Here is a 57,671-nt window from a genome sequence, read left to right on the forward strand (position 1 = left end):
TCGCATGATCGAATTTCCCCGGACAGCAGTGCGCTTTCGCGGGAATGACGGCCATGGGGTGCGCGATACCTCAATGGCAGCCGGCAAAAAAAAGCCACCCAAGCGGGTGGCTTTTTCATGATCGCTACAGGGCAAGCCGATCAGTTCTTGGTGGCGTTGGCCGCTTCGGCTTCCTCGCGCACAGCCAGGCGCTGACCCACGCGATCGATGTTCATCAGCGACAGCAGGTGGGCATAGATCCAGCCCAGTGTGCCATCGGTGAGGAAGCGGTGCGTGGTTTCGGCGTCGAGCTTGCGCAGCTTTTCCTCGCTGACCACGTACAGGCCGTTGAGGTTGATCACGTTGCCGTTGCGCTCCAGCCGGATGTTGCGCGGCTCAAGCAGGTCGTACTTGCGCAGGTCTTCCATCAGCTGCTTGGTACGCGCAACGTGCTGCTGGAATTCGCCCAGGAAGGTCACGGCGTTCTTCAGCATGTCGCTCTCGCTGCCGTCTTCCTTGAACAGACGCTCGCCTTCGGCGCTGTTGAAACCTTCGTAGGCTTCATCGAGGAACACGGTGAAGTCGTCGCCTTCGGCGCCCGGCGGCTTTTCGGCCAGCACGAACGGATAGCGGCGCACGAAAGCCGGGATGTACACGTTCGGGACCCACTGACCGTCTGCATCGAGATACAGGTTCTCGTTCTGGCGCAGGCCCAGCAGGGCCATCGGGCCGGCGTTGGCCTCGTCGGGGCCGGCGAACAGGATCGGGATGTCACGGGCGGTGATGGGGAATTCCGTACAGGTCAGCGGCACGGAGTGCACGTTGTGCGCGAACTTGAGGTTTTGCAGCCCCTTGATGCGCAGATCCTTGTGTACGGTGCGGTTGAGCGGAACAGGACGCTCGTAGAAAAGTACTTCAGCCACGTTACTTACCTCTGCCCCGCCGTGCCGGGGTCGCCACCCACGGCTCCCCCTCCCAAGCCCGGCGTCGGGACTACGGATGAACAGCCACTATATCAGCGCGGGATTTCCGGGGCGAGTTGGCACTTTGACCCGCGTTTCCGTCAGCGCCCCTCTACCCATTGCATGTGTTTTGCAATCAACTTGGTCTATGCTCGGGAAAAACCGAGCGCCATTGCATAGAAAGACGCTCTTTCGCTTAGACGTGAAGGACGAAACGCATGCTTATGGAAGTGCCACACAGGGCCGACCTCAATTCGACCCGGGTACTGTCACTGGATGCTGCGGGCCGGATCCTCGACTGGATCAGCTGGCAGGACGCGGTATGCCTTTATGTGCGAGACGCCGTCGCCTGGACCCTGGGCGACCCCTGCCTCACCGTGCACGGCGGCCATAACCGGCACTTGGGCGCGCAAAGCCGCATCGAACTGCACCCGATCGTCGCCAGCCGCGGCCACTGCCACGACCACGCGATCGACCCCGCGCCCGCCTTGACCAACGTCGCCCTGTTCAGCCGCGACCGCTACCTGTGCATGTATTGCGGCGTCCGCTTCTCTCGCGGCGAGCTGACCCGCGACCACGTGCTGCCGATTTCCAAGCGCGGCCGCGACGAATGGGAAAACGTGGTCAGCGCCTGCCTGGCCTGCAACTTGAAGAAGGGCAACCGCACGCCGCAGGAAGCGAACATGCCGCTGCTCGCAGTGCCCTACCGGCCGAGCTGGGTGGAGCATTTGATCCTCTCCAACCGCAACATCCTGGCGGACCAGATGGAATTTCTGGTGAGCCACCTGCCGCGGCATCGGCGTGAGGCGTTGGCGTAGCGTCCGCCTCGCCGTGGCGCCATAGCGATCCACGCCTTTCTGCAAGCCTCAGAAAAGCCGGCAAGAGAGCGCACAATAGACGGATGATCGATCTTTCCCGCTTTCCCCGCCTCGCGTCCATCCAGTCCCCTGCCGACCTGCGCCGCTTCGCCGATGAACAACTCCCTGCCATCGCCGACGAACTGCGCGGTTACCTGATCGAAGCCGTCGCCAGCTCCGGCGGCCATTTCGGTGCCGGCCTGGGCGTGGTAGAGCTGACGGTGGCTTTGCATTACGTCTTCGACACGCCGCACGACCGGTTGATCTGGGACGTTGGCCACCAGTGCTATCCCCACAAGATCCTCACCGGCCGGCGCGATCGCATCACCACCATCAAGAAAAAAGGCGGCCTGGCACCGTTTCCGCGCCGCGAGGAAAGCGAGTACGACGCCTTCGGCGTGGGCCATTCCTCCACCTCGATTTCTGCCGCGCTCGGCATGGCCATCGCCGCACAGCACAAAGGCGAAACGCGCAAATTCGTCGCCGTGATCGGCGATGGCGCAATGACCGCCGGCATGGCGTTCGAAGCCCTCGACCATGCCGGCGATCTCAGCGCGGATCTGCTGGTGGTGCTCAACGACAACGGCATGTCGATCAGCGAAAACGTCGGCGGTCTCGCCAAACGCCTGGAAAAACGCGACGACAGCGTGGCCGTGCCGAGCACGATGTTCGAGGAACTGGGCTTCCACTACACCGGCCCTATCGACGGCCACGACGTGTCGAAACTGCTGGAAGTGCTGCGCACGCTGAAAGACGCCAAAGGCCCGCAATTGCTGCACGTGATCACCACCAAGGGCAAAGGCTACGCACCCGCGGAGCAGGCGCAGATCGAATATCACGCGGTAAACCCGTTCGATCCGCAGGCCGGCGTGATGAAGAAAGCGGGCCCCGGCAAACTTACCTACAGCGACGTGTTCGGCGAGTGGCTATGCGATATGGCCGCCGCCGATGCGCGCCTGTTCGGCATCACGCCCGCCATGCGCGAAGGCTCGGGATTGGTGCGTTTTTCCCAGGCATATCCCGACCGGTACCTCGACGTTGCGATCGCCGAGCCGCATGCGGTGACGCTCGCCGCCGGCCTGGCCTGCGAAGGCGCCAAGCCGGTGGTGGCGATCTATTCCACCTTTTTGCAGCGTGCCTACGACCAGGCGATTCACGACGTGGCGCTGCAGAACCTGGATGTCACTTTCGCCATCGACCGCGCCGGTGTGGTCGGCCCGGATGGCGCCACGCATGCGGGCAGCTTCGATCTGAGCTTCCTGCGCTGCCTGCCGAACATGCTGATCATGGCGCCCGCCGATGAGGACGAGTGCCGGCTCATGCTGAATACCGGCTTCCAGCACCCCGGCCCGGCGGCGATCCGTTATCCGCGCGGCAGCGGCACCGGTGTGCCGGTCCGCAAGACACTGGATACGTTGACCATCGGCAAGGCGGAGGTGCGCCGCCGCGGCCGCCGGCTGGCGATGCTGGCCTTCGGCGCGATGCTCGCGCCCGCCAGCGACATCGCCGCCGAAATCGATGCCACCCTGGTCAACATGCGCTTCGTGAAGCCGCTGGACGAAACGCTGCTGGTGGAGTTGGCCAACGGCCATGACGCCTTCATCACCCTCGAGGACAACGCCATCGCCGGCGGTGCGGGCTCGGCGGTAGCCGAATGCCTCGCTGCACACGGCTTGGCCCTGCCGATGCTCCACCTGGGGCTGCCGGACAGGTACCTGGAACACGGCAGCCGCGAGGAGGTATTGAGCGAGGCCGGCCTGGATTTGCCGGGCATTCGCGAGGCCATCAAGGGGCGCTTTCCCCAAGCCGTCGCGCTAAACCTGGCAAGTGCCTGACGTGCCGGGATGAAACCCCGGCCTACGCTCTGCAAGCGTGCTTTGCCATAACGATGGCAGGGATTCGACGCCGCCGTCACCCTCAAGCCAGTTGTGTAGTTACCACCGCCTAAGGGAAACCTGCGCGTTATGCACTATCCTTAACGTTTTTCATACACGGCTTGAGGAGTCCCAGGCTCGTGACAGAGTTCATCGTCCGCCTCGTCCAATTCTGCCGGCGCTACGCCATTGCCGTAGTGCTGGTTTTCTTCGCGCTGGCCGGTGTCAGCGTCTGGGTCGCCGCCGGGCGGCTGGGCGTGGATACCGATACCGACAACCTCTTTGCCAAGACGCTGCCGTGGCGTCAGCACGCCATGGCGTTCGACAAGGAGTTTCCGCAGTTCAACAACGTGCTGGCGGTGGTGGTGCGCGGCGATACGCCGGAGGAGTCCGACGAAACCGCCGCCGCGTTGGCCAAGGCGTTGAGCGCGGACAAGAAACACTTCATCGACGTGAGCCGGCCGGATGCCGACCCCTTCTTCCGCCAAGAAGGCCTGCTGCTGCTCGGTCCGGATGAATTGAGCAAGATGCTCGATTCGCTGATGAATGCCCAACCGCTGCTGGGCCCACTGGCCGCCGATCCGTCGGCGCGCGGCTTGTTGAACGGCGTGTCGCTGATGGCCGCGGGCGTGCGCATCCAGCATGCCGACCTTTCCCCGTACAAACCCGCGCTGGACCAGCTGACCCGGGTGCTCGACAACGCCGCCGATGGCCATCCCACGCCGCTGTCGTGGCAAGGCCTGCTTGGTTCGGACGTGACGCAGCAGCCGCAGAACGCGACCTTCGTGCTTACCCATCCGGTGCTGGAAGACGGTTCACTGCAACCGGGCCTGGCCGCGACGCAAGCGCTGGAACGCATCGCCAAAGACTTGCCGGATGTGAAAGCCGGCCGCGTGCGCGTCGACTACACCGGCTCGGTCGCACTGGCCGACGTGCAGTTCGGTGCGTTGACCAAGGGCATCGTCGCCAGCACCGTGATCAGCCTGCTGCTGCTGGCGCTGTGGCTGTATCTGGCCATGCATTCGTTCCGCCGCATCGTGCCGATCCTGATCACGCTGCTGGTGGGTTTTGCACTCACCACCGGCTTTGCCGCCATCGCGGTAGGAACGTTGAACGTGATCTCGGTGGCGTTCGCGGTGTTGTTCGTGGGCTTGGCGGTGGACTTCGGCATCCAGTTCGCGGTGCGCCTGCGCGAACAGCGCATGCTGCTCGATGACATCGACAAGGCCCTGGCCGCAGGCGCGCGCGTATCCGGCAACCAGATCGCCGTGGCTGCCGCCGCTACCGCCTGTGGATTCCTCGCCTTCTCCCCCACCAGTTTCGTCGGCGTGGCCGAACTGGGCACCATCGCAGGCGTGGGCATGGGCATTGCGCTGGTGTGCACGCTTACCCTGCTGCCGGCCTTGCTGAGCCTGGCCAAGCCCTTGCGCCAGAACAAGGAACTGTCGCTGCCGTTCGGACCAAAACTCGACTCGTTCCTGCATTGCTACTACAAGCCGGTATTGTTCGTGTTCGCCGCACTCGGCATCGCCGGCTTGATCGCCGGCATACGCATGCCGTTCGACGCCAATCCGCTCAACACGCAGGATCCCAATTCCGAACCGATGCGCACGCTGCGCAGCCTGGCCGACAACCCGGTCACCAACCCGTTCAACATCAACATCATGGTGCCCAACCTGGACACCGCGCGCACGCTGACGGACAGGCTGTCCAAGCTGCCGGAAGTGTCCCAGGTAATCTCGGGAGCAACGTTCGTACCGGCTGATCAGGAGGCCTCGCTGGCCCAGCTCAACCAGGCGCAGGTGTTGATGCTGCCGTCGCTGGATGTCGATCCGTCCGCCCCGCCGGTTACGCCGCAAGCATTGCGCTCGGCGATCAGCGACACGCTGGATGCCATCAACGATGCCAAATCGGAAATGACGGCGGATTCACCGCTGCACAGCGTCGACGCCGCCTTGCAGAAGCTGAGCAAGGCGCCCGATGACCGGCTGATGATGATGAACGAAGCGATCAGCCGCTTCCTGCCGAAGCAATTGAACAGCCTGCGCGATGCGCTGAATGCGCAGGGCGTGACGCTGCAATCGCTACCCGAATCGATCAAGCGCGATTGGTTCAGCCCGAATGGCCAGGTGCGCATCCAGGTATCGCCCACCGTCAACGAAGAAGACACGGACGGCCTGCGCAAATTCGTCGAAGCCGTGCAACGCGTCGCGCCCGAAGCCGGCGGCCCCGCCGTCACCACCATCGCTTCGGCCGACACCATCATGCGCGCGTTCAAGCAAGCGGCGGCACTGGCGATTGTCGCGATCGCCATTGTGCTGATGCTGGTGATCCGCCGCCTCAAGGACGCCGGCATTGTGCTCCTGACGCTGGGCATGTCCGCGCTGATTACCGCATTGCTTGCGGGCGCAATGGGCATGGCCGTGAATTACGCCAACATCATTGCGCTGCCGCTGCTGCTGGGCGTGGGCGTGTCGTTCAACGTGTACTTCGTAATGAACTGGCGCGCAGGAATGCGGCGATTCGTGAGTTCCGCTTCGGCGCGTGCCGTGCTGTTCTCGGCGCTTACCACCGGTACCGCGTTTGGGTCCTTGGCGCTATCGCATGACTTGGGCATGGCCAGCATGGGACGCATGTTGCTGGTAAGCCTGGTGGCGGTGTTGCTGGCGACGTTTATCTTCTTGCCGGCATTGCTGTATGCGATCAAGCCGCCGAAGGAAATCAGCGGCACGGGGCATTAGCTAAATACGTCGCGTCAGTGAGGCTTTGTCGCTAAAACGGCACATTGAACGCCATCCCTACCGTCCGCGGCGTCGACATCTGCACCAGCATCGGCCCACCGACCGTAGCCAGGAAATTCACCGCCTCATCGTTCAACGTACCAATTGGCACCTGTCGATTCGTCACGTTGCGTACGTAGAAATCCACATTGGCGCCGCCGCGCAAGTTCACGCCGACGTTCAGATCGAGAAACATAAAGCCCGGCAGCTTGAAATTAGGGTCGCTGCTATCGCCATCGAAACCGGCATTGCGGTGACTGGAGCCGCGCACCACCGCGCCCACGTACGCATTTGTGCCGGCAAGAGCGAACGTGTATTTGCCGCTCACCGTACCGGCCCATCGCGCCGAGTACGGCAGCTTGGCATCGGGCTGGATGCCCAATTGCGGCGCCCCGTTGTCGGTAAACGCGTCCGTGTACGCACTGGACACGCCAAGCTCCCACGGCCCCTGGGCATAGCTGCCTTGCATCTCGATGCCCTTGATGCGTGCATCGCCAGCGTTCTGGATGATCGTGTTGCCCAGGGTATAGGTGTAGAGCTGCATGTGATGCCACTCGATGTCGTAGCCATCGAAGCCGACATTCAAGTGATGGTCCCGATAACTGCCTTTGTAGCCTAGCTCGTAGCTTTCCAAATTATCGGAGCCGAACGTACTGGTGGCGTTCGGGTTGGGCACCAACAGTGTGCTTTGTAACGGTGCCTGCAGGCCGCCCGGCCGATAGCCCGTTGAGGCGCGCAAATAGAGATTGTCCCGATCGGTAGGCCGCCAGCTCAACGTGAGCAACTTGGTCACGTCCTGATTCTTGACATGTTCGCTAAAGCCGCCGGGGCTGCCGGCAAACGCCCCCTTTTCGAAGCTGGAAAGTGTTTGCGTATTGCCGCTGGCACGCGCGCCGACGGTGAGATCCAGCGTGGGGCGGATATGCCAGGTAAGGTCGCCGTAACCGGCGTATTCCTCGAATCGGGAATTTACGGCTTGCGCAATCAACGGCGTGGTACCGGGCGGCGAAACGTTATCCCCTTGCAGCATGTATTGCTCCCACACGTCTTCGCGATTCAGCCAGACACCGGACAGCCAATCGAGCGCCTGGTTCTTTGGGGACGTAAAGCGTATTTCCTGCGACGACTTGTGCACGGCGTACTGCGAATCGACATACAGCGAGCCGAGCGGCTGATTCACGCCGAACAACGGGCCTATTTCGTTCAGCAGTCCAAGAAATGAATCCGGATAGTCCTGCACGCTGTGATTGACGAAATTCTGGTAAGCGCTGATCCAATCCATCCTCGCCCAGTCGAAGTCGTAGCCGGCGTGGAAAGAGTAAAGCTGCAACGTTTGCGTAAAGGGTTCGCGATGATTGAGCGCGCGGTTGTACGGCCCGCCGGAAATCGGTTGCCCTTGCAGGTTGAAGTCGCCCATCGACAAACCATCGGCCATGATCTTCTGGGCCATGGCCGTGAGGTTCAAGCTGAGCTTGTCGATGGGATCAATTTCCAGTTGCACGCGTGCACCCTTGGTGTGCGTGCGATCGGCGCCGCCTGCCGGCGTTTCACCCACCGCGCGATAGACACCGGTAGCGTGCTGATCCACCATGGACACGCGCACTGCCGCCTTGTCCTTGATGAGCGGGAGATTGATGGAGGCATGTTCCGAATAGCTGGTGCCCCCGCGATGGGTGTTGGAAACATCCGCACCGACGTTGCCGGCGAAACCGCTGAGATCCGGCTTCACCGTCACATACTTCACCAAACCGCCCATCGAGCCCGCGCCATACAGCGTGCCCTGGGGGCCATACAGGAATTCGATGTGGTCCAGATCGAGCAACGCAGGATCGAACAGAAACGTTGCCGCTGCCGCGTACACAGTGCTTCCGCCAACCGGCACGTCATCGATATAAAGCGAGACGGTGGGGCTGGTCTGGTTACCGGTCGATACGCCACGCATCACCAGCTCGCCCTGCCCCGTGCCGCCTGCGCTGGCGAAGAACACGCCCGGCTGATACGAGACATAGTCGTTGAGATTCCTGGCCCCAAGTTGTTGCAGTGTGGCAGCTTGTACTGTGTCGACATGCATAGGCACATCGCGTTCTGGCTCCCTGCGCCGATTGGCCGTTACCATCACTTCATTCAACGTTACATGCTGATTGCCACGACCTGACGCTGGCGACGTCGTAGTGCTTGAAGATGCCGGTGACGTGTTGGTTTGCGCCACCGCCGCAGACGCAATCAGGGCGACGATCAGCCCGCGAGTGACGCGGGACAGGCAGCGCAGCGCAGGCATAAGAGCGACGATACGATTGTCCATGACAGCACATCCGGGATAAACGTTGCGTGTTTGCGCCCGAATGCACTGATGGAATCCGGGCCCCTTCAGTCGCTGCAGTCTACGCCCAGCTTCATGGCGAATCGCAAGTGCCCGCGACAGGCCTACGCCCGATGCTCACGCGATCGCGTTGTTCAAGATCATGTGCCGTTGAAAGCTCCGCGAAATCTGCATCACGAAGCAACGCGCGCACCGCACCGCCCTGGTTCCACCCATGCTCGAACAGCAACCAGCCACCCGGCACAAGATGAAGACCGGCATCACGCACGATGCGACGGATATCATCCAACCCATCGCTTCCTGACATGAGCGCGCTTATCGGCTCGAAACGCAGATCGCCTTGCTGCAGATGCGGATCTGTGGCTTCGATATAAGGAGGGTTGGAGACGATAACGTCAAAGCGGCGATCATCCAACGGCGCAAACCAGTCGCCGTGCACGAAGCTGACGTTGCCGATGTGATGGCTTCGTGCATTGCGTTGCGCTACGGCAAGCGCGTCGCTGCTTGCATCGGTTGCAATAATTTGGGCCATGGGGCGATCGCGCGCGATTGCCAAGGCGACGGCGCCAGAACCCGTGCCGAGGTCGAGTACGCGGCATGCTTTATCGGCAGGCAGACGCTCCAGCGCAAGTTCCACCAACAATTCGGTTTCCGGGCGCGGAATAAGCGTGGCAGGCGTCACTTCCAGGTCGAGTGACCAGAAGCCACGCCTGCCGATGATGTAGGCGATGGGTTCGCCCGCTTCGCGTTGTTCGATCAGCCACGCATACGCTGCGGCATGATCGGATAAAAGCAGATCATCGGCGTGTGCGATCAACCAGCTGCGTGATTTGGACAGGGCATAGGCCAGCAGCACTTCCGCATCGACTCGATCGCCGAGGCGTTGCGTGGCTTCGGCAAGTGCCTGGCGTATGCGGGTGGGGTGCAAGGGATGGTCAGGCATTCGTGCGCGATCTATGGGTCAACCAAAAACTATCCCCTGCCTTGCTTGCGGGACGATGCAAACCAGGCCCCCAGGCAACGTGAGGGAGCACATGGCTCAAGCCACGCGCCGCCGCTTCGCCGAAGCCGTCGCTGCCGTGTGTGGATCAAGCAAATCATGCGGCAGATGCTTGAACACTTCCGACAGCTGCTTCAGGAAACCACCCATCGCCGAACTCTTGCGCCACACCATCGCAATGCGCCGACTCGGCGGATGGCCGCTGAATTCCACCAGCTGCAGATTCGGCGCCGGCGCTACCGGCGGCTTCACCGCCAGCGTAGGCAACAAGGTGATACCCACATTGGCCGCCACCATCTGCCGCAACGTTTCCAGGCTGGTCGCGCGAAAACCGCTCTTCTCGCCCGCGCCGGCCATGTGGCAAACCTCCAAGGCCTGATCGCGCAGACAATGGCCATCTTCCAGCAACAGCAAACTCTGATCCGACAGATCGCTGAGCTTCAGCGACGGACGCCTGGCCAGCGGATGCGACTGCGGCACCGCCAGCAGGAACGGTTCCTCGAACAACAGCTCCGCATGCAAATTGTCATCGTGGATCGGCAAAGCGAGAACGCCAGCGTCGAGCTTGCCTTCACGCAAGCGATGCAGCACCACCTCGGTTTTCTCTTCAACCAGTAGCAATTCCAAACGCGGGAAGCGCTCGCGGACGACGGGAATCACATGCGGCAGAAGATAAGGCCCAAGCGTGGGAAAGATTCCCAGCCGCACCGTTCCCGATTCGGGATCGACCGTGCGGCGCGCGACGCTCTTTATCTGCTCGATCTCGTTCAGCACCTCGCGCGCGCGATTGGCGATATCGCGGCCGACTTCGGTAAGCAACACCTTGCGCGGCGTGCGCTCTACCAACGCCACGCCCAGTTCGTCCTCCAGTTTCTTGATCTGGGTGGAGAGCGTGGGCTGGCTGACGAAACAGGCTTCCGCCGCACGCCCGAAATGACGATGTTCGGCCAGGGAAACCAGGTAATGGAGGTCACGCAAGTTCATGGCTTATCATAGATGATGTCTATGGATTCTCATCATATAGATCAACACTGGCAATGCAAGCCTTAATCGTCCCAGGCGACTTTTTCCACAAAAAAAACCCGACATAGGGCCTCTTTTCCCTCGCTGGCATGTTCTCAGGCACTGGGCGCTCCGAACTTGGCGCGAGACGGACAAGGTACCCGCATGCATAACCTCCCTCCACAGCACATCAATCGGAGTCTGATGATGTGCCACAGTTGGGATGGTTGCGATGCGCCATTTGAAGCTCAGGTTGCCATGCGTATTTCGATAGCCATTCCCACACCGACATCGAGCTGGGCAAGCTGGAGACCCGCCACGGTTTTGTGTCAGGCATTCGTCATGATGCTCTCCCTTGCTCCGCTGCACTTTCAGTACAGGCAGCGCTGGTTGCTTGGATGGATTTCGCACGTTTAGGTCTACGACATCATCTGTCAATCACAGCACATCGATGATGGAGATCGGAGCTATTGACAATTTTGCGTCGCGTGAAGTATTCAGATTATGCCGCTGCACGCAGCAATGGCAGGAAGTCATGAAGCAAGTACAAGGATGAATATGAAAAACGATAGCTTCGCCCGATCGTTTGCAAGCATCGCCGCCCTGCTCGGTCTATCTTTCTCGATCCATACGCAGGCCAAAGAAAACACCCCTGTCTACGGCGCCGAGCTCGAGGGCTTCGACTACGCCTATCCGGTGCGCACGTTCGATTTTGCCTCGCAAGGTAAGAACGTCCACATGGCGTACCTTGACGTTCCACCCACGAGGCCCGCCGCATCCAATGGCCGTACCGTCGTGCTCATGCATGGAAAGCTGTTTTGCGCCGACACGTGGCGCGCCACCATAAAGGTGTTGACGGAAAACGGCTTCCGCGTCATCGCGCCGGACCAGATCGGTTTTTGCAAATCGACGAAACCGGACGCCTACCAGTACAGCTTCCAGCAGCTCGCCAGCAATACCCACCGATTGCTGCAAAGCCTCCACATAAAGAAGTACACCGTCATCGGCCACTCAATGGGCGGCATGCTGGCGACACGCTTTGCCCTGATGTATCCGGAATCGGTAGAACAGCTCGCGTTGATCAACCCGCTCGGCCTGGAGGACTGGAAAGCCCTCGGCGTTCCCTACGTAACCATCGATGAAATCTACCAGGAGGAGCGGAAGACAAGCGCGGAAGACATGAAGGATTATCAGCGCGCCGTTCATTACGGCGGTGAATGGCGACCGGAATTCGACCGTTGGATAACGATGCAGGCCGGCATGTACAACGGTCCGGGCGGCCAGCAAGTGGCGCGTAGTGCAGCATTGACTCACGACATGATCTTCAACCAACCGGTGGTCTACGAGTTCGATAAGTTGACCGTGCCCACTGTGCTCTTCGTTGGCCTGAAGGACAAGACCGCGTTTACCAACCATGCCTCCGCGGACGTGGTCGCCCGGCTTGCCAACTACGCCGTACTCGGCAAGACAGCCGCCGCACGCATCCCCCAATCAACCCTGGTGGAATTTGCCGATCTGGCGCACTCGCCGCATCTTCAGGATCCAGAGCGATTCCATCGATCCCTGCTGATAGCCCTCGGTGTCATGCAGGAAAGTTCGCGCGGCATTGAGAAGGTCGCTAGATAAAGGGTTTGCCCGCGGGTATTTTGCTCACCTGAAAATAAACTCGCCATGGAATGGAGTAACCGATGAAACAGCATCTTTCTATCGCCGCTTGCTGCCTGGCTCTCTCGGCCTGCGCACCGAACGCATCACCGCCGAGCACCGCGACCGACACGAAAAAATCCATCGAAATTGTGGATTTGGGGGACAACGGTGACTATCCATTTTCGGATGCCGCACGTGTCGGCAACCTGCTTTTTCTGTCCGGGGCGCTCGGCATCCCCCTTGGTGGGGACGCTCCCGTACCGGGCGGTATCGCGGCGGAAACGCGGCAAGCCATGGACAATCTCAAGCTGATCGCCGCCGCGAGCGGGTACGAGATGAAGAACATTGTGAAGTGCAGTGTATTCCTCGTGGACATGGCGGAATGGCCCGCTTTCAACGAGGTCTACAAAACCTACTTCAGCAAACCGTATCCGGCGCGCATCGCCGTGGGTGTCAAGGAACTTGCCGCGCACGCACGAGTGGAAATCGAATGCATCGCTGCGAAATAGCGCTGCGCTACGTCGTTGCGACGTTTGCACGTTTCTCGATCATACACCCATGGCTCAAGACGATTGCTTTTAGGTGGCATAACGGGAATGAAGCCAAGGTTGGACGCCAGCCGACGTCTCTCGTCACCCTCGTAGGCTTTCTCCAACAGCGGTGGTTTCGGCCGCAGCACTGATGGGCACAAATTCAACGCCGCCGACTCATCGCCCCGGCGATCGCAGCGGTCCAATTAAGTGTTGCCTTAAGTTTTGGCCGTGAATCGGGCACTCGGCCCTACCCTTTGCCACAGATGCAACATGCTTCAAAAAAAGTGGCGCGGCTCACGGCTGCGCCACTTTTTATTACACATTTGATCAGCTAAAAGCGAACGGGACTACCAGGCGTCTAAGTGATGCATAAGGGGATTTTTTCAAGAGCTGGCAATACACCGCCGATCTTGTGCTTGGCTCCTGTCATTCCGTGATCGCCTTCACCACTGCCGCATGCGCGTCCAAGAGGCCGCTGCCAATAGGCCTGTCCGGCGTAATAGGGCGCGCGCTACTTGTCAGCCACGCCTTGATTTGCGCGGGCGTAGCAATAGGAAGACCGGCGTTGTGCCGGGCACTGATCATGAGCGCCACGGTGCCTGTGACCATCGGTGCGGCAAAGGACGTACCGACATCGGGAGCTACCCTAGGCACCGCATCGTCGATAGGTCCATACGTACCCGAATTGCTTAGCAACCATGACCATTCGTAGTACATCTGGTCAGGATTTCCAATGCCGTCGCCCACAGGCGCCGCCAGCGCCACCGCCGCGCCATAGTTGGAGTATGCGGCCCGATTGAAGGAATAGTCCGAGGCAGCAACGGCAACCACCCCAGGGCAAGTAGAAGGTACGTGGTTGTTGGCAGTACCATCCACACCGTCATTGCCTGCGGAAGCAACTATAACCACGTTGCGCGCTATCGCGCGCTGGATGGCTTGGGCAAGCGCGGGCTCGGCAACTTCGCATTTCCCGCTGCGATAGTTTCCGAAACTCATATTGATCACCTGCGCCGGGTATTTGGCATCCTCGATACCATCTACGTGACCACCTGACACCCACTCGATGGCATCGGCGGCCTCAGAAGTAGCGACACCTATGTGATCCGCCGCGCGGATCGGTATCAATCGGGCGTTGTAGGCCACACCCGCCACACCGATTCCGTTATTGGTCTTGGCGTTGATGACTCCAGCGACTTTGGTGCCATGCCAACTGCTGGGCGTCCCGGAACTCTCCGGATAGCCCGGATCCCGCCCGCATTTGTCTCGATCAGGACCGTCATCTGATACAAAGTTGTAACCGTCGCAAACGAACGTGTTGTCAAGATCGGGGTTTGGAGCGATGCCTGTATCGATGACAGCTACTGTAACGCCGTCGCCGCTTGCCAAATCCCACGCTTTGTCTATGTTCGCGTTCGCAACACCTGACAGGTAAAAGTTCCATTGCCGCTGGTAGTAAGGATCGTCGGGCGCGAACGCCAAAGGCGCAATGAAGAGTGCTTTCCTGCCAGCGTCGGAGCGCAACGACGGAAAGGTCGGCTCGGCCGCACCCTCGATACGCAACTTGCGATCCGGCTCTACATAAACCACGTCAGGATTCGCCGCGATTTTTTGCATCAACGCATTGGCTTCGACCATGCCGAGCTTGCGCGAGGTTTGAACAAGTTCGGCTCCTATGCCTAACTTTCGCTTATAGGTGACAACCAGCTGCTGGAGATCTGTCGCGGATCGAGAACCCATGCGATCGACACCAGAGGCAGTTATCGCAAACTGGACATCCTTCACTACTTCCGAAGGATTGTTGCGAATACCGCTACCTTCGCGGTAGGAGATGATGAATTTGTCATAGCTGTCAGTCTCCTGACTGCTTACTGTCGATATCTTCGAGGCAGCCTGCTGCTGCATGTCGGTGGCGTGCACGGCAGGCATGATCAGAACCATGGCTGCCATCAGTGCTGTGTGACGTAAAGTGGAAAACGACTTCATACGCGCTTTTCCTTGTCATGAATTGGCTCTTGAGCCAAAGAGGCGGTTATCCCGGATTCCCCCAAACGGATTGGGCCAACGGCTCAACCCTGCTCTTTCGCGCATGCGCGAGAGAGAACCAAGCTCAGCTATTGTTTTCAGTGCCATTGCAAACGAGTGATTGGTGATGGCGCAGGCCACAGCTTCGAGCCCCGGATTGAAGAGGACTGGAATCTGTCGCTCACTGCCATCCACTGCAAGACGATGCTATGCGCACAGGCTCGTAAGGGTCAGTAATACAAGCAGGTAATTACTTGTAGTAAAAACTCCCTATCTGAGTAGGTGATGCGGAAGCGCTGCAATCCAGTGCGGCCGCCGGGATGAACTCTCGCATGAGGCGCTGCACGAAAGCTGCGATTTCATCCCACTCATTCCGATCGATGCTGCTTGGACCGGAGGCGCCTGGCGCGCGCAACGAAAGAATTACTACACGCATGCGACGCGAATGACATGACATCAAGAAGTTGGAAAGTTTAGCCAGGGATCAGAGCCCTCAGTCCGGTATGCCACCGGACTGAGGACTTGACGTTTGAGCTTATGTGGATGTTGTAGCCAATGTATCGAGAATGCCTGCGTGCTATTACGGGTTGTAATCGGCCAGCACCGAGATATTGGTGAAGCTGCTGCCCGACTGAGGGGCCACGCGCAGATAATATCTGGCTGCTTGCGGCTTCTGAATGACAACCGCTTGACTGGTGCCGCGTTTAGTGGAAGTGAAATCCGCATTGCTGCCGTCTGCTGCCGGGGCGCTGCCCGCCTTCACATACAAGGCCACGTCACCCGCGCCACCCAGCGTGCGCAAGTTCAACGTCGTAGCACCCGCCGGCACGTCGATCGCATAGAGGGTGCCGTTGACGATGGAGTTCTGGCCCGGCACCAAGACACCCTTGGTCAGCAAGCGGGCTATCGTGCCGCCCCCGTTGTCGTCGCCGTTCACCGCCATCTTGACGGCGGCATGAGCATCCAGGATGCCAGCGCCGGAACGCCCGTCATCGGCAACCGGGAAAGAGCGCGCCGACTTAACCAGAATGTCCTTGATCTCGTCAGATGTCGGTTGCGGCAAACCCGCTGCCTGAGTGGCACTCAGCATCAATGCCACCGCGCCGGCAACGTGCGGCGCAGCTTGCGAAGTACCGATGTACCCCGCGTAATTGGGCTGCCCTGGGGTGGTCTCGCCATCATTGAGTGCCGAAAATACCCAGCCCTTGAGATTTTCGCGGTAATCGGAACCATCGGAGCATAGACCGTTAGCGCTTGGAGCGGAGTCGTCCGGGCAAAGGCTACCACCGGGGGCCGACAACGTTATCTTCGAGCCGTAGTTGGAATAGAACGCGCGTTTGCCGGCAGCACCATTGGATGCGACGGTGATGACGCCTGGGCAGCTCGCAGGCGAATAGTTAGCCGAGTCGTCAGCATCGTTGCCCGCAGCCACAACGACCGTGGTACCGCGCCGAATGGCTTGGCTGATCGACGCACCCATGGCATCGCTTGCCGAGCAGACACCAAATCCGCCCAGGCTCATGTTGATCACCTGAGCGACGTGAGTGTTGGAGGGCATGTTAGGTACATCACCACCGGATGCCCATGTGATGGCATCAGCAATATCGGCAACGTCACCGCCGCAGTGGCCAAGCACGCGTATCGGTAACACCTTGGCGTTGTAGGCGGTACCCGCCAGACCAGCACTATTGTTAGTCAGCTCAGCAACCGTGCCAGACACGTGTGTACCATGCCAGCTGCTGGGTTGACCCGAAGAGCCTGGGTCCACACATCCGTTGACAGGATCGTTCCAAGGAGCGGTGTTGGTCCAATCGCCCGTATCCCAGCCGCCAGACACACGTCCCTCGGTATCCCTGCCTGAAAGGTAAGGGTCGCTAATAAAGTCGTAACCCTCATCGGCCAGTGACGTATCAAGATCGGGATGCTGGGTGATGCCTGTATCGATCACGGCGACAGTAACACCCGTGCCATCGGCCAGCTCCCAGGCATTGTTGATATTGGCCCCACCTGTCGCATCCCAATAATCCCATTGATGCGTGCTGTACAGAGGATCATCGGAGGTTGTTGTTTGCGGCGTGGAACTATCGATCTGCGCTTTCCTCATGGCATTCAATGGAACGGGAGCGGCGATATCCCGCACCATATGTAGCCGGTAATTGGGTTGCACATACGCAACCGCGGGATCAACCGCCAGTTGCTGTATCAATTGGTTGGCTTCGGCCTGGCTCAGCTTGCGCGAAGTCTTGACGAGGTCAGCGCCCATACCCAGCTTGCGCTGATAGGACACCGACAGTGGAGCCATCTGCGTGCCCGTGGACGAAACCGTGACGCGGTCGAGTCCGACGCGGCTGACGGCCGCTTTTACATTCTGCAGCAGTGCATGGCTGTTGCTATGCTCAGCGGTGCCATCGCGATAGGTGATGATAAAGCTGTCGTAGCTTTCGTTTGCCTGGGTCACCAGAGAAAACCTGGACGAGGAAGTCGACTGGGTATCAGCAGCGCGCACGGCTGGAATAGCCAGCATCAGTGCTACTGCCATGACGCCAAGGCGAAGAGAAGAAAATGACTTCATGCATGGTTCCTTGAAGTAGAGCCGGGTCTTTCCACACCCCGGATTGAAGTGACGCATGACGCGAGACGAAAACTCTTGCCATGTCGAAAGAAGTACCCCTTCCTCATGGAAGGGGTACCTTGTCGTTACCAACCGAAGCTGACGCCGACCGTGCCGCTGGCTTCGCCGCCGCCGGCAACCGAGCCACCCACCAACACGGCACCGTTGCCCGGAAGTCGGCGCGAGAAGCCGACCGACAACGCGTTCTCTCCGCCGTAGGTGCCGGCCGCTGCACTGACGCGATTGTCGGTACCGGGTGCGGCGGCAATGGCACCGGCCATGCCGGCCATCGCCGCGCCCATGGCACCAACACGGCTTATGCGCTTGTTGACGGAATGGAACTGCTGATTCACCGAATCCTTGAAGGCGTTGAAGTTGTCGTGGGTGACAAGGTTGGAGACCTTCTGGTCGGTATAGGCATTGGCTGCACTGAGCGTTTGCGCATCGCCCGTATCGGCATAGGACTTAGCGGCATCGATCGCGTTCTGGGTGAAGGCCGTAACTTGACCCACGGTGGCCCCATCGGTAGCTGCCACGCCGTCGGCCATGTTCGTCACGCGACGTTGCTGATCGGCATTGCCCAAAGACACGGTGTTGTCCTGATCCGCGACGGAACCGGCACCCAGCGCCACGGCATTGGATGCCGTGACCGAGCTGCCTTGACCGATGGCGGTACCGGATGTGGCTGTTACGCTGCTGTCCGCGCCAACCGTGACAGCATTGTCGGCCGCTGTGCCGATCTGCGTGTTGTTGCCCAGTGAAGTACCGTTTGGCGAATTGACGCTGGAACCGGTGCCAACGGCCACATCATTCTTGCCATCAGCGTGGCTGCCGCTGCCTACGGGCAAGCCATCGCCCGTGCCGATCGGAACGCCGCTGCCACCGGGACCCCCATTGACTTCCAGATGGGTCACGCGAGCATCCAGCGCGCCCAGCACGCCGTTCACAGCACCGAAAGCGTCGCCCACATTGCCATAGGTACCGCCCATGATGTTGAACTGCGGCGGGGTAATCATCCCGCTGGCATTCATCACTGCGCCACCACCGATGGTGTCGGCCAGCGAGTTCAACTGCGCGACATTGACTGCATCGCCAGCGTTCAAACCTGCGACGACATTGGACAACGTCGCGCCATTGGAGCCACCGAAGGTCACCTTGCCCTCATTGCTGCCTTCGTCGTAGGTGACGGCCGAAATCATGTTGCCATTGCCATCCACCAGGCCAACCTTCTTGAGCTGGGCAACATTGACGGCATCGGTATCGGCGGTGCCGGCAGCGACGTTGATGATCTGGCGCTGAAGGGTGTCGTTACCTACCGACACGGAGTTATTGCGGTCGGCAATGCTGCCGCTGCCGAGAGCCACGCTATTGAAATTGCGGCTCTCGCTGTTTGCACCCAGGGCCAAGCTGGCATTGCCGTTCGCTCTGGCGTTGAAGCCAAGAGCCACGCTGTTCGCGCCACCTGCGCCACTGAACGCACCCAATGCCACTGCACCATCATTGGAAGCATTCGCCTTCGCACCACTGGCTACCGCATACGTACCAGTCGCGGCGGCATCGTCCGTACCGTCGTTTTCACCGCCAGCCTTGAAGTATCGATTGGTACTGCCATCGCCCACCGCAGCGGTAAGCTGATCCACGTTCACCGCATCGGTGCCTTGCGTACCCGCAGCCACATTGGTGATCTGGCGATCGATGGCCTTATGGGTACCGGTCGAATCTGACCAATCCTGTGCCGCACCCACCGACACCGAATTGGTACGATCAGCCAGCGAGCCTTGGCCCAAAGCCACACTGTTATCCGCAATAGCCCGGGCATTGGCACCCAATGCCACGGTATTGTTGCCGGTGCCGTAACTGTTGTATCCCAACGCAGTGGCCATGCTCCCGGTAGCCCAGCTTTCTGTACCGATCGCCGTACCCTTTGCGCTTGCGATCGTGCTTACACCAACGGCCACACCTTCTTGGTCGGCACGGCTGTCGTTGCCCGCGGCGACGGCCCGCTGGCCGGCTACAGCGCCAGCGCCCAGCGCGCTGCCCTCATTGTCGGCCTGACTGCTGGCACCCAAAGCGGTGGCCGCGTCGCTGGCAACAGCTAGAGAGCCGATGGCAGTGCTGGAATTGCCGTTTGCCTGTGCCGTGAAGCCCATGGCGACGCTGAACAACCCTTTGCTTTGCGCCATCTTACCGACGGCGGTCGAATCATTGGCGGTTGCCTGACTGCTTGCACCGATGGCCACCGCACCGTCTGCTGATGCATTGGCCTTGGCACCGATGGCCACCGCCAATGTGCCGCTCGCGATGGCATCATCGGTACCATCGTTCCTGCCATCGGCTTTGAAGTAGCGATTGGTGCTGCCGTCGCCCACCGCGGCATTGAGCTGATCCACGTTCACCGCGTCGGTGCCTTCCGTACCGGCGGCCACATTGGTGATCTGGCGATCGATCGCCTTGTATACGGTGCCGTCCGCCCCTTGCCAGTCTTGCGCTGCGCCCACCGACACCGAATTGGCGCGATTGGCCAGCGAGCCCTGGCCCAAGGCTACGCTGTTCTCGCCCAGAGCCCAGGCATTTGCACCGACGACGGTAGAGTCGTTGCTCACCGCCCAGGAGTTGAAGCCCAAGGCCGTGCTTTGGGTGCCTTGTGCCCAGCTCTCTGCGCCGAAGGCACTAGCATCTGCACTAGCAGCCGTATTGAAACCTACCGCGGTCGCATAGGTGTCATAGGCACTGCTGAGAGAGCCGATAGCCGTGCTCACCGCGCCGGAAGCAAGTGCGCTGGAACCGAAGGCCGAGGCAGCATAGTCAGTAGCACGCGCCGCGTACCCGGCTGCAGTGCTGAACGTGCCTCTGGCAATGCTAGCGACGCCGAAGGCCGAATCCGCCCACACAGTTGCTTTCGCACCAGTACCGACGGCCGTGGTTGCGATTCCAACGGCATTGGCCGCCTCGCCAATGGCGGTCGTCTGTACCCCAGTGGCAGTGCTCTGGACACCAATCGCTACGCCATTGCCTCGCGTCGAGGCTTCGGAGCCGATCGCGATACCCGCACCGTCACTGCTTACAGCCGAATTGCCGATCGCCACACCCCCGAAGCCGAGACTTTGCGAGTCGACACCGTAGGCAACGCTGCGATCACCTTGTGCCAGGCTTCCATAGCCACTCGCGATACTTAGTTCACCCAGTGCAGTGGCACCGTTGCCGAAGGCAGATGCGCCATAACCCGCGGCATAGCTGCCGGAACCCGCAGCCGTGGCGTAGTCGCCTTGTGCAACCGCATCGTCGCTGTCGCCGCCGTTGGCCTTGAAGTATCGGTTGGTACTGCCGCTACCTACAGCGGCATTGAGCTGATCCAGATTCACCGCATCGCTGCCTTGCGTACCAGCCGCGACATTAGTGATTTGGCGTTCGTTGCCAACACTGCCTACCGAGACTGAATTATTACGGTCCGCGATGGACATGGCGCCAAGTGCAACAGCGTTTTGCCCGGTCACTCGACTTGCTTGTCCGATGGCCACACTGCTCGCCGTCAAACCTTGACGGCCTGCACCTGCGCCCAGGGCCACCGAATTGTCTTCGAGAGCGGTGGCGCCAGCACCGACTGCCACGCTGTATAGGCCACCAGTATGGCTGGCAGCGCCAAGCGCTACAGAGCCATAACCGTCGGCGCGCGCGCCGCCGAAATCGAAGACGTGATCAACATTGTCGACATAAAACCCCGCTCCGCCCACGGCGACTGCTGCTTGCTGGGAGGCACTTGCCTGAGCTCCCACAGCAATAGAACTACTCGCGTTGGCGGCCACCGAAGAAAGCGTGCCAATGGCAATTCCACTGATAGCACTTTCGCCGACATTGGCCCCGATACCTATAGCCGTGCTTGCGTTAGCTCCATTTGCTACGTGGCTGCTGTCACCGATGGCAAGCGCGTAGGGAGCTTCAGCTCGGGAATCCGTGCCAAGTGCCGTTGCAGAGAGGGCGGTGGATTGTGCATTGGCGCCAATCGCAATGCTGCTCACGTCGGTAGCCGAGGATCCGTAACCATTTGCAACGCTGTAGTCACCCAAAGCATTCGCGCCGCTGCCAAAGGCAGATGCACCATAGCCCTGGGCATAGCTGCCCGAACCGGCTGCCGTGGCGAATTCACCATTGACGACAGCGTCGTCGGCGCCGTTGCCCGCCGCTTTGAAGTAGCGGTTGGTGCTTCCATCACCCGCCACGGCGTTGAGCTGATCGAGGTTCACCGCATCAGTGCCTTGCGTAGCGGCTGCCACGTTGGTGATCTGGCGCTCGTTGCCGATCGAACCGATCGATACGGTGTTGTCACGATCGGCGATCGAATTCGCACCCAAGGCCACGGCATTGTTGCCATATACGCCCGAGTAAGCACCAAGCGCCAGGCTTCCAGCCGTCTGTGCATAAGCACGCGTGCCCAGCGCGATGCTGTCGTCGCCATCCGTGACGGCAACCGTGCCTATGGCGATTGAATTGCGTCCAAAGGACTGCGCCCCGGAATCGATCTGGCAGATTTGATCCTCGGGGCAGGCGTCGAAACTGCCGAACGCTATCGAACCATCGCCGTACGCACGCGCTTCTGCACCAATCGCTGTCGACAGGTCGCCTGTCGCGCCCGCATACCCACCGATGGCCGTAGCACCACGGTTGCTGGCAAAGCTTTCATTGCCCAATGCCATCGATAGGTCGCCGCTTGCCACAGTATCCGAACCTACTGCCGTGGCACCGAAGCCCGTCGCCTGTGCGCGAGTGCCAAACGAACTGGCCAGGTTACCCGTGGCCCGGCTGCCGTTGCCAACGGATACCGCGTAGTCGGCATTTGCCGTGCTGTCGCTGCCGATGGCTACTGTGTAGCTCCCACTGGCTGTGGAGTTATTACCCACGGCCGTGGAAGCCAAGCCGCCCGCGGCGGCCCGATAACCGAAAGCAGAAGCCTCATTAGCGCCCGCTGAGCTTCCCGCACCCGCCGCGGTGGTATGCGCACCGTCCAGCAGCGCGTCATCGAACAAGCCCTCATCACCACTCGCCTTGAAGTATTTGTTGCTGCCACCGACCTGGCTGGCCACTTCATCAAGCTGCGACTTGTTGACCGCATCAGTGGCTTCCGTGCCGGCCGCGACGTTGCTGACCTGGCGCTCATGGCCCACGGAACCCACCGATACTGTGTTGTCCCGGTTTGCTTGGGATCCGGCACCCAGCGCTACGGCATTGTTGGCGAAACTTTGCGAAGCCGCGCCGAGTGCCACGCTATCGTCGCCACCCACAATGGCGCTTCCGCCGATAGCAACGGCATTGCGTCCATAGGCCTGCGCAAAATCCAGGAAAGTGGATTCGCCCGACGGCGGTACATAGGTTCCGCCAAGCACGATGCTGCCGTCGCCATACGCGTACGCTTCCTTACCTATCGCAATTGCTTGTTCGCCCCCACTGTTTGCCCGCACGCCGACAGAAACACCAGCGCTCCCGCTCGCCACAGATTCTGCACCGACGGCCGTGGCTTCCGTGGTAGCGGCGCTACCCACGCCTAGCGCGGTAGCGAAATCGCCTTCGGCATAAGCAAAAGCACCAAACGCCGAGCCAAAAATACCGCTTGCGTTGCTGTCGCTACCGATAGCAATGGCATAGTTGCCGGATGCTTCGCTATTGGCGCCGAAAGCACTCGACTGCCAGCCCAACGCACTGCTTCCATAACCGCTAGCGGTGCTCTGCTCACCCGAGGCTTCAGTATTCATGCCGATGGCAGTCGAACGATTGCCGATAGCCAGCGACTCGGCACCGATCGCCACCGTGCCGACATCCGTAGCCTGTGCGTTGAAGCCAATAGCCGCAGCGAAAGCGCCACTCGCACCGGCGTGTGCACCCGCGGCGACACCATTGATGCCGCTGGCGGCGCTGCCAGCACCAAGCGCCGTCGAGCCTGCGGCCGTGGCCTTGCTGTTCTTGCCAACGGCAACCGAGCGATCACCTTCGGCGTTGCTGGAACTGCCTGCTGCAACCGAATAATCGCCGCTGGCGTTTGCATCATCGAACAGGCCCACGTCATTACCGGTCGCCTTGAAGTACTTGGTGGCGGCACCAAGGTTGCTGGCCACTTCATCGAGCTGTGACTTGTTGACCGCATCGGTGCTTTCCGTGCCGGCGGCGACATGGGTGATCTGGCGCTCAAAGCCTTCCACGCCCACCGATACCGTGTTGTCTCGCGTGGCTACAGACCCTGCGCCCAATGCCACGGAGTTGGTGGCGTAGTTGTACGCGTTTGCGCCAATGGCCACGCTGTTATCACCGTCAGCATGAGCCCCACCGCCGATGGCAATGGCGTTGCGTGCGCTGGCCTGCGCAGGATCCAGGAAAGTGAATTCACCCGGTGCCCTCACATAGGTTCCGCCCAAAACAATGCTGCCGTCACCCGTCGCAAGGGCCGTGTGACCGATCGCAATCGCATGTGCGCCGCTGCTATACGCACGCGCTCCCATCGCAACGCCGAACTCCTCACTCACCACAGACTCTGCGCCAACTGCCGTGGCTGCATTGGCAGCCGCCGTGCTCCCCTCGCCCAAGGCGGTAGTGAAGTCGCCTGCTGCAAGCGCGTATGTGCCAAACGCCGAGGCATAAAGGCCGCTCGCGGAGCTATGTGCGCCAAATGCACTATCGTGCGCACCCAATGCGCTGCTTCCATAGCCACTGGCGATGCTTCGTTCACCTGCGGCGTCGGAGTTCGTGCCTATGGCGGTCGAGCGATTGCCACTGGCCAACGACTCCGCGCCAACGGCAACTGCGCCGATATCCGTGGCCTGGGCATTTGAACCCACCGCGATGGCATAAGCCCTGCTTGCAGCAGCATATACGCCAAGGGCAATGCCATTAAAATCACTGGCAACACTTTCGGCACCAAGGGCCATCGCTCCTGCGGCCGTCGCATGGCTGTTCTTGCCCACGGCAACTGACCGGACGCCTGTGGCATAGCTGGAGCTGCCTGCCGCAACCGAGTAGCTACCTTCGGCAATCGCGTCGTCGAACAAGCCCACACCCGGATTGCCCGTCGCCTTGAAGTACTTGCTGGCAGCAGCAACATCGCTGGCCACTTCATCGAGCTGCGATTTGTTAACCGCATCGGTGGCTGCCGTTCCGGCGGCGACATTGGTGATCTGGCGTTCGTTGCCGATGCTGCCTACGGAGACTGTGTTGTCACGATCCGCCAGCGATGCGGCGCCAAGCGCCACGGCATTGGCCGCGCTGGCTTCACTGGCCCAGCCCAACGCAACACCCATGTCTTGTGCTACGCGAGCGCCTGCACCCAATGCGATCGAACCGAAGCCAAGCGCGGCGTTACCGCGCACATCCCCGAAGCCATTGGAGGTGACGCCTCCCATCGCAATGGACTGCATTCCTCCTGCATAAGCGGCCGTGCCAACAGCAATACCTTGCTCTGCACCGTGATTGACGGTTGCCCCAAGGCCAATGGCGACGGCGGCGGCCGCGTCATTGCCAATCGCTGCACCCTTCCCCATGGCGATGGAACCAAAGCCGGTTCCGGAAACGCCCGGCTGAAATCCGGGATACGGCATCACGTCGTCGGGGTCGATGCCCGTGCCGATGGCCACTGACGACTGCGCCAATGCGTAGGCGTCCGCACCCACGGCCACCGCATGCGAGCCGTTGGTGATGCTGTTCGCACCCATCGCCACCGATCCTTCACCCATGCCGATGGCCCGGTAGCCTGCAGCGAGGCTGGTGGCATCGACGCTATGCGCCTGCGCGCCGATGGCCGTAGATCTGCCACCCGATGCATTGGCTTCTGCACCCAACGCCGTGGCAGCCTGCTCGCCAGTAGCAGCGGCCATCGCACCCAGGGCTGTATTGCCCACCCCGAATGCATAGGCGGTTTGGCCCATGGCCACGGAGGCGTCGCCCTCCGCCACGCTGTCCTGGCCGATTGCGGTGCTGCCAATACCGAAGGCAACTGCGCCGTTACCCATGGCGGTAGCCGCATTTTGAGCCGCCCATGCATCGCTGCCCACAGCGACGGACAGATCGCCATCAGCTTGGCTACCCGCGCCGACAGCGGTCGCTTCGGTCCCATGAGCATAAGCAAGTGCGCCGACGGCAGTCCCGGCAACGTCGTCTGCCTGAGCGCCTGCGCCCATCGCTGTCGTGTAGTCGGAGGACGCCGTCGCATCGGCACCTACGGCGACCGAAACGTTACCGTCAGCGCTCGCTCCCGCACCGAAGGCACTCGCTGCATAGCCGCTGGCAACGCTGTCCGCGCCCACTGCGGTACCGCCTTCGGCAGCAAAACTGTCTTTACCGATGGCGACACCATAGTCACCCACGGCCTCGCTGCCGCTGCCCGCCGCCACGGCATACTGCCCTCGCGCGCTGGCGTCGTCAGTGCCGTCGTTGTCGCCGTTGGCCTTGAAGTAATGCTGCGAGTCACTGATGCTGCCGGCCAGCGCATCAAGCTGGTTTTTGTTGACCGCGTCCGTACCTTCCGTACCGGCAGCCAGGTTGGTGATCTGGCGTTCGTTGCCTATGCTGCCAACCGAGACCGTGTTGTCGCGATCAGCGAGAGAGTCCGCGCCAAGGGCAACCGCACCGTTGCTGGTGACCCTGGCCGATCGGCCAAGGGCGACAGAGCCCTCAGCGGTAACTCGACTGCTGGATCCGATCGCGATGCTGTCGTCGGCCCCCGCCCATGCGAGGACACCGAGCGCCATGCCGTTTTCGCCCACGACAGTGCTGCCGCCTCCTATCGCGACGCCATCAATCGCCTGGCGCAACGTCGCGCTGCCATAACCTATCGCTATGCTGCGCTCGCCGTATGCCGACAGGTTTGCACCAAGTGCGATGCTGTTGTCGCCTGCGGCAAGGCTTTCGGTCCCGGCGGCGATGCTGTTAAGGCCACTCGCCGTGCTGTACGTACCAAGCGCAGTGCTGAAAGTCCCCGTTGCCTTGCTGAGGGCACCTACAGCCGTGCTTCCCTCACCTCCGCTGTTGGCGCCAAAGCCACCAGCAAAACTGCCCATACCACCAGCAGCAGCCTGGGCACCGACAGCAGTGGCAGAAGCTGCGGAAGCTTCGCTGTCGTAACCTAGCGCAGTTCCCTGCATACCCGATGCAATGCTTTGGCCACCGATGGCCGTGGCGTACTGTCCTGCTCCGCTGTTGGCACCCAGTGCCACCGATGCTTCGCCCACGCTGAGCGCATTGATGCCTGCCGCAAAGCTTGCCACCCCCACACTCTGGGCGTTGTAGCCGATGGCGGTCGAGCCATCGGCTCGCGCGTTGCTTCCCGAGCCTAGTGCGGTCGCTCCTTCATTGCCTTCGGCACTCGCGTGCGCGCCCATGGCGGTATTGCCGAAGCCTGAGCTGTATGCGGCTTGACCCACCGCCACGCTGGAGTCGCCTTCCGCGTTACTGCCCTGGCCCACGGCCGTGCCGCCCAGGCCGGAAGCGTTGGCTTCGGCCCCCACAGCAGTGGTCGCATGGTTGGCGGCGTGACTGAAAGCACCCGCAGCGATCGACCGGTCACCGCTAGCCCGGCTATAAGCGCCGCTGGCTGCGGAGTATTCACCGCTGGCGATCGCCGAGTCGAACGGGTCAACTACATCACCCGCCGCGCCTTTGGCCTTGAAATAGCGCGAAGTCCGGCTGGCCACGTTGGCAACTGCGTCGAGCTGGTCCTTGTTGACTGCATCCGTGCCAAGCGTACCCGGCGCCACGTTGGCGATCTGGCGTTCGTGGCCGAGGCTGCCTACCGAAATCGTGTTGCCGCGATCAGCGACGGAACCCGAACCAAGCGCGACGCTGTTGTCGCCCGCAACGCTGCTGTCTTGACCGAGGGCAAGACTGCCCGCACCGGAGGCTTTGCTGTCCTGGCCGATCGCGATGCTGGCCTTGCCTGAGGAAGTGGCATCGTGGCCGATGGCGACACTGCCGATACCACGCGCCGTCGATTTATAACCCAGCGCCGTGGCGTATTTAGCCCGCGCAGCCGAATCATTGCCAATCGCCGTACTGAATTTTCCGCTTGCTTCGGCCAGGGCGCCGCAAGCCAGGGCGCTGTCGGCGGCAACGGGCTGATCAGCAATGGCGAACGTTCCCTTGCACACATCCGCCAACGCCGCCTCCGGTGCCAATCCCAAGCCAAGCATGATCGCAAGCGGGAGCTTGATCAGTGCAACGCCGGAGCGCACGTTGTTGTTGCCGGCGCCGCCTGTGCCAACCTTGCAGCTGGCCAGTTCCGAAGCCACCACGATCTGTCCAATCGATGCGTTCCAGACTTTGCTGTAGATCTTGTTCATGCCTTACTGCCCTCTCCATGCGAGTAGATGACGCAGAGCGCACGCGTGCGGAGGCGTGTGCACCAAGGTGTGGAAAACGGAAGGAATTCCCCTCGGTCCTGCTGTCCGTGTAATCCCAGTCAATATGTTGATCTGCATCGACTGGGCTTGGGTTTGGGCAAAAGCATCTTGGATTCGTGGCAGATGGTTCACTCACGCAAACTCACGTGAAACTCACCGGACTCACGAAATTTCACGTTTTCTCACCGCTTTGCACGTGCATGCATTGCTGCAATGCATGCAGCTCGAACATGTTGGCGTTACTTACCTGTTTCCGCGCGCAAGGCGTTGGCTGGCCCTCATCTGGCGTCCCACTTCAGCTACTGAGGTAGCACCCATGAGTTGTTCCCTGACAACACAGCACAACGTTGAGGCAATGATGAATAGGGATCCGCTGTCAACAGCGAGTGGAACTCGTTTCTGCACGCAGGGAAGGCAGCGGCATCACTGCATCATGCTGGTGATCGAACGGAAGCACATGACCGGCCGGGATCCGCCAGTCCCTCGTCGCATGGATTGATCGGCATGGCACCCAACACGGACGCTTTCACGTCGCCGTCAGGCGTTCGCGATGGCTGGCTTTTCGCGCCAAAAGTGCACGGAACAAAAATAAGGTGGAAGCTCTCCGTCCGCGTTAACGACGTAGCGACCCCTGGGACAGCTTCCTTCCGTGACGGCGATGGCGCTTCTTACGCATCCGTCTCGCAGGAAAGCACGTAACCCACTCCCCGCGCGGCAAGCAACGGCAGTCGCTCTCCGGTTTTTGCCAACACCTTCCGCCGCAACCGATGCACCATCATTTCAAGCCGATGCGGATCGAACTCATCAGCGCACCGGGCCAAGGCACGGATCAGTGCTTCACGCGGTACGGGCCGGCCTTTCTCTTGCGCGAGCAGTGTCACCACGCATTGCTCGGCCGAGGTCAGCAGGACGGCTTTGCCGTGCGGCGAAATCAGTCGCCAGCTGCGGGTCTCCAAACGCCAGTCGCGTGTCATCACCACCTGGCCATGGATCAGATTGCGCGATGCAAGGAGTGTCAGGCGGCGCGCCAGGCTTTGCAGCGTGGCCGATAGCACGTCCATGTCGACCGGCTTGACCAGACAGATGTCCGCGCCGGCACGCAACGCATAAGTGTGGTGTTCGCAATCGGCAGACTTGGTGAGCACGACGATGCCCATGTCCGACCTTGTGCGAAGTTGCGGTATCGCCGCCATATCATCGACGCCATCCAGAGCGATACTGAGCACTGCGATATCGAACGCACGCGTCAGCGTGAGTCGATGCAGTTCGGCGATGGAGCCAACCCCCTGTACCGCAAAACCGTGCATGCGCAGCGCAGGCATCAACATCTGCTGCCGTACGGCGACGTCGTCGTCCAGCACGAGAACATGAAGGGGCTGCACGAGTGCATGGGATGACGACAGTCGCTGTTCGGACATCAATGTATTGGCTCGCAAACGGAATCCAGACCAGCTTAGGTGGTGGGCGAGGCCAAATTCATAGGAATATGTCTTTTGGCACTGTGGCAAACGTCCTACGCTACCTAGCGTGATTGCTTTTGAATGCCGTAGGAGGCTCCGCTGTGCATCGTCTTGCCCAATCCTTCGTCCTGACCGCGCTTGCCGCATGTTGCGGTGCAGCTTTCGCTGCCACGCCAGCGGATGGTGTACCGCGCGGGAAGCTGCCGCGCTGGGCGGTACCGGAGTCGTACCAGCTCGCTTTCAAAGTGGATCCGGCGCAGCAGAGTTTCAGCGGCACCACCACGATCAGGCTTGAGCTGAAGCAAGCGGCCGATCACATCTGGCTCAATGGCCGCGATCTCAATGTCGGCAAGGTGACGGTCACCGATGCAGGCGGCAAACAACATGCTGGCAAGTACGCTACCGTTGATTTGAAGGCAGGCGTGGCGCGCGTGGATTTCAATGCCGTACTGCAACCGCAAGCGCTGACACTCGTGCTCAGCTACTCCGCGCCGCTCAACCAGCAATTGCAGGGCCTGTACAAAGTGAATCATGCCGGCGCGCCGTATGCGATGACGCAGATGGAACCGGTCAGCGCGCGCTTCGCCTTTCCCGGTTTTGATGAACCGGATTTCAAGACGCCGTACGACATCGCACTGACCATTCCGTCGAACCTCGTCGGTGTGGCCAACACGCAGCAGACCAGCGAAGTGGCAGCCGGCGACCACTGGAAAACGCTGCGCTTCGCCCGCACGCAACCGCTGCCTACGTATCTGGTGGCGTTTGCGATCGGCCCTTGGGACGTCGTCAATGGCCCAACCATCGCGGCGGACAACTACCGTCGCGAACCGCTGCCGCTACGCGGCATTGCCGCGCACGGCGAAGGCCATCGCATGCAGCATGTGCTGAGTGAAACGCCGACCATCATCCACACGTTGGAGAACTACTACGGCTTCGGCTATCCGTTCGGCAAGCTAGACCTGCTCGCCGCACCGGATTTTTCCGCCGGCGCGATGGAGAACCCCGGCCTGGTCACGTTCCGCGATTGGTATTTGTTGCTCGATCCCCAATCGCCGACCAAAAACGTGCGCGGCTCGTTCGACGTGACTGCGCACGAACTGGCGCACCAGTGGACGGGGGACACCGTCACGCTGGCCTGGTGGAACGATCTATGGCTCAACGAAGCCTTCGCCACCTGGATGCAGCAGAAGGTCACCATGAAGGTGCATCCGGAATACCGCGCGGACCTGGAGCGCATTACCGCCGCCGAAAATGCGATGGAGAATGACAGCCTGGTCAGCGCACGCAAGATCCGCCAGCCGATCAGCGGCATTGGCGACATCGAAACCGCGTTCGACAGCATTACTTATCGCAAGGGCGCAGCCGTGCTCGGCATGTTCGAGGGCTACGTCGGCGAGGATGTCTTCCAGAAAGGCATGCGTGCCTACATTCAAAAGCACAAGTTCGGCAATGCCACGGCCGACGACTTGATCGATGCGATTGCCACCGCAGCGAACCAGGGCCCGGCGTTCAAGCAGGCCTTCGACAGTTTCCTCAACCAGGCCGGCGTGCCGTACGTGCAGACGCGGCTTGACCAGCAAGGCAACAAGACCGTTCTGCATATGAGCCAGAGCCGCTATCTGCCGGTCGGCAGCACCGGCCATGCGGCGCAGGTGTGGGGCATCCCTGTATGCGTGCGCTACGGCACGGCCGCCGGCAGCAAGACCCAGTGCGAGATGCTCGACCAGGCCGAAGGCACGATGGTGTTGGCCGATGCCAGCAGCTCCAGCTGGGTGATGCCGAACGCCAACGCCAGCGGCTACTACCGCTTCAGCATGACCAAGCCGGCCTGGGCGGATCTCACCGAGCACGTCACGGCGCTGAACGACAAGGAACAGCTTGCCTACGCCGACAGCATCGATGCCGGTTTCCGCCACGGCGAGCTGGATGCAGGCGATGTGCTCGCTGCGCTCAAGCCGCTGGCCAGCGCAAAAACGCGCGAAGTCGCGGTGGCGCCGCTGGATACGGTGGCGTGGATCTATCGGCATGAAGCGGCCACCGATACGCAGCGCGCCGTCATCGTCGATTGGGTTAAAAAGGCCTATCTGCCGCGCATGGAGCAACTCGGTTACCAGCGCAAGGCTGGCGAGGCCGACGGCGACAGCCTCTTGCGCACTACGCTCGCGCACTCGCTCGCACTCGACTTCAAGATCCCCGAGGTACGCACGGCACTGCTAAAGCAAGGCGATGCCGCGTTGGCGAAGAAGGCCGATGGCAGCCTGGACCTCGGCGCAGCCGATCCCGATCTGCTCGGCGACGCGCTTGCCGTGGCCGTGCAGGAACGCGGCAAGCCGGCGTTGGATGCCTTGATCGCGGAACTGCCGCGCACGACCGATCCTGCCTTGCGCAACGGCATGCTGGCCGGACTCAGCGCCGCCGATACGCCGGAGCTGGCGAATGAGGCGCGCGATTTCGCCCTCACCAAGCCGGTGAAAGTCGGCGAGATGGCGGCCATCCTGCGCGGCGGCCGCGATACGCCAGCAGCCCGCGATGCGTTGTGGCAATGGTTCACGACGCACTACGACCAAGTGCTTGGACGCACCGGCAGTTTCGCCAGCGGCTTCGTGCCGCGCCTTGCCGGTGGCGGTGGTTGCTCCACGGCGGAAGCCGATCGCCTGGATGCGTACTTCAAGCCGCGGCTGAAGGATCTTGCCGGCGCGGATCGCGGCTTGGCGCAGACGCGTGAGCAAGTGTTGCTGTGTGCGGCGCTGAAAGCGAAACAGGACCCGGCGGCCATTCTGCGCTAGCGGGACATGTAGGCTCGGCTGCAAATCCTGCCTGCAAGGAGCAAAAAACGCCGGATGCTTTGTCCATCCGGCGTTTTTTTATGCCATCGATCATAGTTACCATCAATCGTCTCCATAAGAACAATCAATTTCATATTCGTCGTAGGCGAGACTACGCTCGGCTCCTCGACCGCCAGGTCCCACTCTTGCATTGCCCTCTCAAGCCCAACGCCACGAGGTGATGTCATGAGCAAGCTGAAAGGCTCCAAGACGGAGCAGAACCTGAAAGACGCGTTCGCCGGCGAGTCCATGGCCAACCGCCGATATCTCTATTTCGCATCGAAGGCCGACGTGGAGGGCTACAACGACGTATCCACCGTGTTCCGCTCCACCGCCGAGGGCGAAACCGGCCACGCGCACGGCCATCTGGAATACCTCGAACCGTGCGGCGATCCCGCCACCGGCAAGCCGTTCGGCCCCACGCGCGACAATCTGCAGAGCGCCATCGCCGGCGAAACCCACGAATACACCGACATGTATCCGGGCATGGCCAAGACGGCGCGCGATGAGGGTTTCGACGAAGTGGCCGATTGGTTCGAAACGCTGGCGAAGGCCGAACGGTCACATGCGAACCGGTTCCAGAAGGCGCTGAACGAATTGGTTTGATGTGGAATTGCTCCACGTTGGCCCTAAGGCCGTCATCCCCGCGAAAGCGGGAATCCATCTTCGCCTTCCGTACTAGGGCAAAATCAAAATGGATTCCCGCTTTCGCGGGAATGACGGCCCTAGGATGGCCGCACACCACGTCGTAAAGGTCGTCCCTCAATCCGTTCTCTTTCAGAGTGGAGAGGGTTACATCGCGCCGGAGGCAAGCTCCATGGCAGAACCCATCGGCACCACGCGGGAAGGCAGCCTGGAAGCACCTACCCGCCACCCGCTGGACTGGTTGAATCCGGAGTTCTGGGAGCGCGCATCGCTGGATGCCGAACTGGAGCGCGTGTTCAACATCTGCCACGGCTGCCGCCGTTGTGTCAGCCTCTGCCACGCCTTTCCCACGCTGTTCGACCTGATCGACGAATCCGAGTCGATGGAAATCGACGGCGTGAAGAAAAGCGATTACGCGAAGGTCACCGAACAGTGCTACCTCTGCGATCTGTGCTATCTCACCAAATGCCCCTACGTGCCGCCGCACCCGTGGAACGTGGACTTCCCGCACCTGATGCTGCGCGCCAAGGCCGTGGATTTCCGCGAGCATGGCGCGCCGATGTCCGCGCGCATCCTTTCCAACACGCGCGCCGTCGGCAAGTTCGCTTCCATTCCCGTTGTCGTGCAAACCATCAACGCGGCCAACAGGAACAAGACCGCACGCAAGCTGCTTGAGAAAACCCTCGACGTGGATGCGCAGGCGCGCGTGCCTACGTATCACACGCCGACGGCGCGCAAACGCCTGCGCGAGCTCGATGGCGCGGGTGGCGCCAAACCCGCGGGACGCACGCGCGGCAAAGTGGCCATTTTCGTCACCTGCTATGGTGACCACGCCGATCCCGGCGTGGTGGAGGACCTGGCCGCGGTGCTCAAGCACAACGCCATGCCGGTGCGGCTAGTGGAACGGGAAAGTTGCTGCGGCATGCCCAAGCTCGAATTGGGCGACCTGGAAACGGTGCTCAAATACAAAGAACGCAACGTTCCAATGCTTGCCGACATGGCGCGCGAAGGCTGGGATTTCACCGCCGCCATTCCCTCCTGCGTGCTGATGTTCAAACAGGAACTGCCCTTGATGTTTCCGGACGATGAAGACGTCGCGCTGGTGCGCGATCGTTTCTTCGATCCGTTCGAATACCTGGCCGAACGCCACAAGGCGGGCTTGCTGGTTACCGACTTCAAGCAATCGCTGGGCAAAATCGCCTGGCAGGTTCCCTGCCATCAGCGCGTCCAGAAGATCGGTCCGAAGACCGCCGAGATTTTGCAGTTGGTGCCGGATACGCAAATCACCACCATCGAACGCTGCTCTGGCCACGACGGCACCTACGGCGTGAAACACAAAACCTATGCGCTGTCGCGCAAGCTCGCCAAGCCGGTGGAAACCCGTGTAGCGCAAGCCGAAGCCACGCATTTCACCAGCGATTGCCCGATGGCCGGCAACCACATCGCGCATGGATTGAACGGCACACCTGCCGCGGAACACCCCTTGAGCCTGCTACGCAAGGCATACGGCATCTGATCAACACACCACCATCCCCGGCCGCCATGAACAAACTGCAGCGCCATGATCTGCTTACGCTGGAAGCCTATGCCGCACAACGGAGCGAATTTCGCGCCCGCGTGATGGCGCACAAGAAAAACCGCAAGGTCCACCTTGGCAGCCATCTCACCTTCCTGTTCGAAGACCGCCTCACCATCCAGTATCAAGTGCAGGAGATGCTGCGCATCGAAAAGATCTTTGAAGCCAGCGGCATCAAAGAAGAGCTGGAGGCTTACAACCCGCTCATTCCGGATGGCAAGAATCTCAAAGCCACGCTGTTCGTGGAGTACGAAGACGTCGAGGAGCGCAAACGCGAATTGGCGCGCCTGGCGGGCATGGAACGCCAGGTCGCACTGACCGTCGCCGGGCATGCGCCGGTAACGGCGATCGCGGACGAGGATATGGACCGCAGCACCGAAGAGAAAACCGCCGCGGTGCATTTCCTGCGCTTTGAATTGGACGACGCGATGATCAGCGATTGGAACGCAGGTGCCGCGGTGACGCTCGCATCCACGCATCCGCAAATGCATGCAACGGTCACTTTTTCGGAACCGCTACGCAAAGCGCTGGCCGCAGACTTCACGCGACGGGTCTAGGTTTTTTTCTGTTGTACTCAAGCGAAAGCGTCTTGAGTTAATGTCATTGGGGTTCGCGCAGCGTAACCCCGCCCACGACGGCGCATTAGTAATGCAGCACGGCACGCAGCGGAACCTCCTGCGGCCAGATCGCCCTGCCCTGCAAGGCCAGCAATTCGATCACCACCGACGCGCCCACCAAATCGGCACCCAGCTGGCCAAGCAGATGGCGCGCCGCGCCGAGCGTACCGCCCGTCGCAAGCACATCATCCACCAGCAGCACCCGTTCGCCCTCGCGCACTGCGCCAACGCAAACCTCCAACCGATCGGTGCCGTATTCGAGCTGGTAATCCGCATGCATCACCGGCGGCGGCAGCTTGCCCGGTTTGCGCAAGGGTACGAATCCCGCTTGCAGCTTCTGCGCCATCGCCGCGGCGAAAATGAAACCGCGCGATTCCACGCCGCATACAGCTTGCACGCCACTATCCAGCCACGGTTCGATCATCGCGTCGATGCAGCTGGCAAATGCGGCGCCGTCGGCGAGCAGCGGGGTGATATCGCGAAAGGTGACGCCTGGTTTCGGGAAATCCGGCACCGCGCGGATCAGACGTGCAAACTCGGTCATGCAGGGCTCCAAGGATGAGGCGCTGCGTAGCATACCGTGCACGTTGAAGACGCGAACGTAGGCGGAACGCGAACCCCAACATCCGGATGCCTGCAATCCATGCCGGGGTTCGGCGATGCCTCACCTCAAGCTACATTTTCAGCCGGGCTGCGGCACCAGGCTGTCTTGGTCATCGTCCAGCTCGCGGATCGCCAGCCTGGCCTCCGCCAGCGCTTGATCGATCTCGCGCACGATCGGCTCGGCCGCCTCCACGCTCGAATCCGGCACCAGCACCGCCACGTAGTCCAGGGCCGGCAGCTGCCCCACGCCGCCGGTGAGGTATTCGCCGGAGATGAAGGCAGGCACTTGGCCATGCTCCAGTGCATCCTTCACCAGATGGGCGTCAAAGAGATTCTGGGCTCGATAAACGATACGCATGCACGCAAGCTACTGCTGCCCGCACGCATGGGCAAGCCATTCACCAAAAGGAACGGATGCCCGCGACGCCCTGGGCACCGTGCTTGCGCGCCTCATCGGCCTGCGCCGGCGCCATGCCACCCAGCGCATAAACCGGCAAGGCGCTGGCCTCGGCCAACATCTGGAACTGCGGCCAGCCCAATGCCGGCGTATCCGGATGGCTGGCGGTGCGGGCGACCGGAGAGAGCGTCGCGAAGTCGGCTAGATGCACGCTCACACTCAGCTGCGCCGCATCGTGGCAGCTGGCCCCGATCAACTGCGACCACGGCAGCGGACGCTCCTGCAGCTTATCCAGTTGCGCCGCTGCCATATGCACACCGATACCAGCCCCAAGCTGGCGTGCACCGCCGATATCTCGATTGAGCAACAGATTTGCCTGATGGCTCACCGCAAGCGGCTGCAAGCGCTCGGCCAGATGACGCACTTGCTCGATCGACCAACGCGGCAAGCGCAACTGGATCAGCCCAATGCCGCGCTCGATCGCCTGGGCGATGCGCTGGCGCCACGCCTCGGCCTGATCCGGCGCCGCATCCGCAGGTGTGATCGCATACGTCGGCGGCAGGCGCAGCGCCTGCAAAATCGGGCGGTCCGCCGGGGCAAGCGTGGCCAGGTCGACGTCTCCCGGCAATTGCCATTGCAAGGCCTGCCCTTCCAGCGGTGCCAGGGTGCCCCGCCAACGCGTGAATCGCCAGGCATCCAAGAGCAGGCCGCGTTCGCCGTAGTGCCAGGGAATGCGGATCAGGGGGGCGCCATCCTTTGGCTCGACGTGGATGCCGAGTTCTTCGTGCAGCTCGCGCGCCAGCGCCGGCAGCGGTGCTTCGCCGGGCTCAAGCTTGCCGCCGGGAAACTCCCAGAAGCCGGCCAGGTGCTTGCCCGCCGGGCGCTGCGCCAGCAGTACGTTGCCCCGCGTGTCGCACAGCACGCCGGCCATCACATGCAGCATGTTGCCGGTCGCGTCGCTCACTTACTGCGTGCGGATGTACTCGACCATGTCGAAGTCGTAGCTGTGCTGCGCATCTTTCTTATGATGCGTGCGCTTGACTTCGGTCCAATCGGTGAAATGGATGCCCGGGAAGAACGTGTCGGCACCCTCGACCGCCGCGCTTACCCAGGTGAGGTAAAGGCGCCGCGCCATCGGCAACGCATCGTGGAACACCCGGCCGCCGCCGATCACCATCAGGCCGGTACCGTCGGAGCGGGCCTGCGCCTCTTCGATCGAGCGGACCGTGATCTGGCCGGGAAACGGTGCCTCGTGACGATTGGACAGCACCATGTTCACGCGATCGGGCAGTGCGCGGCCGATCGACACCGCGGTGTTGTAACCCATCAGCACGTGCTTGCCGACGGTCAGCTGCTTGAACCATTTCAGATCGTCCGGCAAATGCCAGGGGAGCTGGCCCTTGCGACCAATAGCAAAGTTCTCGTCGAGGGCGGCGATCAGCGAAATGGCCATGGATGCTCCAAAGAAACGGTGACTGTCACAAAGGCCGGGGCTTGGCCGGCCGACCGCTCATTATAGCGTTTCACGCCACCGTCGAACGCCAATCATCACGCTGGAAGCACTCCGCCCTCCGGCAGGGGTCGGGGGCACGATCAATTCAGAAGGAATTCGCCAAGGGCCACCATCACGCTTCGCCCAAACCCGCCCTCACCCCCGGCCCTTCTCCCTGCGGGAGAGGGGAGAAAGCATTACACCGCTACCGGCGCCTTGATTGCCGGATGGGGGTGGTAATCCTCGATCACCACGTCTTCGTAGCGGAAATCGAAGATCGACTGCACATGCGGATTGAGCTTCAACCGCGGCAGCGCGCGCGGCTCGCGCGTCAATTGCAGGCGCGCCTGCTCCAGATGATTGCTGTACAGATGCGCATCGCCCAGCGTGTGCACGAAATCGCCCACGCCCAGCCCACACACCTGCGCCACCATGTGCGTCAGCAACGCATAGCTGGCGATATTGAACGGTACGCCGAGGAAAATATCGCCGGAGCGCTGATACAGCTGGCAACTCAGCTTGCCGTTTGCCACATAGAACTGGAACAACGCGTGACATGGCATCAGTGCCATCTTCGGCAATTCGCCGACGTTCCACGCGCTGACGATCAAGCGGCGCGAGTCCGGATTGCGCTTGATCTCTTCCACCACCCAGCGAATCTGATCCACCACGCGGCCATCCCCCGCCGGCCACGCACGCCATTGCTTGCCGTACACCGGACCGAGATCGCCATGTTCGTCCGCCCATTCGTCCCAGATGCTGACGCCGTTTTCCTTCAAGTAGGCGATGTTGGTATCGCCCTGCAGGAACCAGATCAGCTCGTGCACGATCGATTTCAGGTGCAGCTTTTTGGTGGTGACCAGCGGAAAGCCTTGGTTGAGATCGAAGCGCATCTGCCAACCAAACACGCTGCGCGTGCCGGTGCCGGTGCGGTCGGTTTTTTCGGCGCCATGTTCCAGCACGTGGCGAAGCAGGTCGAGATACGGTTTCATAAAGGAGCCTCTGATCTATTCCTACGTGCCCGGCATGACGTCCAGAAGGCTCGCAGGGTGCGGTGCGTGGCGCAGGGAAGACTGGCCGTCGTGGCAAGCCGCGCGGCACAGCCTGCGGGCCTTCTGGACGTCACCCCTTCATTCAATTCAAAAGTTGGGGCCGCACTGTATGCGGTGACGGGTACGTAGGAATAGATCAGAGGCTCCTGAAGCTTACGCCGATGGTGAGGGTTCCGCTTTCGCCAGCGGCAACGTCGGCGCCTTGTGCGAAAGCCACAGCAAAAAGATCCCGATCACGATCAACGGCAGCGATTGAATCTGCCCCATCGTGAGCCAACCCCATGCCAGATAGCCGAGCTGGACGTCCGGCACGCGCACGAATTCCACGGCAAAACGGAAGCAACCGTACATCAGCGCAAACAAGCCGGAGATGAGATAACGCGGACGCGGTTTCATCGATACCAGCCATAACACGGCGAACATCACCACGCCTTCCAGGGCCAGCTCGTACAACTGCGATGGATGGCGCGGCAGCCCGCCGAACTGCTGCATCAACTGCGCCAGATGCGGATCGTTCGCGGCGAGTGCCGCGTCTTCATCGCGCGCGCCCGGAAAAATCATCGCCCACGGCACTTCGCCCGGCTTGCCCCACAGTTCGCCATTGATGAAGTTGCCCAGACGGCCCAGGCCAAGACCCAGCGGCACCAGCGGCGCCACGAAATCCACCGTATCGAAGAAATGCAGCTTGTGCCGGCGCGACCACCACAACCCTGCCGCCAGCACGCCGAGCAGGCCGCCGTGGAAACTCATGCCGCCATCCCACACGCGGAACAGCGCCAGCGGCTCGGTCCAGATCCACCGAATGCCGTCTGCGTAGTAGAACAGCATGTACCAGATGCGCCCGCCCAGGATGATGCCCATCATCATGTAGAACATCAGGTCGCCCAGCGCATCGCGGCTGACCGGCAGGCGCCCGCGCTTGCGGCGGTATTCGCCCAGCAGCCAGCCACCGAGGAACCCGAGCAGATACATCAGGCCGTACCAGTGGACCTGGATCGGCCCGAGCTTCACGGCGATCGGGTTGAAGTGCACGACAAAAGGCTGCGTCATGGGGTAACCGATAAAGCCCAAAGCGCGCAGTTTAGCGGCCCGACGATGAACTCGTCAGGACACTGCCCCGGCCCCGGCCACTTGGCTACACTCGGCCAGCGCGCCTGCTCGGGGGAGTGGGCCGCGCGGGACAACATCTTTATGGGGGAACTTAAGGATATGTGGAACGGACGAGTGCGCGCCCTCGCGGCGGCGTTTTGCGTGTTGTTGCCTGCGGCTGCAACGGCGGCGGGCGATCGGGTACCGGTGGAAGCCTTTGCGCATCACGGCGGCTATTCGATGCCGCGGCTTTCGCCCGATGGCAAGTATCTGGCCGTGACGGTGGAGCAAGGCGAAGACCATGCGGTGGTGATCTACCAGCTGGATGACATGAGCCATGCGAAAAGCCTGCTGCGCATGCCTGCGCATCAAATGCCTTACGACATCCAATGGGTGGGGCCCGAGCGCCTGGTGGTTGAATTGGCCCAATTCTTCGGCTCGCTCGACCGCCCCGAACAGCTGGGCGAAATCCTGTCCACCGACGTGGAGGGCAAGCGGGTCCAACCCATGTTCAGCCGTGAATGGGGACAGGCTGGACGCGGCGGCCTGGAGCACAGCCCTGACGATGGCTATGCCACCGTCGCCGGCTGGCCGTCCAAAGCCAACGATCACTTCTACATGCAGACGTACATGTGGAACAACGAAAAGAACACCTCGCTATATGACGTGAACGCTGACAACGGCATTCGCCACTTGATCGGCGAGATCAACACCGGCGACATGGACTTCACCGTGGATCCAGGCGGCCACGTGCGCTACGCGCAAGGCCTGGACATCAACAACCACTACGTCGTCTACCGCATGCAAAACAGCCTCTGGTCGCAGCTTGCCAATGGCAACGACGGCAACCGTTTCGCCCCTATCACCTTCTCGCAAGACGGCCAGCACCTGTATGCATTGTCGAGCACGAAAGGCGGCCCGATGGCACTGGTCGAGACGACCGCAGATGGCAGCCAGACCAGATTGCTGACCAAGGACGATTTCAGCAGCATCGACTACATTCAATGGACACCGCAACGTGCCCCTTTTGCCGCTTCAGCCGCTTCTGGCATTCCCAAGGAAACCATCTTTGATGCGAATCAGCCGCTGGCCAAGTTCTATCAGGGCATAAGCCAGAAATTTCCCGGTGAATTCGTCAACTTCTCAAGCTTGAGCGAAGACGGCAGCATGCTGGTGTTCGAGGTAAGCAGTGACCGCAATCCCGGCGCCTATTACCTGTTCGACATCAAGCACATGAAAATCCAGAAGCTGTTCGATGAAAACACCGGCATCGATCCCAGCAAGATGGCGGCACGCTTACCCATGCGCTTCATCGCCAGTGACGGCACGCCGCTCGAAGCCATTCTTACGGTGCCTGCGGGCGGTTCGATGAACGACCTGCCGATGGTGTTGTTGCCGCATGGCGGTCCCTTCGACATCAAGGACACCTGGTTTTTCGATGACGACGCGCAATTTCTTGCCAGCCGCGGATACCTGGTATTGCAAGTCAACTTTCGTGGATCGGCCGGCCGCGGCCCCGGCTTTGTCGACTCTGGCTACGGCAAATGGGGCACACGCATCCAGCAGGACCTGATCGATGGCGTGAAGTGGGCGGAAACACAGCACTACGCCGATCCCAAGCGCGTCTGCGTGTTCGGTGGCAGCTTTGGCGGCTACTCGGCGATGATGACGGTGATTCGCGCACCCGGCCTGTTCAAATGCGCCATCGGCTATGCCGGCATCTACGATCTGGCGATGATGTACGACAAGGGTGACATCAAGGATAGAAAGTCCGGCAGGAATTACCTGGAACAGGCGATCGGCAAGGACCCCGGCGAACTGGCCGCCAATTCACCGGACAAGCTGGCCGACAAGATCGACGTTCCCGTGCTGCTGATCCATGGCGAAGAAGACCAGCGCGCGCCCTTCGCCCAGGCCAAAGCGATGCGTGCCGCGCTGGATGCCGCGCACAAACCGTACGAGTGGTTGACCAAGCCGGACGAGGGGCATGGCTTCTACAACGAGAAGAACCTCGTGGATATGTACAACCATGTGCAGGCGTTTTTGGAGAAGAACATCGGACCGGGTGTGAACTGACGGACGTTGCAGGCCCCTCTCCCTGTGGGAGAGGGGCTTAAGCCGCTCACCATCAAAACGTATAACGCACCACCAAATTGGTCGCACGCGGCGCCTGCAACGCCGTGACGGTAAGAAAACTCGGATCAGGCGTCGGCAAACCATTGCTGCCGAAGTTGCCGGTATCCGCCGACACGTAACGCGTGTGCACACTCTGGCGATTGGTCACATTGGTGATGTTCAAGCTGAGGTCCAGCTTGTGCTGGCCCGCCATCGCCCACGCATAACCCACACCAAGATCCCATTGCCAGCTGAAGGGATAGCGGCCCAAGCCGTTCAGTGGCACCAGCATGCCGTTGCAATAGTGCGTGACCGACGCGAGGCTCGGGTTTGCCTGCACCGCCGCCGCGTTGGGATAGGTGCCGAAGCAGCCGTAAGGTGCGCCCGTCTGTGCACTCAACAGCGAAGACACGCGCCATCCGCTTTGCCAATAGTAGATGCCGGAGACGACCAACCGGTGCCGAATGTCCGACGCCAGCGGTCCGGACGAACCGGGAATCAACTCCGGATAATTGAAGTTGCCGCTACGCCCGGCCGTCTGCAGCACGCTGGAACTGGTTGCATCGCCGTAGATCACGCGCGACTCGCTGGAATAGCCGTCTTCATTGCCGTAGGCATGCGCCCAGGTGTAGTTGATCGACAGGTAATACGGCTCCTGCTCCGACCGGGCATGCTCGAGCTGGAAATTCAGATCGTAGTTAGTGCGCTTCGCCTTCGGCACGCCGAGATACGTATTGGGAATCACGATGCTGGCAAGCTGGTTGCCGCCATTGAGGTAATCCGTCAGCACGATATCCCGGCCGGGATTGAACAACATGCCACCGGTACCGAGCCCTGCATAGTTCGGATAACCATGCGCGCGCACGTAGTTGCTGACCTGCCCGGCTGAGTCGCTGATGAAGTCGACGATGTGGGTCAAGCGGTTCATGTCGAACTGGCCGAGCAATGACCATGACGGCGTCAGTTGCTGCTGCGCGTACAGCTGGAAATTGCGCTGCGAGGTGTTCTTCAAATTACGGCTCGACAGCGCGACGGGATTGGGCACCGCCCCGTTTTCGTAGACCACCGGATTGCCGATCTGCGTCAGGCCCAGCGGCGCATGAGTAGTCGGATCCATCCCCGTGTAGGTGTAGTAAGTGCCGGAGATGTAGTTGGCGCCGCCCACGAAATAGTTCAGCCCCGAAGGCATCGGCAAGGTGTACACGCCATAGTTGAGGCCAAGCTTCAGCGAGCTGTCACCGTGCACATCCCACGCCGCACCGATGCGCGGCGAAAGCAGGTACAGGTTGAGGAAGGGATTGCCACCCGCTTCGTTGCTGAGCATGTGATCCCAGCGCACGCCGCCCGTCAGCACCACCGTGTCGGTAACTTTCCAGGTGTCATAGAGATAAGCGCCGGCTTCCACGCTGCCGAAATTGCCGCCGAAATAGCCTTTCCAGAATTCGACGTAGTTGCCGCCCGGCGGTACCGGCGAGCCATTCTGCAAACTGCTCGACGGATCATTGAGCGTATAGCCCCAGTCCGGCCGCCAATACGGCACGAAGTGGAAGTTGTTGAAATAGCGGTCGCCGCCGATGGTGATGGTGTGATCGCCGATGGTCCAGTTGAGGTCCGCCTTGTAGCCGTGGCGGGCGTAGTAGTAATCATTCGGCGCATTGTACGAACTGGGTCCGTAGTACGACGTGTTGTTGGTGTTGTAGTCGTAGATGCTCACGTAGGGCGCATCGGGGCCGGAAGCATCGAACGAGGGCACGTCCAGCCGCGTGTAGCCGCCCATCACGCGCAGCGTGAGGTCATCGGTGATACGCCAGTGATAGTTGCCGATCAACAGCTTTTGCGTGTGCGCATCGCCGGACCAGCTTGGTTCGCCGGTGAGCGATAAGGGCTGATAAGACTGCGCCAGTTGATAGAGATTGCTCGACGACGTCGCCCAGTCCTTCGCAGCCGCCACGTTCAAGCTTTGATTGGTGGTGATGTTCCAGGTGAGGTTGACCATCGCGTTCTTGTCGCGGCTCGCATATGCGGTAGCCGTGTTGGAACCGTACGTCCACGATCTCGACAACGATGGCGTATTGCCCAGCAGCGCGAAGAAGAACAGCTTGTCCTTGATGATCGCGCCGGAGGCCCAGATGTCCTGCGTGAGTTGCGAACCGATGTGATTGGCGGATTGATACAACGAGTACGTCCGATTCCCACTGGGCGAAAGATAGGTGGCGTCATGGCCCTGCGGATTGAGCCAGCCCGACGTAGGCGGTGTGAAGGTAGCGGTATAGCCGGCGTGGAAATCGTTGCTGCCCTGCTTCAGCGTGGCCGAGATGATGCCCCCGGTGGTGCTGGTCCATGCCAGGCCGCCGCTGCCGTTGATCAGCTGCGTATCGGCCACCGCATCCTGCGGAAACGTAATGCCGGAAAGTCCGGTAACGTCGTAGTTGGTGTCGAATTCGTTGAAGTAGGTGCGGTTCTCGGCCACGCTGGCGCCGTTCACCTGGTAGTGGCCGCCGAAACTCTTCGCGCTGGATTGCAGCGCATACACGCTATACAGATTGTTCTGGTCGATCGGCAGGTCGTGGGTCAGTTCCGCGCTGTAGTTGTTGATCAATTCGGGTGTGGTGACATCGATCGGCGTGGTGACCGTCAGCAACGAGGCTGCTGAAACGGTGATCGTGCCGAGCGACGTCACCTGCCCGCTCGATGTCGCTGCGCCGAGTCCCGGCACCGTCGCCGTAATGTTCGGCTTCACCTGCACCGACGCGCTGCCGATCTCGCTCCCGCCCCTGCTCACCGTGACGACATACGTGCCGGGATTGAGCTGGCTGAGGTTGTAATCGCCTTTGCTGTCTGCCGCCAACGTCTTGCTGAAACCCTGGGATGGCGACGTCACCAGGATCGTCGCGCCTGGCGCCGCCGTGCCATGCAATCCACCCGTGATGTTCTGGGCATAGCTCGGTGCGGCGTAATAACTGCCGGCGATGGCCAATGCGGCCATCGTGCACAACGCAAGGCGCTTGCGCCGTACGTTTTCTGGAAAGCGCTGCATACCGTTGCGACCGGCACAACCGCGCCGCCACGTATCGTGGTTCAACATAAACCCCTCCCCTCTCGAATAATGGGCCTGCTCGAAAATGCTTGGCTGTTTTTGATTGAAGCCTTTCGCAAAGAAAGGCAGCTCCATTTATTTACTTTTAGTTTTTGTTAGCTAGAGCAATTGCGTCGGCCTGGATGCAGAATCAGGCACAAATTTGCGGTGGGCATAAAAAACCCGCGCTTGGCGGGTTCTTTGTGGGCATTTCTTTTAATCAATTGACGAGCAACGTGCCGCATCCGGGAAACAGCTCCTCTCCCTTCTGGGGAGAGGGTTGGGGTGAGGGCGAATCTCGCGGAGAGTTAGTTGCGTGCGAGGCTCAAAAAAGCAAACCAACGCGCGATGACTCGTTTTCGGCAAGCCCAACCCCTCACCCTAACCCTCGCCCCGGAGGGGAGAGGGGACTGACTCAACGCAATGGTTGAATCTACGGGGCAACGCGCGTGACATCGGCCTTTGCGGACGCCAATGCCACCGCTTGCGAAGGCGAGCGCCTCGTCGCCAGCTTCAATTCCTTGTACACACCCAGCACCAGCTCGCCGTAACCGCGCGCCAGCGTGGCGTCATGGCTGTGGTAGTAGCCGATGCGCAGCACGGGGTCCTTGCTTTCGTTCATCGCCTTGCGCAGCAGGCGCGTGCCGATTTCGATGTTGCGCACCGGATTGAGCAAGGCGATCGGATCGGGCTCCAGATCGCGATGTACGGGGTAGTACACCTGCATGATGCCGACGTCTTGCACTGGCGCGGCCAGCAGATGCGCCAGCTCGATGGCGTGTTCGGTGTCCGCGCGCGAGCCGATGTGCAAATGGCCGTTGATGCGCACCACCCACGGGCTGGGCGCCACCGAACCATCCGGTTGCGTGCCGCGCGTTTCCACCAGCGCCACGGCGTAGATCAGCACCGGATCGATGCGATAGCGCGCACCGGCCTTCGCCCACAGGCTGCCCGGCGAGGTGATGTCCAGATTGAAACTGCCGGCGCGCACGGCGCGCGGTTCCGCCACCACCACGATGGTGCCGTCGCTGGCAAGGCCCAGCGTGGTGGTCGGTGTTGGTGCGGATTTGTTCAATGCGATTCGGCGCGGCGACACATTTACGACATCGCCCGTCACATGGGCAAACAGTGCTCGCGATGACATGGGTGCTGCAGCAATCAGCGGTTTGGCAACGCTTGCGGGTTTCAGTGCAAGCGGTGTGCGCGCAGGTGCATGCCAGGCATGCATGCCGATCGCTACCGCGGCCGTTCCCGCCACTACCCCCAAGCCGCCGATGATCGGCACGCGATACGCCTGGGCCTGCTGCTTGACGATCGGCAGCCACGGCGGCGTCCTGAACGAGAATGTCGCCTGCCATGTCGGCAACGCACCCAGTCCGGAGAAACCGGCGGCATGGCGCTGGTGACGCTGCGCAATGCGCCGTTGTGCCGCCCAACCGCAAGGCGCTGCGATCACGATCTTCTGGCCGCCACCGCCCAGGCGTCGCGCCCGGAATGCAGCCGGCGCGCACAGGTAGACCCGCTCGGTCACATCCTGCCGGTTCGTGGCCCCCTTGCCGCGCGTGGCCGGTTCGCCTCCAGCGATGGAAGGCGCCTCGATCGTGCGGGGAAAGGGATTCGTTTGCAGCAGCAGCACCTATCGACTTCCTTCAACGCCGGCCGGCAGAGCCCGCTAGACAAGCACAAATCGGGCCGGAGGCCAAGCGCAGGAGGGGCCAAGGGGGCTGAGACGGCGACGTTGTGTATGAACCAAACCGGTCGCTTCATATATCGTCACCCCGGCGAAGGCCGGGGCCCAGTGTCTTTCGCTTTAAAGTCGCTGGGCCCCGGCTTTCGCCGGGGTGACGATATATGAAGCGACCGGTCCAGCTGAAACACTGCGCCAATCAGGACACATGCTGGGATTTCATCCCAGCCTTGTATCTTGCCTTCCGTGACGGTTAGCTACCGCCACATGGGTCGAGGAAGCTTGCTCCCAGCCTTAAGGGCCAACCTTGCGGCGTAGATAAAGCCCTCGATCCCCCTGCACACCTCATCAACATGGGACGGTATCCAAGGGCAATGACCCTGTATGTACAAGGCAAATGGGTGTGACGGTTGATGTCAGGTAAAGCCAGAGGTATTCATGGATTTCTATCTTGGTATTGATGTTTCCAAAGCCAAACTCGACTGCTTGCTGCTGAAGACGCAGGCGGGCAAACGTAAGTCCAAATCACTTGAGAACACTCCTGCGGGGATCAAGGCCTTACTCGCCTGGTTGACCAAGCAAGGCATCCACGCGGCCCAGGTCCACGTGGTGATGGAGCCCACCGGGGTCTATCACGAGGCGGCGGCGTTGGCCTTAAGCGATGCCGGCATCCGAGTATCGTTAGTCAATCCGCTGCATCTGCGCCGTTATGTTCAAAGTCTGGGCGTGCTCAGTAAGAATGACGCCACGGATGCCCTCATGCTCGCGCGCTTCGGCCGAGAGCGTCAGCCGGAGGCTTGGCAGCCGCCTAGCGCCGCCGTTCGTCACTTACATGCGCTGCTGGCGCGACGTGAGGCTTTAGCGCAGGAGGTCCAGCGCGAGGAAAACCGCCTGGATCAGGCCTTGCTGAGTAAGGCCCCCGAAGCGGTGCTCGCCTCCATCCGCGCCAACCTCCAGCATCTCCAAGAACAGCTACGGCAGCTGCACAAAGCCATCTCCCAGCACATCGATAACGACCCGGATCTGCGCGATAAGCATGCCTTGTTGCTGACGATTCCCGGTGTGGGCGATCGAGTGGCGGATCGCTTCACGGCCCTCTTGGGCGACGCACGCTTTAAATCGGCCGAACAGTTGGCGGCTTACCTGGGGTTGATTCCTGTGGAGTGGACATCGGGCACCTCCGTGCGTGCGCCTGCTCGGCTTTCTAAAGCAGGGCCGCCGCACGTCCGTGGCCTGCTCTTCATGCCTGCAGTGGTCGCCAAGCGATGCAATCCGCACGTCAAGGCGTTGTATGAGCGCTTGCTTGCACGCGGCATGAAAAAGATGGCCGCCATCGGCGCGGCCATGCGTAAGTTGGTGCACTTGTGTTTCGGCGTTGTTCGATCTGGCCAACCTTATGCACCTGATTGGATGGCTAAGGCTTGACGGGCAAGACGGTATCTACGAAGAGCCCGCAAATATGCAGCGCCCGGCATTGCCACCAAGTGGCCATTGGATCGATTACATGCCGATCCTGACAGCATCCATTACCCCTTCCCTCGCATCATGTTTGTGCGGAATTCCGCATTCCCCTTCCGCAAGCTCTTCTAGACGCTCGCAACGCACAACGACCAAGATGGATCCATGCATACCATCGACTTCATCGACTCCCATACCGGCGGCGAACCTACCCGGGTCGTGCTCGCCGGCTTTCCGGATCTTGGCAACGGCTCGCTGGCCCAGCGCCGCGACCTGTTCCGCGATCGCCATGACCATTGGCGCCAGGCGATTGCCTGCGAGCCGCGCGGCTCGGACACCATGGTCGGCGCATTGCTGTTGCAGCCGACCGATCCATCGGCGTGTGCCGGGGTGATCTATTTCAACAACGTCGGCTACCTGGGCATGTGCGGCCACGGCACCATCGGGCTGATCCGCACGCTGCATCATCTCGGGCGCATCGCACCCGGCCAGCACAAGCTCGAAACACCGGTCGGCATGGTCGGCATCCAGTTGCATGACGATGGCCGCGTGTCGATCGACAACGTCGAAAGCTATCGCCACGCCAAAGACGTCGAACTGGACGTACCCGGCTACGGCAAGGTGAAAGGCGACGTCGCCTGGGGCGGCAACTGGTTCTTCATCAGCAACGACACGCCGCTGCCGCTCACGCTGGCCAACCAGCGCGCGTTGACGGTGTACACCGAGGCGATTCGCCTGGCGCTGGAAGCGGCCAATATCCGCGGCGCCGATGGCGAGATCGACCATATCGAAATCAACGGGCCGGCCACGCAAGACGATGCCGACGCGCGCAACTTCGTGTTGTGTCCCGGCCTTGCCTACGACCGCTCACCCTGCGGCACCGGCACCAGCGCCAAGGTCGCCTGCCTGGCGGCCGACGGCAAGCTCGCACCTGGCCAGGTGTGGCGCCAGGCCGGCATTCTCGACAGCGTGTTCGAGGCGCAGTACATGCCGGGCACACGCGGCGTGCTGCCGCGGATCACCGGCAGCGCCCACGTCACGGCGCGCGGTCAATTGCTGATCGACGATGCAAACGATCCGCTCGCCTGGGGTATTGGAGCTCAGGGTATCGGTACGGCGTGAAGAGTTACGACCTGATCATTGTCGGCGCGGGCATCGTCGGCACTGCCTGCGCGGACTACGCCAGCGAGCAGGGCCTGCGCGTGGCGATCGTCGAACCCGGCCCGATCGGTGGCGGCGCCACCGCTGCGGCGATGGGTCACCTGGTGGCGATGGATGACGATCCTGCCGAATTGGCGCTGGCGAATTACTCCCTGGGCTTGTGGGAAGACTTCACCCATGTCGAGCAGATCGAATACGACCGCTGCGGCACTTTGTGGGTGGCCAGCAGCGAGGCCGAGTACGCGCATATTCCACAAAAGATCGCGCGTCTTGCCGCTGTCGGCGTGCACGCCGAACTGATCGACAGCGATCAGCTCTATCGCCTGGAACCGGCGCTTGCTCCCGGCTTGCGCGGCGGCATGCGCGTACCGCGCGAAGCGGTGGTGTATCCGCCCGGCATGGCGCGGCATCTGCTTGATCGCGCGCGCGCGCGGGGGGCGATGCTGTATGCACAACGCGTCACCGCCATCACCGACCAAGGTGTGCAGCTGGACGACCGAACCGGCTTGGCCGGTGCCGTGCTGGTCGCCACCGGTTGCGCGCTGGCGCAGCTGTTGCCGCCATTGCCGATGCGTGCGCGCAAGGGGCATCTGGTGATCACCGATCGCTATCCCGGCCTGATCCATCATCAACTGTTGGAACTCGGTTACGCCGACAGCGCGCACGGCGATGCGGACAGCAGTGTCGCCTTCAACGTGCAGCCGCGCCCGACCGGGCAGATCCTGATCGGTTCATCGCGCGAGTACAGCAGCAGCACGCCGGAAGCATCCATGCCGATGGTACGGCGCATGCTGGAACGAACCTTCCGCTACCTGCCGGGATTGCGCCAACTGGATGCCTTGCGCATCTGGACCGGCTTTCGCCCGGTGAGCGCCGACGGCCTGCCGTACCTGGGCCGCATGCCGGACAATGCCAATACCTGGGTTGCCGCCGGTCACGAAGGCTTGGGCATCACCACGTCGCTGGGCAGCGCGCGGCTGGTGATCGACCAATATCTGGGTCGCAGCACGGCGATCGATCCACGCCCTTACGATCCGGCCCGCGCGGTGGCATGCGCATGACGCAGGTACGCCTTGAAATCGACGGGCAAGCGCTCGACGTGCCGGAAGGCATCAGCGTGGCGGCGGCGATTGCGCGACTATCGCATCCGTTCCGCCGTTCGGTGAGCGGGCAAGCGCGCGCAGCGTTTTGCGGGATGGGCATCTGTTTCGAATGCCGCGTACGCATCGACGGTGTGGCGCAACAGCGCGCATGCATGACGCCGGTGCGCGATGGCATGCAGGTGGTCACCGATGGCTGAGCGCTACGACATCGTGATCGTGGGTGCCGGGCCGGCCGGCCTGGCTGCTGCAGAAGCCGCGCTCGCGCAAAAAGCGCGCGTGGCCTGGCTGGATGCCCAGGCCACAGCCGGCGGCCAGGTCTGGCGCAAGGACGTCCAATACGGCTGGCCGCAGCGCGCGCAACGCGTCATCGCCAAACTGATAAGCCATCCCGACATCACGTGGATGCCGCAGACGCAAGTGATCGCGGCCGAATCCAGCGAACTGCTGCTGCAAAACCAACGGCAAGGCCTGCGCATCGCCTATGGCGCGTTGATCCTTGCCACCGGCGCGCGCGAACTGCTGCTGCCCTTCCCAGGCTGGACCTTGCCCGGCGTCACCGGTGCCGGCGGCTTGCAGGCCCTGGCCAAGCAAGGCTGGCCGCTCGACGGACGCCGCGTGGTCATCGCAGGCAGCGGTCCGTTGCTGTTTGCCGCTGCCGTCACGGCCAGGCGGCACGGTGCGAACGTACTGGGCATTTACGAACAAGCGAAGCAAACCGCCGTGCACGCCTTTGCGCGCGAGCTATGGCGCTGGCCCGGCAAAGCGCTGCAAGCGGCGCTGCTGCGCAGCCAGCTGGCAGGCATCCCCTATCGCTACGGCAGCATCGTCACGCGCGCACTCGGCGAGCTCGCACTGGAATGTATCGAAGTCGATGGCCCGCACGGCATCCAACGCATCGCATGCGATCAGCTCGCCATCGGTCACGGCCTGGTGCCCAACGTGGAACTTGCGCACATGCTCGGTTGCGCGATGAGGCAAGAGGGCGCGCATCCCTGCGTACAGGTGGATGCCGCGCAACGCACCAGCGTCGCCAACATTTATGCCGCCGGTGAACTGTGCGGCATCGGCGGGCGCGACTGCGCCTGGGTGGAAGGCCGCATCGCAGGCATCGCAGCTACCGGTGGCGCCGTGGGTGCCACGCTGCTGCAGCAACGACGCCACGCACGCAAGTTCGCCATCGCGTTGCGCGAGCATTTCAAACTCGATCCGTACATCCACGACCTGGCGGAACCGGACACCCTCATCTGCCGCTGCGAAGACGTCCCGCTGCAAGCACTCAAGGATTACGACGACGCGCGCAACGCCAAGCTCGCCACGCGCTGCGGCATGGGCGCCTGCCAGGGCCGCGTCTGCGGCACCGCGCTCGCCGAACTCGGCCTGTTTCCACGCAGCGGGCAACGCCCGCCCCTGTTTCCCGCCCGGCTCGCGACGCTGGGCGAATTCGCTTCTCCCTCCGACCCTGAAGGATCCATCTCATGAGCAACGCAACCATGTGGCATGGCGTTCTACCCGCCATCACTACGCCATTCACCGCCGACGACCAGGTCGATCACGCGTTTCTTGCCACGCATGCGAAGCAAATGATCGATGCCGGCTGCCGTGGCATCGTGCCGCTCGGTTCGCTGGGCGAAGCGGCCACGCTGAGCTTCGACGAAAAGCTCGACATCCTGCGCACGCTGGTGAAAGCACTGGACGGCCGCGCGCCGGTCATTCCCGGCATCGCCTCGCTCTCCACGCGCGAAGCGGTAAAGCTGGCCAAGGAGGCCAAGGCGATCGGCTGCGGCGGCCTGATGGTGCTGCCGCCGTATGTGTATTCCACCGATTGGCGCGAAATGGGCGCGCACGTGCGCGCCATCATCGCCGCCACCGACTTGCCGTGCATGCTTTACAACAACCCGGTGGCCTACAAGACCGATTTCTCGCCTGCGCAGATCGCCGAACTCGCCCAGGAATTTCCCAACCTGCAAGCGGTGAAGGAATCCTCCGGCGACGTGCGCCGCTTCGCCGGCATCCGCGCCTTGCTCGGCGATCGCCTGCAACTGCTGGTCGGCATGGACGATGCCATCGTCGAAGGCGTGGCGATGGGCGCGGTGGGCTGGATCGCCGGCCTGGTGAATGCGTATCCGAAAGAATCGGTAAAGTTGTATGAACTCGCGCGCGACGGCGGCCCGAAGGCGGCCGAGGCGCTGTACAAGTGGTTCCTGCCGCTGCTGCGCCTGGACACCGTGCCGACCTTCGTACAGCTGATCAAGCTGGTGCAGGAAAAAACCGGCATGGGCAGCGAACGCGTGCGCGCACCGCGTTTGCCGGTGGCCGGCGCCGAACGCGAGATGGCGTTGAAGGTCATCGATCATGCCATCGCAAACAAGCCCGTCCTTTGATAGTGAGCATGCTGATATGAGTACGCTCGAACACGTACTGATCGGCGGACGCTGGTGCGCATCGCTGGATGCGCACGGCAGTTTCCGCGCCGAAGATCCCGCGCGTGCCGAAGCAATCGGCCCCGCGTTCCCCATCAGCGGCGATGCCGATATCGAAGCGGCCATGCGCGCTGCCATCGATGCAGCGGATGCCTTGCGTGCGTCATCTCCCACGCAAATTGCCGACTTCCTGGAGCGCTACGCGACGGCCATCGATGCCGACGGCGATTGCCTGGTCGCGTTGGCGCATGCGGAAACGGCTTTGCCAGTGGAGCCGCGCCTGCGTTCGGTGGAATTGTCGCGCACCAGCAACCAGTTGCGCCTTGCTGCGCAAGCCGTGCGCGGCTACGCCTGGACCGATCCGGTGATCGACACGCAGGCCGGCCTGCGTGCGCATCGAGCACCACTTGGCAAACCGGTGCTGGTGTTCGGCCCGAACAATTTCCCGTTCGCGTTCAACGCCATCGCCGGCAGCGATTTCGCCTCGGCGATCGCCGCGCGCAATCCGGTGATCGCCAAAGCGCATCCTTCGCATCCGGCCACCAGCCAGCGCCTGGCGCAACTGGCGCACCTAGCCTTGCTCGAAGCAGGCTTGCCGGCTGCGGCGGTGCAGATGCTGTATCACTTCGATAACGCGCTTGGCCTTGCCTGGGCGGGCGATGCGCGCCTTGGCGCGATCGGCTTTACCGGCAGCCGCAACGGTGGTCTCGCACTGAAAGCGGCCGCGGACAAGGCTGGCGTGCCGATCCATGCAGAGCTTTCCAGCGTCAATCCGGTATTCCTGCTGCCGGGCGCACTGGCCGAACGCGGCGATGCGCTGGCGCAGGAATTCTTCGCATCATGCACGATGGGCAGCGGGCAATTCTGCACCAATCCTGGTGTGGTGATCGCACCTGAAGGCGAGCATGGCGACGCGTTCGTAACCGCAGCAAAGAAACTGTTTGCCGAGGCTGATCCCAAAGTGCTGTTCTCGCGCGGCGTGCAGCAAAACCTTGCCCGCGCAGTGAATGACTTACGTGCCGCAGGGGCGCAAGCACTCACGGGTGGTGGCGTGGGCGAGGGCTATCGCTTCCAGCCGACCTTGCTCAACGTGGACGGCGAAACCTTCCTCGCTCATGCGGAAAGCTTGCAGGGCGAAGCCTTCGGTCCGGTCAGCCTGATCATCCGCGCGAAAAATCTGGCGAGCATGCAGCGTATCGCCGCATCGTTCGAAGGCAATCTCACCGGCACGATCTATCGCTCGACCGATGGCGGCGACGATGACGCGTGGCAAGCGCTCGCACCAGTCCTGCGCAACAAGGTGGGCCGACTGATCGCCAACAAGATGCCGACCGGTGTGGCGGTAAGCGCCGCGATGAACCATGGCGGGCCGTATCCGAGCACCAGCAATCCTGGCTTCACCTCGGTAGGCATGCCAGCCTCGATTCGGCGCTTCAGCGCGTTGCACAGCTACGACAATGTGCCCGAAGCGCTGCTGCCGGTGGAATTGCGCAATCGCAATCCGGGCGGCGTGCAGCGCCTGGTGGATGGGCGTTGGACGGATGCCGATATCGGCTAGGAAGGCTCGAATACCGCGTCGCCCTGGCGAAGGCCGGGCCTAGCGACTTTCCGTACCTGAGGACATTCGTAATGATGAAAGCTACCTCGACGGCCGTCATTCCCGCGAAAGCGGCGGCGCTTTTCAACAGCGAATGCAGGTCAATCCATCTTGCTCCGATGCAAGAGCGACAATGGATTCCCGCATTCGCGGGAATGACGGCTGTGAGGGAGTACATGCTTTCACTGCACGCCTGGAGACTGCGAGCAAAGACACTTCTGCTCGCCTGCAGCATCGCAGCGATATCTGTTACGGCACACGCGGAATCATCAACCCCAAACCCCACCCAAGCCTTCCATTCCCTCTACACCCGCGAATGGCAATGGCGCCAGCAGCAATACGCCGGCGGCGATGACGAAGACAGCAACGGCAAAGCCTCCGCTCACCTGCCCAAAGTGGACGCCGCCACGCAGGCAATGCGCGAACGCTATTGGTCCGACGTACTTACGCAGCTCAAGGCGATCCCGGAGTCAAAACTAAGCCAGGAAGACCAGCTCAACTACGAGGTCTACCAGCAGCAGATCGAAACACTGCTGGCCAACCAGCAATTCAAGACCTGGCAGATGCCGTTCAACGCCGACTCCGCATTCTGGAGCGACTTGGGCTTCAGCGCCCGCGGCAACTTCGTCACGGTCAAGGATTATCAAAACTACCTGGGCAAGCTGCACGACATACCGCGCTACTTCGACGATGAAATCGCCAACATGCGCCTGGGCCTGGCGCGCGGTTTCACCCAACCGAAAATCATTCTGGAAGGACGCGATCAATCGATTTCCGCTGTGGCCGATGCGCAGGGCGAGCAAAACCTGTTCTACACGCCCTTCAAGCAGATGCCGGCGACCATTCCCGCCGTACAACAAGACGCCTTGCGCAAACAGGCGTTGGCGGCGATCCAGCAGGATGTGATTCCCGCCTACGCCAAGCTGCTCACGTTCATGCACAACGATTATTTTCCGCATGCGCGCACCACCACCGCGGCGGTGGATTTACCGGACGGCAAGGCGTTCTATCGGGCGCGGATTCGCGAATTCACCACGCTGGATATGAGTCCCGATGACATTCACGCATTGGGCCTGAAGGAAATGGCCAGCATCCATCAACAGATGCTGGCCACCATCAAGCAGACCGGTTTCAAGGGCAGCTTCGCCGACTTCTTGAAATTCCTGCGCACCGACCCGCGCTTTTATGCGAAGACGCCGGATGAACTTCTAAAAGATGCGGCATGGATTGCCAAGGAAGTCGATGGCGTGGTCGGGAATTACATCGGCCGCCTGCCGCGACGGCGCTTTACGATCAAGCCGGTGCCGGCGGATCTCGCGCCGATCTATACCGGCGGCCGCGGCGGCCCCGGCATTTATCTGGTCAATACCTACGACCTGCCCTCGCGCCCGCTTTATTCGCTGCCCGCGCTCACCTTGCACGAGTCCTCGCCCGGCCACGCGCTGCAGATGCCGCTCGCCGCCGAACTGAAGGGGCTGCCGGATTTCCGCCGCTACACCTACATCTCGGCTTATGGCGAAGGCTGGGCCTTGTATTGCGAATACCTGGGCCAGGAGATGGGCATGTACAAGACGCCGTACGATCAATTCGGTTACCTCAGCTACCAGGCCTGGCGCGCGGCGCGGTTGGTGGTGGATACCGGCTTGCACCATATGCACTGGACGCGCGAACAGGCCCGCGAATATCTGCGCCAGAACACCGCGCTGGCCGAGCACGAAATCGATACCGAGGTGGATCGCTATATCGCATGGCCAGGACAAGCCTTGTCGTATTACCTCGGCGAGCTTGAGATACGCCAGGACCGTGCGCGGGCGGAACAGGCGCTGGGGGACAAATTCGATATCCGCGCGTTCCATGACGCGGTGCTGTCGACGGGGTCGGTGCCGCTGCCTGTGCTGCACAAGCGGATCGATCAGTTCATCGCCGACGGTGGAAAGTCGCCGTATGCGCAGCAGCCGTAACGTCGATGTCCATTCGACACTTCACGCTCGTCATTCAGGCGAAAGCCGGAATGACCGTCTGGCAAGGGGACACATGGTATGAGCCTGATCACCGACATGATCCGCCGCAAATCCGTCGCAGCCATGCAACAGGAAACCGGCGAACGCAGCGGACTGCGTCGCGTACTCGGTTTATGGCAACTCACCGCGATCGGTCTGGGCGGCATCATCGGCGTCGGCATCTTCGTATTGACCGGCACCGTGGCCGCCACGCAAGCCGGGCCAGCCGTGGTGCTCTCGTTCCTGCTCGCGGGCATCGCCAGCGCTGCCGCGGCACTGTGCTATGCGGAGTTCTCCGGACTCATTCCCGTCTCCGGCAGTGCATACACGTATGGCTATGCCGTGCTCGGCGAATTTGCCGGCTGGGTGATCGGCTGGGATCTGCTGCTGGAATACGCCTTGATCGCCGCCGTCGTCGCGGTGGGCTGGTCCGGTTACGTACAAGCGCTGCTGGATGCGGCCGGCATCCCGCTGCCGGTCTGGGCGCAAGGCGCTTACGGCAGCGCGCCGGGACGCCTGTTCAACCTGCCTGCCGTGGTGGTGTCGATAGCGATCACTGCCTTGCTGGCCATGCGCATGCAGTGGGGTGCGCGGTTCAACACCACCATCGTGGCAATCAAGATCGCCGCTGCCGCGGGCATCGTGGTGGCTGGCGTCGCCTACGTCAAACCCGAGCGCTGGCATCCTTTCATGCCATTCGGCGTGCACGGCGTAGTGACCGGTGCCGCGGTAGTGTTCTTCGCTGTGTTCGGTTACGACATGCTCACCACGGCCGCGGAGGAATCGCGTAATCCGCAACGCGACCTGCCCCGCGCGGTACTGTTGTCGCTGGGCATTGCGATGCTGCTTTATTTCGCCATCTGCCTGGTGCTCACCGGCATCGTGCCGTACACCACACTGAACACGCCCGCGCCCGTGGCGAGCGCATTCAGCGCCATCGGCATGCCGCAAGTGATGGTGGCGATCTCGCTGGCATCGATCTGTGGCATCACCAGCGTGATCTTCGCCAACCTGCTTGCCGGTGCGCGGATCTGGTTCGCGTTATCGCGCGATGGCCTGCTGCCGGGCTGGTTCGCCAAGGTGCATCCGCGCTGGCATACACCGCATCGAACCACCTTTCTGCTTGGTGCCGTCACCGCGATCGCGTCCGGCCTGTTTCCGCTGGATGAGCTCGCCAAGCTGGTCAACATCGGCGTGCTCAGCGCCTTTATCGTGATCTGCACGGCAGTGGCTGTGCTGCGCTGGCGCCAACCCGACCTGGAACGCCCTTTCCGCACGCCACTGGTGCCGCTGGTGCCGATCATCGGCGTGGGCTTTTCCTGCTGGCTGATCTGGGGC

The 57,671-nt window shown here is 61.6% G+C and carries 35 protein-coding genes and 1 pseudogene (1 of these 36 running past the window's edge); 19 read left to right on the forward strand and 17 right to left on the reverse strand.

Features of this window, described 5'->3' with window-relative positions; translation table 11 throughout:
- Nucleotides 1–140 precede the first annotated feature (140 nt).
- Nucleotides 141–902 carry a SapC family protein gene (locus V7M64_RS07695; protein ID WP_333678293.1) on the reverse strand — a complete coding sequence of 254 codons (762 nt, stop codon included), beginning with the start codon at nt 900–902 and terminating at the stop codon, nt 141–143.
- Nucleotides 903–1,159: 257 nt separating this feature from the next.
- Here V7M64_RS07695 and V7M64_RS07700 point away from each other — a divergent pair, with 257 nt between their 5' ends.
- The 3 genes from V7M64_RS07700 to V7M64_RS07710 all read left to right on the forward strand — a co-directional run bounded on the left by V7M64_RS07700 (nt 1,160) and on the right by V7M64_RS07710 (nt 6,413).
- On the forward strand, nt 1,160–1,759 hold the full coding sequence (locus V7M64_RS07700) for an HNH endonuclease (RefSeq protein ID WP_333678295.1): 600 nt from the start codon (nt 1,160–1,162) through the stop codon (nt 1,757–1,759).
- A gap of 83 nt (nt 1,760–1,842) precedes the next feature.
- Nucleotides 1,843–3,633 carry a 1-deoxy-D-xylulose-5-phosphate synthase gene (gene dxs, locus V7M64_RS07705; protein ID WP_333678297.1) on the forward strand — a complete coding sequence of 597 codons (1,791 nt, stop codon included), beginning with the start codon at nt 1,843–1,845 and terminating at the stop codon, nt 3,631–3,633.
- Nucleotides 3,634–3,812: 179 nt separating this feature from the next.
- Complete coding sequence (locus tag V7M64_RS07710; protein ID WP_333678299.1) at nt 3,813–6,413, forward strand: MMPL family transporter; 2,601 nt, start codon at nt 3,813–3,815, stop codon at nt 6,411–6,413.
- A 31-nt stretch (nt 6,414–6,444) separates the two neighbouring features.
- Here V7M64_RS07710 and V7M64_RS07715 read toward each other — a convergent pair whose 3' ends face one another.
- The 3 genes from V7M64_RS07715 to oxyR all read right to left on the reverse strand — a co-directional run bounded on the left by V7M64_RS07715 (nt 6,445) and on the right by oxyR (nt 10,756).
- Nucleotides 6,445–8,754 (reverse strand): TonB-dependent receptor, encoded by a 2,310-nt coding sequence (locus V7M64_RS07715; RefSeq protein WP_333678301.1) that lies wholly within the window; start codon nt 8,752–8,754, stop codon nt 6,445–6,447.
- A 91-nt stretch (nt 8,755–8,845) separates the two neighbouring features.
- Complete coding sequence (gene prmC, locus V7M64_RS07720; protein WP_333678303.1) at nt 8,846–9,715, reverse strand: peptide chain release factor N(5)-glutamine methyltransferase; 870 nt, start codon at nt 9,713–9,715, stop codon at nt 8,846–8,848.
- 96 nt (nt 9,716–9,811) lie between these two features.
- Nucleotides 9,812–10,756 (reverse strand): DNA-binding transcriptional regulator OxyR, encoded by a 945-nt coding sequence (gene oxyR / locus V7M64_RS07725; protein ID WP_333678304.1) that lies wholly within the window; start codon nt 10,754–10,756, stop codon nt 9,812–9,814.
- Between the two features lie 576 nt (nt 10,757–11,332).
- Here oxyR and V7M64_RS07730 point away from each other — a divergent pair.
- Together V7M64_RS07730 and V7M64_RS07735 are read left to right on the forward strand one after the other, a co-directional pair.
- Nucleotides 11,333–12,400, forward strand: a complete 1,068-nt coding sequence (locus tag V7M64_RS07730; protein WP_333678306.1) for an alpha/beta hydrolase — start codon at nt 11,333–11,335, stop codon at nt 12,398–12,400.
- A gap of 62 nt (nt 12,401–12,462) precedes the next feature.
- Entirely contained in the window at nt 12,463–12,930 is a 468-nt protein-coding gene (locus V7M64_RS07735) for a Rid family hydrolase (protein WP_333678308.1), read from the forward strand.
- A gap of 8 nt (nt 12,931–12,938) precedes the next feature.
- Here the strand turns inward: V7M64_RS07735 and V7M64_RS07740 are convergent.
- The 5 genes and pseudogenes from V7M64_RS07740 to V7M64_RS07760 all read right to left on the reverse strand — a co-directional run.
- Nucleotides 12,939–13,085, reverse strand: a pseudogene (locus V7M64_RS07740) (IS5/IS1182 family transposase); the annotation flags it as partial.
- A 295-nt stretch (nt 13,086–13,380) separates the two neighbouring features.
- Nucleotides 13,381–14,937, reverse strand: a complete 1,557-nt coding sequence (locus V7M64_RS07745) for a S8 family serine peptidase (RefSeq protein ID WP_333678310.1) — start codon at nt 14,935–14,937, stop codon at nt 13,381–13,383.
- Nucleotides 14,938–15,556: 619 nt separating this feature from the next.
- Nucleotides 15,557–17,548, reverse strand: a complete 1,992-nt coding sequence (locus V7M64_RS07750; protein WP_333678311.1) for a S8 family serine peptidase — start codon at nt 17,546–17,548, stop codon at nt 15,557–15,559.
- 125 nt (nt 17,549–17,673) lie between these two features.
- Nucleotides 17,674–27,900: an ESPR-type extended signal peptide-containing protein gene (locus V7M64_RS07755; protein ID WP_333678312.1), complete on the reverse strand. Its 10,227-nt coding sequence runs from the start codon at nt 27,898–27,900 to the stop codon at nt 17,674–17,676.
- A gap of 728 nt (nt 27,901–28,628) precedes the next feature.
- Nucleotides 28,629–29,378: a response regulator transcription factor gene (locus V7M64_RS07760; RefSeq protein ID WP_333678313.1), complete on the reverse strand. Its 750-nt coding sequence runs from the start codon at nt 29,376–29,378 to the stop codon at nt 28,629–28,631.
- A gap of 143 nt (nt 29,379–29,521) precedes the next feature.
- Between V7M64_RS07760 and V7M64_RS07765 the strand changes: the two genes are divergently transcribed.
- From V7M64_RS07765 to V7M64_RS07780, 4 genes are all read left to right on the forward strand, one after another.
- Nucleotides 29,522–32,206 carry a M1 family aminopeptidase gene (locus V7M64_RS07765; RefSeq protein WP_333678314.1) on the forward strand — a complete coding sequence of 895 codons (2,685 nt, stop codon included), beginning with the start codon at nt 29,522–29,524 and terminating at the stop codon, nt 32,204–32,206.
- A 225-nt stretch (nt 32,207–32,431) separates the two neighbouring features.
- Entirely contained in the window at nt 32,432–32,851 is a 420-nt protein-coding gene (locus V7M64_RS07770) for a rubrerythrin family protein (RefSeq protein WP_333678315.1), read from the forward strand.
- 211 nt (nt 32,852–33,062) lie between these two features.
- Nucleotides 33,063–34,406: a heterodisulfide reductase-related iron-sulfur binding cluster gene (locus V7M64_RS07775; RefSeq protein WP_333678317.1), complete on the forward strand. Its 1,344-nt coding sequence runs from the start codon at nt 33,063–33,065 to the stop codon at nt 34,404–34,406.
- Nucleotides 34,407–34,432: 26 nt separating this feature from the next.
- The gene (locus V7M64_RS07780; RefSeq protein ID WP_333678319.1) at nt 34,433–35,023 is read left to right on the forward strand and encodes a DUF3501 family protein; all 591 of its coding nucleotides are present in this window, start codon (nt 34,433–34,435) and stop codon (nt 35,021–35,023) included.
- Nucleotides 35,024–35,108: 85 nt separating this feature from the next.
- On the opposite strand, the gene V7M64_RS07785 is transcribed toward V7M64_RS07780, so the two are convergent.
- From V7M64_RS07785 to lgt, 6 genes are all read right to left on the reverse strand, one after another.
- A complete protein-coding gene (locus V7M64_RS07785) occupies nt 35,109–35,627 on the reverse strand; it encodes an adenine phosphoribosyltransferase (RefSeq protein ID WP_333678321.1) in 519 nt (172 codons plus the stop codon).
- Between the two features lie 138 nt (nt 35,628–35,765).
- Nucleotides 35,766–36,044, reverse strand: a complete 279-nt coding sequence (locus V7M64_RS07790; protein WP_333678323.1) for a DUF2007 domain-containing protein — start codon at nt 36,042–36,044, stop codon at nt 35,766–35,768.
- Nucleotides 36,045–36,084: 40 nt separating this feature from the next.
- Nucleotides 36,085–37,047, reverse strand: a complete 963-nt coding sequence (locus V7M64_RS07795; RefSeq protein WP_333678325.1) for a Nudix family hydrolase — start codon at nt 37,045–37,047, stop codon at nt 36,085–36,087.
- Nucleotides 37,048–37,536 (reverse strand): dihydrofolate reductase, encoded by a 489-nt coding sequence (locus V7M64_RS07800; protein WP_333678327.1) that lies wholly within the window; start codon nt 37,534–37,536, stop codon nt 37,048–37,050.
- Between the two features lie 236 nt (nt 37,537–37,772).
- Nucleotides 37,773–38,567: a thymidylate synthase gene (locus V7M64_RS07805; RefSeq protein ID WP_333678329.1), complete on the reverse strand. Its 795-nt coding sequence runs from the start codon at nt 38,565–38,567 to the stop codon at nt 37,773–37,775.
- Nucleotides 38,568–38,780: 213 nt separating this feature from the next.
- Entirely contained in the window at nt 38,781–39,677 is an 897-nt protein-coding gene (lgt, locus tag V7M64_RS07810) for a prolipoprotein diacylglyceryl transferase (protein ID WP_333678331.1), read from the reverse strand.
- Nucleotides 39,678–39,836: 159 nt separating this feature from the next.
- Here lgt and V7M64_RS07815 point away from each other — a divergent pair, with 159 nt between their 5' ends.
- Nucleotides 39,837–41,792, forward strand: coding sequence for a prolyl oligopeptidase family serine peptidase (locus V7M64_RS07815; RefSeq protein WP_333678333.1), 1,956 nt, complete (start codon nt 39,837–39,839; stop codon nt 41,790–41,792).
- A 52-nt stretch (nt 41,793–41,844) separates the two neighbouring features.
- On the opposite strand, the gene V7M64_RS07820 is transcribed toward V7M64_RS07815, so the two are convergent.
- Together V7M64_RS07820 and V7M64_RS07825 are read right to left on the reverse strand one after the other, a co-directional pair.
- Nucleotides 41,845–44,916: a TonB-dependent receptor gene (locus V7M64_RS07820; RefSeq protein ID WP_333678335.1), complete on the reverse strand. Its 3,072-nt coding sequence runs from the start codon at nt 44,914–44,916 to the stop codon at nt 41,845–41,847.
- Between the two features lie 424 nt (nt 44,917–45,340).
- Nucleotides 45,341–46,543 (reverse strand): transglycosylase SLT domain-containing protein, encoded by a 1,203-nt coding sequence (locus V7M64_RS07825; RefSeq protein ID WP_333678336.1) that lies wholly within the window; start codon nt 46,541–46,543, stop codon nt 45,341–45,343.
- Nucleotides 46,544–47,032: 489 nt separating this feature from the next.
- Here V7M64_RS07825 and V7M64_RS07830 point away from each other — a divergent pair, with 489 nt between their 5' ends.
- From V7M64_RS07830 to V7M64_RS07870, 9 genes are all read left to right on the forward strand, one after another.
- A complete protein-coding gene (locus V7M64_RS07830) occupies nt 47,033–48,019 on the forward strand; it encodes an IS110 family transposase (RefSeq protein WP_333678338.1) in 987 nt (328 codons plus the stop codon).
- 198 nt (nt 48,020–48,217) lie between these two features.
- Complete coding sequence (locus V7M64_RS07835; protein ID WP_333678340.1) at nt 48,218–49,174, forward strand: 4-hydroxyproline epimerase; 957 nt, start codon at nt 48,218–48,220, stop codon at nt 49,172–49,174.
- Nucleotides 49,171–50,274, forward strand: a complete 1,104-nt coding sequence (locus V7M64_RS07840) for an FAD-dependent oxidoreductase (RefSeq protein ID WP_333678342.1) — start codon at nt 49,171–49,173, stop codon at nt 50,272–50,274. The genes V7M64_RS07835 and V7M64_RS07840 overlap by 4 nt, the downstream gene beginning before the upstream one ends.
- Nucleotides 50,271–50,513: a (2Fe-2S)-binding protein gene (locus V7M64_RS07845; RefSeq protein ID WP_333678344.1), complete on the forward strand. Its 243-nt coding sequence runs from the start codon at nt 50,271–50,273 to the stop codon at nt 50,511–50,513. The genes V7M64_RS07840 and V7M64_RS07845 overlap by 4 nt, the downstream gene beginning before the upstream one ends.
- The gene (locus V7M64_RS07850) at nt 50,506–51,795 is read left to right on the forward strand and encodes an FAD/NAD(P)-binding oxidoreductase (RefSeq protein WP_333678345.1); all 1,290 of its coding nucleotides are present in this window, start codon (nt 50,506–50,508) and stop codon (nt 51,793–51,795) included. Before V7M64_RS07845 ends, V7M64_RS07850 begins: the two co-directional genes overlap by 8 nt.
- Nucleotides 51,792–52,697, forward strand: coding sequence for a dihydrodipicolinate synthase family protein (locus V7M64_RS07855; protein WP_333678346.1), 906 nt, complete (start codon nt 51,792–51,794; stop codon nt 52,695–52,697). The genes V7M64_RS07850 and V7M64_RS07855 overlap by 4 nt, the downstream gene beginning before the upstream one ends.
- Nucleotides 52,698–52,713: 16 nt before the next feature.
- Nucleotides 52,714–54,294 carry an aldehyde dehydrogenase family protein gene (locus V7M64_RS07860; RefSeq protein WP_333678347.1) on the forward strand — a complete coding sequence of 527 codons (1,581 nt, stop codon included), beginning with the start codon at nt 52,714–52,716 and terminating at the stop codon, nt 54,292–54,294.
- A gap of 215 nt (nt 54,295–54,509) precedes the next feature.
- Nucleotides 54,510–56,294, forward strand: coding sequence for a DUF885 family protein (locus V7M64_RS07865; protein WP_333678349.1), 1,785 nt, complete (start codon nt 54,510–54,512; stop codon nt 56,292–56,294).
- Between the two features lie 78 nt (nt 56,295–56,372).
- Nucleotides 56,373–57,671: the 5' portion of an amino acid permease gene (locus V7M64_RS07870; protein WP_333678350.1), read on the forward strand. 138 nt of this gene lie beyond the right edge of the window; the window shows 1,299 of its 1,437 coding nt (coding positions 1–1,299); its start codon is at nt 56,373–56,375; the stop codon falls past the right edge of the window.

It is taken from the genome of Dyella sp. (genome assembly GCF_036746095.1).
GTDB lineage: Bacteria > Pseudomonadota > Gammaproteobacteria > Xanthomonadales > Rhodanobacteraceae > Dyella_B.

Excerpts from the sequence above, each read along its gene's own strand:
- V7M64_RS07700 (WP_333678295.1), top strand. The coding sequence starts at position 1,160 with ATGCTTATGGAAGTGCCACACAGGGCCGACCTCAATTCGACCCGGGTA.
- dxs (WP_333678297.1), top strand. The coding sequence starts at position 1,843 with ATGATCGATCTTTCCCGCTTTCCCCGCCTCGCGTCCATCCAGTCCCCT.
- V7M64_RS07715 (WP_333678301.1), bottom strand. The coding sequence starts at position 8,754 with ATGGACAATCGTATCGTCGCTCTTATGCCTGCGCTGCGCTGCCTGTCC.
- prmC (WP_333678303.1), bottom strand. The coding sequence starts at position 9,715 with ATGCCTGACCATCCCTTGCACCCCACCCGCATACGCCAGGCACTTGCC.
- oxyR (WP_333678304.1), bottom strand. The coding sequence starts at position 10,756 with ATGAACTTGCGTGACCTCCATTACCTGGTTTCCCTGGCCGAACATCGT.
- V7M64_RS07730 (WP_333678306.1), top strand. The coding sequence starts at position 11,333 with ATGAAAAACGATAGCTTCGCCCGATCGTTTGCAAGCATCGCCGCCCTG.
- V7M64_RS07735 (WP_333678308.1), top strand. The coding sequence starts at position 12,463 with ATGAAACAGCATCTTTCTATCGCCGCTTGCTGCCTGGCTCTCTCGGCC.
- V7M64_RS07745 (WP_333678310.1), bottom strand. The coding sequence starts at position 14,937 with ATGAAGTCGTTTTCCACTTTACGTCACACAGCACTGATGGCAGCCATG.
- V7M64_RS07750 (WP_333678311.1), bottom strand. The coding sequence starts at position 17,548 with ATGAAGTCATTTTCTTCTCTTCGCCTTGGCGTCATGGCAGTAGCACTG.
- V7M64_RS07755 (WP_333678312.1), bottom strand. The coding sequence starts at position 27,900 with ATGAACAAGATCTACAGCAAAGTCTGGAACGCATCGATTGGACAGATC.
- V7M64_RS07760 (WP_333678313.1), bottom strand. The coding sequence starts at position 29,378 with ATGTCCGAACAGCGACTGTCGTCATCCCATGCACTCGTGCAGCCCCTT.
- V7M64_RS07770 (WP_333678315.1), top strand. The coding sequence starts at position 32,432 with ATGAGCAAGCTGAAAGGCTCCAAGACGGAGCAGAACCTGAAAGACGCG.
- V7M64_RS07775 (WP_333678317.1), top strand. The coding sequence starts at position 33,063 with ATGGCAGAACCCATCGGCACCACGCGGGAAGGCAGCCTGGAAGCACCT.
- V7M64_RS07780 (WP_333678319.1), top strand. The coding sequence starts at position 34,433 with ATGAACAAACTGCAGCGCCATGATCTGCTTACGCTGGAAGCCTATGCC.
- V7M64_RS07785 (WP_333678321.1), bottom strand. The coding sequence starts at position 35,627 with ATGACCGAGTTTGCACGTCTGATCCGCGCGGTGCCGGATTTCCCGAAA.
- V7M64_RS07790 (WP_333678323.1), bottom strand. The coding sequence starts at position 36,044 with ATGCGTATCGTTTATCGAGCCCAGAATCTCTTTGACGCCCATCTGGTG.
- V7M64_RS07800 (WP_333678327.1), bottom strand. The coding sequence starts at position 37,536 with ATGGCCATTTCGCTGATCGCCGCCCTCGACGAGAACTTTGCTATTGGT.
- V7M64_RS07805 (WP_333678329.1), bottom strand. The coding sequence starts at position 38,567 with ATGAAACCGTATCTCGACCTGCTTCGCCACGTGCTGGAACATGGCGCC.
- lgt (WP_333678331.1), bottom strand. The coding sequence starts at position 39,677 with ATGACGCAGCCTTTTGTCGTGCACTTCAACCCGATCGCCGTGAAGCTC.
- V7M64_RS07815 (WP_333678333.1), top strand. The coding sequence starts at position 39,837 with ATGTGGAACGGACGAGTGCGCGCCCTCGCGGCGGCGTTTTGCGTGTTG.
- V7M64_RS07820 (WP_333678335.1), bottom strand. The coding sequence starts at position 44,916 with ATGTTGAACCACGATACGTGGCGGCGCGGTTGTGCCGGTCGCAACGGT.
- V7M64_RS07830 (WP_333678338.1), top strand. The coding sequence starts at position 47,033 with ATGGATTTCTATCTTGGTATTGATGTTTCCAAAGCCAAACTCGACTGC.
- V7M64_RS07835 (WP_333678340.1), top strand. The coding sequence starts at position 48,218 with ATGCATACCATCGACTTCATCGACTCCCATACCGGCGGCGAACCTACC.
- V7M64_RS07845 (WP_333678344.1), top strand. The coding sequence starts at position 50,271 with ATGACGCAGGTACGCCTTGAAATCGACGGGCAAGCGCTCGACGTGCCG.
- V7M64_RS07850 (WP_333678345.1), top strand. The coding sequence starts at position 50,506 with ATGGCTGAGCGCTACGACATCGTGATCGTGGGTGCCGGGCCGGCCGGC.
- V7M64_RS07855 (WP_333678346.1), top strand. The coding sequence starts at position 51,792 with ATGAGCAACGCAACCATGTGGCATGGCGTTCTACCCGCCATCACTACG.
- V7M64_RS07860 (WP_333678347.1), top strand. The coding sequence starts at position 52,714 with ATGAGTACGCTCGAACACGTACTGATCGGCGGACGCTGGTGCGCATCG.
- V7M64_RS07865 (WP_333678349.1), top strand. The coding sequence starts at position 54,510 with ATGCTTTCACTGCACGCCTGGAGACTGCGAGCAAAGACACTTCTGCTC.